Source organism: Bacillus cereus group sp. MYBK139-1 (assembly GCF_051916915.1).
In the GTDB taxonomy this organism is placed as follows: Bacteria; Bacillota; Bacilli; order Bacillales; family Bacillaceae_G; genus Bacillus_A; species Bacillus_A pacificus.
In genome coordinates this window covers 57,128-98,461 of the sequence record NZ_JBQAHO010000009.1, presented here as the reverse complement: position 1 = coordinate 98,461, position 41,334 = coordinate 57,128, and the positions used below count along the sequence as shown (strand labels likewise).

Below are 41,334 nucleotides of genomic sequence, written 5' to 3'. Positions count from 1 at the left end.
TAATGATGGCAGAGAGGTCACACCCGTTCCCATACCGAACACGGAAGTTAAGCTCTCTAGCGCCGATGGTAGTTGGGACCTTGTCCCTGTGAGAGTAGGACGTTGCCAGGCTAATATTATTCCGCAGTAGCTCAGTGGTAGAGCTATCGGCTGTTAACCGATCGGTCGTAGGTTCGAGTCCTACCTGCGGAGCCATTATGCTTCCATAGCTCAGCTGGTAGAGCACTTCCATGGTAAGGAAGAGGTCACCGGTTCAAGCCCGGTTGGAAGCTTGGGAATAGGTTTAAAACTTTTTTGGCCCGTTGGTCAAGTGGTTAAGACACCGCCCTTTCACGGCGGTAACACGGGTTCGAATCCCGTACGGGTCACCACTTTTGGAGGATTAGCTCAGCTGGGAGAGCACCTGCCTTACAAGCAGGGGGTCGGCGGTTCGATCCCGTCATCCTCCACCATATATATTTTAAATGTCGGAGGGGTAGCGAAGTGGCTAAACGCGGCGGACTGTAAATCCGCTCCTTCGGGTTCGGCAGTTCGAATCTGCCCCCCTCCACCATTTTCTTTAAAATAACCTGAGAGGGTTTATTTTTTTGAAAAGATAACCATACTAGTAAATATTAATGGGCTATAGCCAAGCGGTAAGGCAACGGACTTTGACTCCGTCATGCGCTGGTTCGAATCCAGCTAGCCCAGCCATTTACGAGCCATTAGCTCAGTTGGTAGAGCATCTGACTTTTAATCAGAGGGTCGAAGGTTCGAGTCCTTCATGGCTCACCATTTTCGCGGAAGTAGTTCAGTGGTAGAATACAACCTTGCCAAGGTTGGGGTCGCGGGTTCGAATCCCGTCTTCCGCTTAATTACTAAGGGGCCTTAGCTCAGCTGGGAGAGCGCCTGCCTTGCACGCAGGAGGTCAGCGGTTCGATCCCGCTAGGCTCCATCTAATAGAGAAAGCTTACATCATATGATGTAAGCTTTTTTTGTGTTTAAAAAGACAACTTTCATACTTGTCATTTAAAATGGAGAAAACGTGAAAATAAAGGATGGGGATAATTATGAAAGTTGTTATTGCATCTGATTCATATAAAGAAAGCTTAACAGCTATAGAAGTATGTGAAGCTATTGAAAGAGGTTTTGGAGCAATTTTTCCTAAAGCAGAGTACGTAAAAATACCGATTGGAGATGGAGGGGAAGGAACGGTCGATTCCCTTGTTGATGCTACAAGCGGGAGGATTATATCATTTCATGTGACAGGACCGCTTAGAGAGAGCGTACAAGCCTTTTACGGTATGTCTAAAGATAAAAAGACAGCGTTTATTGAAATGGCAGCAGCATCAGGCTTACAACACGTTCCGGCTAAAAAGCGAAACCCACTTATTACGACGACGAAAGGAACAGGAGAACTTATACTACATGCGCTAGACGAAGGAGCTGAGCGTATCATTTTAGGACTTGGAGGAAGTGCTACAAATGATGGAGGAGCGGGTATGTTGTCAGCTTTAGGAGTCAGGTTTATAAATGGAAAAGGAGAAGTAATAGAGCCATCTGGTGGAACGTTACATTCGATTGTCTCTATTGATTTTTCACAAATGGATTCACGCTTAAAGCATATAAAGATAGAAGCAGCATGTGATGTAGATAATCCGTTAGTTGGAATAAGGGGAGCATCTTTCGTATTTGGGCCACAAAAGGGTGCGGATGAAGAGATGATGAAAGAGCTGGATGAGAATTTAAAGCATTATGCGCATATCCTTAAACAATACCTATTTTGCGACGTATCTAAAATACCTGGTGCAGGAGCTGCAGGCGGTATGGGAGCAGCTGTTATTGCAGTGCTAAAGGGAAACTTGCGGAGAGGAATTGAAATTGTATTAGATTATACAAATTTTGATAAGCATATAGAAGGTGCAGATTTAATTATAACTGGCGAAGGGAGAATAGATGAACAAACAGCATATGGAAAGGCCCCAGTAGGTGTTGCGGAGCGTGCAAAGCGTTTTCATATTCCTGTCATTGCGATTGGGGGATCAGTATCTCCGAATTATTCGGCTGTTCATGCAAAAGGAATAGATGCAGTATTTAGTATTACAACAAGTCCGATGACATTAGAGGAGGCATATAAAGTAGCAGAAGAGAATATTGAAATGACAGCAAAAAATATTGCAGCAGTGTGGAAAATAGCATCAGAAAAACACTTCTAAATGCGGAGTGTTTTTTATTATTATCTAATAATAATGATAGTAGTTGCTTCATTAAGTTAACTTTATACAGGGAATAGTCTTAAAATTTGGATTTCGAAGCGGATATAAGTGAATACTTTGTATATCCATACAGAAAAATGTCGAGTTGAGTCAGACTATATAAAAGATTTAAAATATTTAGTGAAGGCACAAAAGGGGGATACTATCTATGAAAAAAGAAATCTCAGTTATTGGAGTTCCAATGGATTTAGGACAGATGCGTCGTGGAGTTGATATGGGACCGAGCGCAATCCGTTATGCAGGTGTAATTGAAAGAATTGAAGAAATTGGATATGACGTTAAAGATATGGGAGATATATGTATAGAGAGAGAAAAAGAAGTAGATGTAAATACAAGCTTAAGAAACCTTACACAAGTTGCAACTGTATGTAACGAATTAGCAAGTAAGGTGGATCATATTATAGAAGAAGGGCGTTTTCCACTTGTATTAGGTGGCGATCATAGTATCGCTATTGGTACATTAGCTGGTGTTGCGAAACATTATAAAAACCTAGGTGTTATTTGGTATGATGCACATGGCGATTTAAATACAGAAGAAACTTCACCATCTGGAAATATTCACGGTATGTCACTTGCAGCAAGTTTAGGGTATGGACATCCCACGCTTGTAGATTTATACGGGGCATATCCAAAGGTGAAAAAAGAGAATGTTGTAATTATCGGTGCACGTGCATTAGATGAAGGAGAAAAAGACTTTATTCGAAATGAAGGTATTAAAGTATTTTCAATGCACGAGATTGATCGTATGGGTATGACGGCTGTTATGGAAGAAACAATCGCGTATTTATCTCATACTGATGGTGTGCATTTATCATTAGATTTAGATGGTCTTGATCCTCATGATGCACCAGGAGTTGGAACACCTGTAATTGGTGGCTTATCTTATCGTGAAAGTCATTTAGCAATGGAGATGTTAGCGGAAGCTGATATTGTTACATCTGCCGAGTTTGTTGAGGTAAATACGATTTTAGATGAGCGAAATAGAACGGCAACAACAGCGGTTGCTTTAATGGGTTCTTTATTCGGTGAAAAACTAAAATAAATGTAAGAAAAGCAACTGAGAAGTTGCTTTTTTTATTTGAAAATAGGCGTATAATAATGATTTATATTATACTGTACGATAAGAATGTTTGACATCTTACCAATTTAGACTAAAGGGGGTTGTTTGTAATTGTCGTTTGTTTCATGTATGGTATAATTAACTAGTTGTTGGAAATACATACAGATAGAGCATAAAACAATATTTCAATATATGGATAGAATTGCTCGTAAGTAGGAGGAAGGGTTAGCATGCCTTTTGAAGATACGACCATTTTGAAATATCTTAGTACGGCATTAGATATTGCCGTTGTATGGTTTATTATATATAAGCTAATTCTCATAATCCGAGGGACGAAAGCTGTTCAACTTTTAAAAGGGATTACAGTTATTATTGTCGTTCGGATGATCAGTATTTTCCTTGAATTGCGAACGCTATATTGGCTAACTGAACAAGTATTAACGTGGGGATTTTTAGCCGTTATTATTATTTTCCAGCCAGAATTGCGAAGAGCGCTTGAACAGCTAGGACGCGGAAGTTTATTTTCGCGTACTGGAACTCATGAGGATGATGAGCCTGAAATGGTTGCAACAGCGATAGCGAAAGCAACGGAATATATGGGAAAACGTAGAATTGGTGCATTAATTACCTTGTCAAAAGAGACCGGTATGGGTGATTATGTAGAAACGGGTATTCCGCTAAATGCAAACGTATCATCGGAATTACTCATTAATATTTTCATTCCAAACACACCTCTTCACGATGGAGCAGTAATTATGCAAGGAAGTACCATTAAAGCAGCAGCTTGCTATCTTCCGTTATCAGAAAGTCCATTTATCTCTAAGGAGTTAGGAACTAGGCATCGCGCTGCAATGGGAGTTAGTGAAGTTACTGATAGTATTACAGTAGTTGTGTCGGAAGAAACAGGCCAAATTTCTTTAACGAAAAATGGTAAGTTGCATCGTGATTTGAAGACAGAACAACTGAAAGATATGTTGTTAGCTGAATTTAGTGCGAACGAAAAAACGACTTCTTCGTCTTTATGGAATTGGAGGAGAAAGCGTCATGGATAAGTTAATGGAGAATCATTGGTTTTTAAAGGGGATCTCATTACTATTGGCGTGTATGCTTTTTATGTCAGCGACTTTAACTGAAAAAAATACGACATCGGGGATACTACCTTTTGCAAATGATGCGAAAGAAACATTAACTAATTATGCTATTAACGTTAAGTATGATGAAGAGAAATATATTGTAAGTGGTATTCCGGCAGAGGGCGTTAAGGTGAAGTTAGAGGGTCCAAAAGCAGCAGTTGCTACGGCAAAAGCGAAAAAACAATTTGATATACCAGTTGATTTGAGAGGTAGCGAAAAAGGAACTTATGAAGTTTCTTTGAAAACGAACGGACTTCCAGATGATGTGAAAGGAACAGTTCAGCCATCAACAATTAAAATTACTCTTCATGAAAAAGCGAGAAAATATGTTCATGTAGACTTGAAATTATCAAATGAGGATCAGATGTCGGCTGGTGCTACACTCGAAAAATCAAACATTAAACCTGATACGGTTGAGGTAGTTGGGACGAAAGAAGAAATTGAAAGTATTTCATCTGCTAAGGCGTATGTTGATTTAAAAGGTGTTAATAAAACTGTTACAAAAACACCCGAAGTGACATTATATAATAAAGAAGGCAAACGTTTAAATGTAAGAACAAGTCCATCTAAAATTAGTGTAACGTTGAATGTGGCGACGCAAGCTACGGCCAATAATACTGAAAAAACTGTTCCTATAACATATGCGAAAAAGGGGAGTTTACCGGAAGGATTGGCCGTTACAAATATTAGCGTTGAGCCAAGAGAAGTAACGATAGCAGGTCCAAAAGATATATTGGATAATATACAATCGATAGAGGGGGTCGAAGTAGATCTTAGTCAATTGACAGAGTCTACAACATTCGATACCTCTGTTTTATTACCAAAGGGTGTCACAAGTGCGAAGCCAAATCAAGTGAAGGTTTCAGTAGGCGTACAAAAAACAAAACAAACGAAAACAAGAACGATTGATGGTATATCAATTCAAAAAAATGGACTTTCTAAAGACGTTACGGCCCAGTTACTTTCGCCGCAAGATGGGAAGATAAGCGTTGATATTTCAGGAGAAACAAGTATAGTAGATAAAATAACAGCTGCTCAAATAACAGCAGTGATTAATCTACAAACTGTGTCTCCTGGGACGAAGGATGTTGCTATTCAAGTGAGTGGCCCTGGTAATATTTCAATAGAGCCAAAACAAAAAAGTGCTAAAGTCACAATTGTGAAGAAAGAAAATCCAGATAAAGAAGTACAGGGTAACGGTGAACAACCAAATTCAAATAATAATAAAGATAATCAAACTGAAAAACCAAAAAATCCTGAACCTGAACCTAAGCCTGATCCAGAAAAGGAAAAGGAGAAGGAACCGGAACAAAATAAAGATAAAGAAACTAGCCAAGAGCCAACAGTAGATAATCAAAAAGAGCCAGAAAAAGGAGCGAATCATAATGGGTAAATATTTTGGTACAGATGGAGTACGCGGGGTTGCGAATCAGGAGTTAACACCTGAATTAGCGTTCAAAATTGGACGTTTTGGTGGTTATGTATTAACAAAAGATACAGACCGTCCAAAAGTAATTATCGGCCGTGATACACGTATATCAGGACATATGTTAGAAGGAGCTTTAGTAGCAGGTCTATTATCAACTGGAGCAGAAGTAATGCGTCTTGGTGTTATTTCTACACCAGGTGTTGCTTATTTAACAAAAGCGTTAGATGCACAAGCTGGTGTTATGATTTCTGCATCTCATAATCCAGTACAAGATAATGGAATTAAATTCTTCGGTTCAGACGGTTTTAAATTAACAGATGAGCAAGAAGCAGAAATCGAAGCTTTATTAGACAAAGAAGTGGATGAATTACCACGTCCAACAGGTACGAACCTTGGACAAGTGAGTGATTATTTTGAAGGTGGACAAAAGTATTTACAATACATTAAACAAACTGTAGAGGAAGATTTCTCTGGTTTACATATCGTTTTAGATTGTGCGCATGGTGCTACGTCTTCTTTAGCTCCGTACTTATTTGCTGATTTAGAAGCTGATATTTCAACAATGGGAACTTCACCAAACGGTATGAACATTAACGATGGAGTAGGTTCTACACATCCAGAAGTATTAGCTGAATTAGTAAAAGAAAAAGGTGCTGATATCGGTCTTGCTTTCGATGGTGATGGTGACCGTTTAATCGCTGTAGATGAAAAAGGAAACATCGTTGATGGCGATCAAATTATGTTTATTTGTGCAAAGTACATGAAAGAAACTGGTCAACTAAAGCACAATACAGTTGTTTCAACAGTTATGAGTAACTTAGGTTTCTACAAAGCACTTGAAGCTAACGGTATTACAAGTGATAAAACAGCAGTTGGTGACCGTTACGTAATGGAAGAGATGAAGCGCGGGGGATATAATCTGGGCGGAGAACAATCAGGTCACATTATCTTACTTGATTACATTACAACTGGTGATGGAATGTTAAGTGCACTTCAACTTGTAAACATTATGAAAATGACGAAAAAGCCATTATCTGAGCTTGCAGGAGAAATGACAAAATTCCCGCAATTACTAGTAAACGTTCGTGTAACAGATAAAAAACTAGCATTAGAAAACGAAAAAATTAAAGAAATTATTCGTGTTGTAGAGGAAGAAATGAACGGTGATGGCCGCATTCTTGTTCGTCCATCTGGAACAGAACCACTTATTCGTGTAATGGCAGAAGCACCAACACAAGAAGTTTGTGATGCATATGTACATCGCATTGTAGAAGTTGTGAAAGCGGAAGTTGGCGCTGAATAATTTAATAAATTTATTGAAAAAGGAGCACAATAAGTGCTCCTTTTTCATATGTTTTATAGATGGTGAAAAAAATTTCATTGACGGTTGATCCATGTTTGTTATAAGATGGTCTTGTTCTTTTTCTCAAAGGAAAAATTGTAAATTATAGAAGCGCCAGAACTACAAGTAGTGTAGTTGACGAGGTGGGGTTTATCGAGATTTCGGCGGATGGCTCCCGGTTGTTCATCACAACCGCAAGCTTTTACTTAAATCATTAAGGTGACTTAATGGACAAAGGTGAAAGTGTGATGAGAGAAAAGGAACGGATACAAACTAGCTGTATAAGTATATACGGACTTAAACCCAATCGAGAGGAAGGTGAAAGCCGTTACAAGCTTACAGGGCTAGCAATATGTAATCCGTTTTTTAGTATAAATAAAAATGGTATCGGACTATGTCGTTACATGTTCGCAGAGCAGTGTAAGCATTTGTAACGGCGACTAAACATGTGTGGAATCGTAGGATTTATTGGAGAGCAAGATGCAAAGGAAATTTTATTAAAAGGTTTAGAAAAGCTAGAATATCGTGGATATGATTCAGCAGGTATTGCAGTACAAGCAGAGAACGGTGTTGTTGTATACAAAGAAAAAGGCCGTATTGCAAAACTTCGCGAAATCGTAGATGAGAACGTAGCAGCAAGCGTGGGGATCGGTCACACACGCTGGGCTACACATGGTGTTCCGAGCAAAGTAAACGCGCATCCGCATCAAAGTACATCAAAGCGTTTTACACTAGTTCATAACGGTGTAATTGAAAACTATGAGTTAGTGAAGAAGGAATTTTTACAAGATGTAACGTTCGTAAGTGAAACGGATACAGAGGTTATCGTACAGCTTATGGAACAACAAGTGAGCACAGGACTAAGTGTAGAAGAAGCGTTCCGTAATACGCTATCTCTTTTACATGGCTCTTATGCAATCGGATTACTTGATGCTGAAAATCCAAACATGATTTATGTTGCTAAAAACAAAAGCCCGCTATTAGTAGGTGTTGGTGACAACTTTAATGTTGTGGCGAGCGACGCTATGGCGATGTTACAAGTTACAGATCAATTTATTGAATTAATGGATAAAGAAATTGTAATTGTAACGAAAGAAAGTATTACAATTAAAAACTTACAAGGTGAAACGATTGAACGTGCACCGTTTACAGCGGAATTAGACGCAAGTGATATTGAAAAAGGAACATACCCTCATTTCATGCTTAAAGAAATCGATGAGCAACCACTTGTTATCCGTAATATAATTCAAAAGTATCAAGATGAAAATGGCGAGATTGAATTAGATCAAGACATCCGCAATGCGATTTTAGATAGCGATCGTATTTACATCATTGCATGTGGAACAAGTTATCATGCAGGTCTTGTTGGAAAACAATTTATCGAGAAGTTTGCAAAAATGCCAGTTGAAGTGCATGTAGCAAGTGAATTCTCTTATAACATGCCATTATTAACAGAAAGACCATTCTTCATTTATATTTCACAAAGTGGTGAAACAGCTGATAGCCGTGCAGTACTTGTACAAACAAATGAAATGGGTCATAAAGCATTAACAATTACAAACGTACCTGGTTCTACACTTTCTCGTGAAGCGGATTATACACTTCCGTTATACGCGGGACCAGAAATCGCAGTTGCATCAACGAAAGCTTACACAGCACAGCTTGCAGTACTTTCAATTTTAGCTGCAGATATTGCTAAAGCAAAAGGTGAAGTTCTTGGTTTTGACTTAACACACGAACTAGGGCTTGTAGCAAATGCAATGGTACAACTTTGTGATCAAAAAGAAGAAATGGACGCATTAGCAAAACAATTTTTAGCAACAACGCGTAACTGCTTCTTCATCGGACGTAGCGTAGACTTCTACGTAGGATTAGAAGGTGCATTAAAGCTAAAAGAAATCTCTTACATCCAAGCAGAAGGATTTGCTGGAGGAGAGTTAAAACATGGTACAATCGCTTTAATTGAAAATGGTACACCAGTTATCGCACTTGCTACACAAGAGCACGTAAACCTTGGAATTCGTGGTAACGTGAAAGAAGTAGTAGCACGCGGAGCTAACCCATGTATCATCTCAATGAAAGGCTTAGAAATGGAAGGTGACAGCTTCGTATTACCAGCTGTACACGAAGCACTAGCACCGCTAGTAGCAGTTATTCCATTACAACTTATCTCATACTACGCAGCACTTCACCGCGAGTGTGATGTTGATAAGCCACGTAACTTAGCTAAGTCTGTTACGGTTGAGTAGGAGATTGGTAGGTTAATAAATATAGTTATAGCTTTAAAATAAATTTACAAATTTGTCCCCCTTTAGATATTGTATCTAAGGGGGATTTTTGTGTTAAAAAGAACATCTAAAATCGATAGGAGAAAGTCAGGATGCCCGTACGCCACTAAAGTACTACTTTCTTTTATCTGAATTTTTAGTCATAATTTTAAGTATTCGTGAACAATTTCCTTTATTATGAAAAGAAGAGGGGATAGATTACTAGGTATTACAAGGGGGCATATTGATGAAAGTGAGTGAAAAAACATATTTAAGTATAGAAGAGATTATTTCATTACCAACCTTATCAAGTACCAATATAAGCGATGATGGCAAAAATGTAGCATTTGTTAAGAGGACAGCTAACTGGAAAGACAATATATATAGAAATCATGTATGGATATATGAAAAGGATAAAGAGCAGAGTTACCCACTAACAACTGGAGGTATAGATAGTACGCATCCATTATGGTCTCCAGATTCTAAGACTATTGCATACCTTAGTCCGGGTGGTGAAGGGGCTAATACAAATCAGATCTTTGTTAAATCAATAGATGGTTGTAGTGAGGTTCAAATGACTGATGAGGAAGAAGGAATCAGTACATTCAAATGGGATCCTACTGGTAAAGGTTTTTATTATATCACACAGTCAAAAGAATGTGAGGAAATAAAGAAACGTAAGGAGCTATATGGAGATTTTCAACATGTAGGTAAGGAACATCAGAATAATTGTTTATGCTACATTGAAATAGAAAAAGTGATACAAAATGATAAAGAGGAACGAGAGAGTAACGGTGTTTATCAATTAACTGATGGTAAAGATTTTTATATCCATGACTTTGATATTTCAAATGATGGGAAAAAGGTTGTATGTATGGCTACACCAAGTATAAATGATCATATGAATGGTGATCTCTACATATTAGATGTTGAAGCTGGAGAACTACAAAAAATGAATATGAATAAGTTGTTGGGCGGGAGTGTTTGCTTTTCTCCTGAGGGCAGTAAAATGTGCTACGCAGCAAGCATAAGAGAGAAGGAGTATTATAGAAACCATATACAAGAGAGTACATTAGAGATATATGATATGAATACTGGAGAGGTAATTCAGCCCTTAACAAACTTTGATAGTACGGTTATGCCATTACAGTGGACAGCTAAAGGAATTTTAATTAGATGGCAGGATAAAACGAATTATCGTATTGGATTACTAGCTGAAGATAGCACTATGGAAGTATTAAGTGACAACGTAGATGGTTTTATAATGGATGCCTCTATAACAAAGGATGGAAATCATATAACCTATAATAAGGCTATAACAAATGAGACCTTTGAAATCTATTTGGATGATAAAAAAATAACGAATGAAAATAGCTTTTTCGACGGGAAGCTTAAAAGTAACAGGGAAATCATCTCGTGGAAAAATAGTGATGGTCTTGAAATAGAGGGTATTTTATCAATCCCAGTAGAGTTTGACGCAAATAAAAAATATCCTTTATTAGTAGTAATTCATGGAGGTCCGGCTTGGGCATCCTTCCCGATATTTTCAGACTGCTTCAATGAGAAATATCCAATTGAACAGTTTGTTGAAAAAGGCTTTATCGTTTTAGAGCCAAACTATAGAGGAAGTTCTGGTTACGGTAATGAGTTTTTAAAAGCAAACTATAGAAAACAAGGAATTGCTGATTATGATGACGTTATATCTGGAGTGGATGCACTAGTTGAAAAAGGGATTGTACATAAAGATAGAGTAGGAGCTATGGGATGGAGCAACGGAGGATATATATCAGCTTTCTGTTCGACATTTAGCAGCAGATTTAAAGCTATTTCAGTTGGAGGCGGAATTACGAACTGGAGTACCCATTATGTAAATACTGATATCCCTTACTTTATTAGCATGTATTTAGGAAATACTCCATGGAACGACCCGGAGATCTATACGAAGACATCACCAATGACGTATATTAAATCAGCTTGTACGCCTACGTTAATTCAACATGGGGAAAAGGATGTAAGAATTCCAATTACAAATGCATATGAGCTACATCAAGGATTAAAGGATATGGAAGTTGATACAGAATTAATGATATTTAAAGGAATGGCATATAGTTCTAATCAGCCAGGAATGAATGTAGCCATTATGAATCAGAACTTGATGTGGTTTTCCCACTATATTCTTGGGGAAAGTATGGAGGGATTTCGTAATATATAATGGATATTCGTACAGGGATTTTTCGTTGTGTAATCGGGTCAGATTGTTGTAAACTGTATGCAAACCATTATGATTATAAGGAAACGTAATTCGGAGGACTAATATGACAGCGAATAAAAATGAGTTATCTGTAGAACAACGTGAAGAACTATTAAAAGTATTACAAGCTCGTTTTGAGAAAAACATGAACCGCCATGAAGGTCTTGAATGGGCTAAAGTTGAAGCAAAGATAGAAGCTAATGCTGAAAAATTATGGTCACTTAATGAAATGGAAGTAACAGGCGGTGAGCCGGATGTTGTTGGTTATGATGAAGAGAAGGACGAGTATACTTTCTATGATTGTTCAAAGGAGAGTCCTAAAGGTCGTAGAAGCCTTTGTTATGATCTTGAAGCGTTAGAAGCAAGAAAAAAACATAAACCGGAAAATAACGTTATTGATGTGGCAACTGCTATGGGTATTGAACTATTAACAGAAGAACAATATCGACAGTTGCAACAACTTGGGGAGTTCGATATGAAATCATCAAGCTGGGTACAAACGCCTTCAGATATTAGAGAGCTTGGTGGAGCTCTATTTTGCGATTATCGCTTTGGACACGTTTTTGTGTACCACAATGGAGCAGATTCATACTATGCTGCTAGAGGATTTCGTGGTTCGTTAAGAGTTTAAATTTGGAGTAAGTAAGAAAAGAGCCTATACTCAGGCTCTTTTTCTTATTTATATTTTAAGAGTAAACCGTTACTACGCAGTTTTACTTAATTTATATGTTCCGTGGTTGTTTTTATGGAAAAGTTTTGGGAAAACATAGCCATCTAATCCAATGCGTCCAGCATTCTGTCCTGCAACTAAAATGAACATAGTCAAAATGAGTAGGTTTGGATTTACACTAACAGTTCCGCTTAATAAAAATGAAAGGTTCATTATGATTCCGAAAAATGCAGCTGTTTTTGTTAATCCGCCTAAAATCAAACCTAGACCTACTAAAATTTCTCCCCATTGAACTAAAAAGCTAAATAGGTCTGCGTTTGGAAGAACAAAATGTTGAAGAAAATCTGCCCACCAACTTTGTACTGCAGGGTGGTCACCTGATGCTTGAGCGATAGCACCCTTTAGAAAACCACTTGCGTCAAAAGATTGTCCAAAGACTTTGCCTATTCCAGCAGCGAGCCATGTATACCCTATGTAAAGTCGTAAAAATAATAATATGAAAGTAGCACGTTTATCAGTTCTTAAAAAATTGATAACCATTGAAATCCCTCCAATATTGTATTTACAAGTTTATTATTTATCCATTGTGAAAAAATTCACAATGGATAAAGTGTGAACAAAAGTAGTGTTTTTTATGAAAATAAAGAAGGCATATAACAATCATATGTTATATGCCTTCTCTACTTTATTTAGGTAATTCAAATTTAGCTTTTTTACCTTGTGAAATATCTTTAGCTTCTTTATTTCTCATAGGTCCTAACTCAATTTCAAAGCTTTTGTCTTTCCAAATCTTTTCATACTGCTCTTGGTCTAAAATAAATACTTGCAGTAACTCTCCAGATGTTCCCGTTTTGACTGCAGCGTTATAGTCGTAATTTAGTAGCATACCTTCATTAATCGTATATTGTGTACCATCATTCACTCTCAATGTAGAGCTTATAGGAGATAGTGAAACGTCTTGAGTATCTTTGTTATCAAGCTTGAATTTCACTGTTAATAGAACAATACCATTTTTGAAATTTGCAAAGCGTGGTGCTTCGACGGAATTTGGTGTGAATTGAGTAAATTGGTATCCGTCTAATGTAACATGAACAGCACCTAATTCTTGGCTGTTATTAATACTTGATTTCTCTTTTAACATTTTTTTATCGCCCATGTTATTAGCCGTAGCTTTATCTTGGTAGAAAGTTTTATCTGTTGCAACCTTTTCAGCACCTTGTTTGTTTAAACTCAATGAAAAGCTTCCAGGGCTTCCAATTGGAGCATCGAATTTTCCTTTATTAGCCTGTGCAGTTGGGACTGTGACTGAGACTGTTGAGAGACTTGAAATTTTTTCTAGATCATCTTTTCCGAATGGATACGCGATATAACCAGAAATAGTTTCTCCTGCTTTTACTAAGTAATCATTCGTTGGAGCAAGCTTAGTTGGTAGCTGATCTTCTTTTGGAATTAAGTCTTTATAGTTACTATATACTTTCTGCGCACCAGTAAATGACATGTCCAATGCTGGCATATAATAAATATCTTTAGCTGAACTATTTTTTACGCTATAGTTCACAAGAATAACTCCGCCCTCCGTTTGACGGTTAAATGGAATGTTAAAGTCTGTATGGAATCCATTTAATTCAACTAATGTATAACTATTCATTGATACTGAAACATCTTCAGCTTTATGGACTTGTGGTTCCTTATTTTCAAAAAGAACTTTTGTTTTACCACCTGTTTCTTTTTCCATATAGGAAATCAGCTTAGAGTAGTCGTTTGAGCCAGTAGCTGTATTTTCAGGCTTTTTATCTTCAGTTTTTTTATCTTCGGATTTTTTTTCAGCAGATTTACTTTCTTTCGTTGTATCCGTTTTGCTTTCTTTTGTTGCATTCTCTTTTTGTTCTTTATTTGTCGTATCGCTTTGACCACAGCCGGTTATTACAAAAGCTGCTACGATTATTGCAGAAAATAAAGAAAGTAATTTTTTTGACATGTTTCTTCCCCCTATTTGTTTAAAACTAAACTCTCACATTAGCCCCACGTTTTATTATAAGAAGGTTAGTAAATATTTGCCAGTGTTTTTTTCTAATTATTTCCATTATTTAAATATTATAATATAATAAATTTGATAAAAGTTTGGAATGGAGTATTAGTTTTTATTTTTTATCATTTGAAATATTACATCATATTGTTATGATAGAAATAGAGATATATGAAAAGGAGACAAGGACTCAATATGTGGATGAGCTTGTAATGATTAGAAACTAGATAGATAAATTTTTCTCTCGTAAGTGAGGGTTTATTTAGCTATCTGTAAATCATGCAAGGACTGCATATTCGGCTTGTGCATCCCCTTTGTAAGGATAGATACCTATGTGGGGAAATTCATATCTCTTATATAAAATATGCGTCCTTTAAAATTGGAGGAGTATATGATGAATCAATTAAAACATAAAGTAGCAGTCGTTACAGGTGTAAGTCGTCTAGATGGTATAGGCGCAGCAATTTGTAAAGAATTAGCTGAAGCAGGATACGATATATTTTTTACGTATTGGACAGAGTATGATAAAGAGATGCCTTGGGGCGTTGATCAAAGTGAACAAATACAATTAAAAGAAGAGTTACTAAAAAACGGTGTGAAAGTATCGAGCATGGAGTTAGATTTAACTCAGAATGATGCGCCGAAAGAGCTTATAAATAAAGTTACTGAACAACTAGGCTACCCTCATATATTAATTAATAATGCAGCGTATTCTACGAATAATGACTTCTCTAATTTGACTGCTGAAGAATTAGATAAGCACTACATGGTCAATGTTCGTGCGACTACATTGTTAAGTAGTCAATTTGCTCGAGGGTTTGATAAGAAATCTGGTGGTAGAATTGTGAATATGACTTCGGGGCAATTTCAAGGGCCTATGATTGGAGAACTGGCGTATGCAACAACGAAGGGAGCTATTGATGCTCTTACTAGTTCGTTGTCAGCCGAGGTAGCTCATTTAGGAATAACAGTGAATGCAATTAACCCAGGTCCAACCGATACAGGCTGGATGACTGAAGAGATAAAGCAAGGATTAAAGCCAATGTTTCCTTTTGGCAGAATTGGTGAACCAAAGGATGCAGCAAGACTCATTAAGTTTTTAGTAAGCGAAGAAGCAGAGTGGATGACGGGACAAGTTATTCATTCAGAAGGTGGATTTAAAAGATAAAAAGAAGGTATCTCACACTGGTGAGATACCTTCTTTTTTAATCTTTCTTCAATCTTCGTGCAACACCATTCCCTAAAGACTGTAATCCTTGTACGAGGATAATTAAAATAAAGACAGTTGCATACATTACTTCAGGTTCATAGCGTAAATGTCCGAAGCGATATGCTAAGTCCCCTAGCCCACCAGCACCTACAAGACCAGCCATTGCTGTTGCGCCGATTAAGCCAATCGTTGCAATTGTTAATCCAAGTACAAGGGAGGGACGAGCTTCTTTCACCATGACGTGCCAAATAATTTTTATAGTAGAAACGCCCATCGCTTGGTAAGCTTCAATCACACCACGATCGACTTCTAATAATGCGGTCTCCATCAATCTTGCGATATAGGGAGCAGTGAAGACGACAAGCGGTACGATAACACCTTGCACACCAATGGATGTTCCCATTAGAAATTTTGTAAAAGGTAGAATGAAGAATAATAGAATGATAAATGGAAGAGAGCGAATGATATTAATAATTGTATTAAGAATTGGATAAATGATTTTGTTTTCTCGCTGTCCACCAGGTCTCGTTAAAACAAGTGTGACACCAAGTGGTAGCGCAATAAGGATCGAGATGAGTAATGAAATAGATGTCATTTGAAAGGTTTGTATTGTCGCCTCCCATATAACTTTACCCCATTCATCCAAAAAGGACTTGTTTTCCATGGTCTGTTCTACCTCCTTCTACGATGATTCCTTGTTCTTGTAAAAATGATAAAGCACGGTTGATTTCATTTTGTTCCCCTTGCATATGAATGACAAGTTTCCCGTATGCTTCATGTTTTAATTGAGTAATATTACCAGATAAAATATTCGGATACACTTGGAAACGTTTTGTAGCGATAGCTAATGCTGGTTCTTCTGAAGAATTTCCTATAAAAGAAAGAGTTACAATTTCACCAGTAGTTTGAAGTTCTTTTTGTACGTCTTCTGGAATTTTTGCTGCAAATGCACTATTTACAAATTTCTTCGTTGTTACATGTTGTGGGTTTGTAAAAATATCTTTCACAGTCCCACTTTCGACTACTGATCCATGTTCCATAACAGCAACCCGGTCACATATACGCTGGATAACGTTCATTTCATGTGTAATTAATAAAATTGTGATCCCGATTTCTTCATTAATCTTTAATAAGAGGTCAAGAATAGAATCAGTTGTTTCTGGATCTAAAGCACTCGTTGCTTCGTCGCTTAATAACACTTCAGGTTCATGTGATAGTGCACGTGCAATGGCAACACGTTGTTTCTGGCCACCAGAAAGTTCACTTGGATAGGCATCCTTTCGAGTAAAAAGATCGACAATGCGTAAATACTTTTCTACTCTTTTTTCAATTTCTACTTTTGGAATGCCAGCAAGACGTAACGGTAATGCGATATTTTCATAAACGGTAACAGTTTTAAGTAAATTGAATCCTTGAAAAATCATCCCGATTTTTTGTCTCGCTTTTGCTAGTTCCTTTGCTGATAAAGTTGTTAAGTCTTGGCCGTTTACAATGATATTTCCTGTCGTTGGTTTTTCTAATAAATTTACACATCGAATTAACGTACTTTTGCCAGCGCCACTATATCCAATGATTCCAAATACTTCACCCTTTTTTACTTGAAGGGAAGTAGACTTAAGAGCTTCCACATTCCCCTTTTTTGTTGTAAATACTTTGGATACATTTTTTAATTCAATCATTATCGTCAGCTCCTACCAAGACGGTAAAACAGAACCATCAAATTTTTTCTCGATAAATTCTTTTACTTCTTTAGATTGATAAGCTTTCTTTAATTTATTTACAACAGCATCATCTTTATTTTCAGTACGAACAACGACCCAGTTTACATATGGTGAATCTTTTCCCTCACGGAAGATAGAATCTTTCGCAGGGCTTAATTTTGCACCTAATGCAAAGTTTGTATTAATTGCAGCTGCTTTTACTTCACTTAGTTGTGTTGGTAATTGAGATGCCTCTAATTCAACAATCTTTAAATTTTTTGGATTTTCAATTACATCTTTCGCAGTCGCTTTTTCTGTAGCTTTTGGATCCACTTTTAAAACTCCTGCTTTTTCAAATAGTTTTAAAGCTCGAAGTTCATTCGTTGGGTCATTCGGTACAGCAATCGCATCGCCCTCTTTTAAGTCTTTTACATCTTTTATGTCTTTAGAATATACGCCCATAGGGAATGTTACTGTTGAAAATACTTCAGTTAATTTCATATTACGTTCCGCTTTAAATACGTCTAAATATGATTTTGTTTGATAGCTATTTACATCAAGGCTTTTTTCATCGAGGGATACGTTCGGTGCTACATAATCATTAAATACTTTTATATTGATTTCGAGACCGTCTTTCGCTGCTACTTCTTTTACCTTTTCAAAAATTTGTTCATGCGGCCCTCCTGTTACACCGACAGTAATCTTTTTCTCATCTAACGCTTTTACTTCTTTATCTGAACTCCCGCTACATGCGCTTAATAATAATACAGCCCCACTTACAATGCTTAATAATACTTTCTTCATCTATAATTCCCCCTTAAATATACGTTCCAAAATAAAAAGCACCTCTCAAAAATAAGAGAGGTGCCGAATAGACAAAATAGATTCCTCTCTTATCTTCCAAAACGAAAACTCGTTTTGCAGGAATTAGCACCTTAGCTTATACGTTATAAGCTCGGTTGCCGGGCATCATCGGGCCAGTCCCTCCGCCACTCTTGATAAGAGTATGTGTATGTAGTTTTTTAATATGGTACTAATAGTAAATCTTACAAAAAGAATTGTCAATGTTATTTTCTGAATATATTTTATTTTAAGGTAATCGAAACGTTCCCCTTTTTATGTCCCTTTTCTACATACATATGAGCTTCAGCAATTTCTTCTAATCGGTAAGTTCTATCAATAACAGGTTTTAAATGTTCTGTTTCAGTTAGTTTTTTTAGTAGAATCATATCCTCTTTACTTACCTTTGCCATCATTCCATTAACAGATACATATTTTCCATTGGGTGTTAATGTATTTGTACAAAGGGATTTTTTATACTTCCCAACTGCATCAAATATAATATCGTAGCGCTCGCACCCCTTAGTAAAATCTTCTTTCGTATAATCAATTACTTTATCAGCTCCTAAAGATTGAACGAGTTCAAAATTTGAATTACTACAAACAGCCGTAACGGTCGTGCCGAAATATTTAGCAAGTTGTACAGCAGCTGTTCCTACCGATCCTGAAGCACCATATATGAGTACTTGTTGCCCTTTTTTTATACGGCCCTTTCTCAGGAAATGCAATGCTGAAGTTCCACCAAAAGGAATAACTGCCGCTTCTTCATATGTCATATTGGTAGGTTTTAATGCTATTAATCCACTTTCATGTACGCATGTGTACTCGGCATAACCGCCGAGGTTTAGTTCTGTTAATGCAAAAATTGGGTCGCCTTTTTTAAATTGAGTTACATCTGTTCCAATTTCCTCGATTTCTCCAGCTAATTCTACACCAAGTATAGGGTTTCTCGGTTTTCTGAAACCTAATATGATCCGCATAGGAATCCAAAATAAGAGAGGGCTATTAAAGCCACGTATTCTACAATCTCCAGTCGTTACGCTCGTTGCGTGAATCTTGACTAATACTTCGCTCTTTTTAGGTATAGGTTTCTCTATATTTTGAAGCTGAAGAACGTTAGGTGGCCCATACTTTGTGCAAATGATTGCTTTCATAATGACCTCCTGAAATGAGTTGTTGTTATTTATATCATATTTAAAGTCTTCATTAAACATGTCGCTATGTAGCGAATATAGATTGAAAATTATATAGATTTCATAGGAAAAGAGGTGATATTATTTTGGGAAAGGGGGCGACAGTGTGAAAAAAATTATTTTTATTTCAAGTTTAGTGCTTGCAATCAGTCTAGGGGTAGGGTGTAGTAATGAGAAAACAGCAAAGACGGATGAGCCGAAAAAAGAATCAGTTCAAAAAGAAAAGGAATTAAAGGCGAAGGATGTTTTCAAGAAAACGAACGAAGCTTTTAAAAATGAAGAACATGTAACGATGACATATGGTGTAGGGGTAAAAGCTGAGGGAACAGAGATGGATATATTAAAGGCTAAGATGCAATTAGAGCCAAAGACAAAGAATTCTCGTTCTGAAATGAATATTTCCGGTACAGATGTTGTAGTGTATACTGTGGATGGTAAAGTTGCTGGTGAGGTAAAAAACCCTAATACAGGAGAAGTTATAACCGTACCAGAGGAGCAATTAAACGCTGGTGGAATGAAAGCAACTCAAGATATTATAGATAAGTTAGAAGTACCGGAAGTAGTTTTAGATAAAATGAAGATGGAGAAAAGCGGAGATAAATATAAACTGAAATTTACATTAAAAGGGCAAGAAACAGAAAGTATGTTAACTAGCATGGATGAAACGCAGAAGAAAATGTTACAAGCACAAAATGCGAAGATAGAAGAAGTGGATGCAGAATATATCATTACAAAAGATTTTAAATATGAATCAGCAAAGATAGACATGATTATGAGTAGTAATGGCAAGGATAAAGCACACATTATTACGAACGCAAAATATACGTCGTATGAAAAGTTTGATCCAATACAATTGCCAGCAGCAAAGTAACAGTTTTGATGAGGAGGGACCTAAAATAAGGTCCCTCTTTTTTATATTCTTTATTCATAGGAAAATAGGTACAATATGAAGAGGAAAAGATGTAGAAGAGGAGAGTGTCATTTGAAAAAAAGAAAGATAGCGGTGGTTATGATGGCTTATACAGTGTTGCTTGTGACATCTGTAAATACATATAAGGAGCAATTAAATCATCCGATTATGAGCGATGTAGGAAAGTTACTCCCGACAAAAATAAAACGCGTTGAAAGTGGTAAGGATGAGCACTCGTTAATAAAATTAGTGCAAGATGCAAATGTTTCTGGGGAGAAAATTTCTATTGCTGGTATGCAACATAGTCAGGGCGGGCAGACATATTATCCGCATGGGACGATGCTTGATATGAAAGGGTATAATAAAATATTAGAATTTGATCCAGAGAAGAAGCGTATTACAGTTCAAAGTGGTGCCACGTGGAATGATCTTCAGAAGAAAGTAAATCCATATGGTCTTGCTGTTCAGGTGATGCAGTCGCAAAATATTTTTACAGTTGGTGGTTCATTAAGTGTAAATGTACATGGTCGTGATATTCGTCATGAAGCATTGATTGATACAGTAGAGTCGTTTAGATTGCTAATGGCGGATGGTACGGTGCGTAATGTAAGTAGAGAAGAGAATGCGGATTTATTTCCTTATGTCATTGGCGGTTACGGGTTATTTGGTGTCATTTTAGATGTGACCTTAAAGTTAACAAATGATGAATTATATGAAACGCACACGAAAATGCTAGATTATAAAGAATACACGTCTTATTTCAAAGAGAAAGTGAAAAAAGATGAAAATGTTCGTATGCACTTAGCTCGTATTTCTGTTGCTCCAAATTCATTTTTAAGAGAAATGTATGTGACAGATTATACATTGGCACAAAACCAAAATATGAGGGAGGAGTATAGTGAATTAAAAGAAGAAACTATTATAGCAGCGCCTAAATTTTTACTCGGATTATCACGCTATAGTGATTGGGGAAAAGATACGTTTTGGGATATACAAAGAAGTTATTTTGAACGTACAGATGGAAAGTATGAGACGCGAAATAATGTTATGAGGTCAGATAGTGCCTTTATGGAATATGAAAATCCGAATAGGACAGAGGTGTTGCAAGAATATTTTGTGCCTATAGATTCTTTCACGGAATACGTAGATGATTTACGTAACGTATTAAATGAGGAAGAGTTTAATTTGCTCAATATTACGATTCGTTACGTGGAAAAGAATGAAAATGCAGTTTTATCCTATGCGAAAGATGATATGTTTGCACTGGTTCTTTTAATTAATCAAGGGCGTTCTGAACATGAGATAAAGAAAACAGAAAATGTTATTCAGAAGATGATTGATGTTACGTTAAAGCATAACGGTAGTTATTATTTACCGTATTATTCTTATCCAACGAAAGAGCAGTTAAAGAGAGCATATCCTCGTATAGAAGAATTTCTTCAGAAGAAAAAAGAAGCGGATCCAAAAGAGAGATTTGTGAATTTATTTTATAGGGAGTATACGAAATGACATATAGAAGATTTGTAGCTTCACAAAGCATTATTATGATGGCTGGAAGTATGGTATTTCCTTTTTACATTCTATTGCTTCGGAATGTTGGAAATAGCTTCTCACAGTTTGGCTGGGCATATGGCTTATTTGCCTTAACTTCAGCCCTAGTATATCCGTTAGTTGGAAGAATCTCTGATAGAGTAGGTGATAGAAAGTTATTAATTATATACGCTTGGTCCATGGCAATGTTAATGCTTTGTTTTCCTATTGCAACAGAAGTATGGCATGTATACATTCTTCAAATTTTAATGGGTATTTTAGGGGCTGTGCAGCGTAATACGGAGAAGACTTCGTTAGCACGAAAAGTTGTACAAGAAAATGCTGGTTATGAGATTGGAAAATATCATGTGTGGACATCGATTGGAGGAGCAGTAGCAATTATTGCAACAGGATATTTAGTAGATTTCTTTACGATCGGCACGATTTTTTATATTGCATCTATCTTATATGTAGTGAGCGGAGTTGTATTAAGTAGTAAAAAAATATAACGATTCCCATTTTTACCTGAATAACCTTTATTTGTTATACTAAAGGGGAAGACAAAAGAAAAGGGGACATTGCCTTTGATGAAATTTTTAATTTTAGCTATTCTCACTTTGTTTTTGATTCCATGGACAAGAAGAAGCGGTAGTAAACTTCGAGCAGTGGATAAGAAAGGGGATGAGAAGGTTGTAAAGGGTAAGAAATCATCTATTTTAGTTATTCCAGTTTTATTTTGGATAGGTATTGCAATCTATGAATATTTTTGGCTAATTGATGATCGAGCAGATTCAATTCTTACTCATTATTCTGTTGCAATAGCGATTTTAATTGGGCTCGTTTTATTTTCCCAAGATCAAATAGGTAAATTAGAAGGTACGTTAAAAGGAATTCTAATGCTTGTTTTACTTGCAAGTTACGGCTACTTTGGTTATTTGCACGATATAGTAATCTCGCAAAAGAAATATGATTCTGTTGTAAAGGTAGAGAAAGATATTTCAGAGCCATTTACTGAAAATGATCAGCCATTTACAGTGCCGCCAAAGACAGCGGAGAATAAGATGAAAAAAGTATTTGGGGATATTCCGAAAGTAGCTTATTTTGAGCTAGGAGAATTAACGCCACAAATGGTAAATGGCGAGGCTTTATATGTAGCACCGATTGAAGTTTCAGGATTTTTTAAAGCACGTAAAGCTGAGACAATTCCAGGGTACGTCACGATGTCAGGTACGAATCCTGATGCAGAAGCGAAACTGCACCTTGGTTATAAAATGAAATACGTGCCAAGCATGTTTTTCGGAAATAATTTAGAGCGTGTGGTAAGGCAAGCAGAACCAAATTTAATCTTTAAAGGAAAACCTAAATTTGAAGTGGATGATAAAGGGAAACCGTATTATACAATGACGTACGGTGAATTTATTTCAGGAAGATCTGGATTTGAGGTAGAGGGCGTTGTAGTAGTAGATGCACAAACAGGCGAAGTGAAAAGATACGATAAAGGAAAGGCACCTAAATTTGTTGATGGCGTATTAAATCACGAGACTGCATCTACGTTAAATACGTACTTCGGTAAATATATTCACGGATTTTGGAATACAAAATTCTCGCAAACTGATATGAAGATCCCGACTGAGTGGGGAACGAAAGAAGGAGTTACACCGATTTTCGGTAAGGATGGAACACTATATTACTTTACTGATTTCACTTCTCCGAAAGAGGGAGTAGATTCTGCACTAGGTTATTCACTTATCGATGCGCGTACAGGTAAGTTGTATTACTATAACGGAAAAGAAGTAAAGGGAATTATGGATGGTTCGGCTGCTTCAGAAGTCGTGGATAATTCTTTTAAGAGAGAAAAGTGGCATGGAACGATGCCGGTTATTTATAACGTGTACGGTAAACCTTCTTGGATTGTACCTGTTATTGATGACGGAGGGTTAGTACGTGCCCATACTGTTATCTATGCTTCTAATGCGAAAATATTTGCAACAGGTTCGACGCAAAAAGAAGCGCTTGAGAATTATAAAAATGCGCTGAGTGGAAGCGGAGATTCATTTAGACCGACTTCAAATGGAAAAGAGGCGCAAAAAGAAGGCACTGTACAACGTGTATATAAAGAAAAATCAGGTGAAAATACAATCGTGTACGTACTGTTAGAGAATGAACAAAAAGTATTTATGATACCTGTGAAGAAATTCCCATATGCTATGTTTACAGAAGTGGGAGATCCAATTCAAATCACATATTTAGATACAGGAGAGGCGATGTCTTCCGTATCTAAATTTACAAATAGTAATTTGAACAAGTAAAGCGATAGAAATTCTATCGCTTTTTTTTACAAAATTAAACAGGAAAATGCGCTATACTTGACGTATGTTTATGTTGTAACTATAATTGTTACGATTTAGTATGTATAGGAAAGGGTGAATGAAAAAAGTGAATGAAGTTAATCAGGAAATATATAAGCCTGTAAAGATGAACAGGTTATGGATGATTCTTGTACTAGGGACACTTACGGCGATTGGGCCATTATCTATTGATATGTATTTGCCTTCGTTACCGAAGTTAACGGATGACTTGCAAACAGGTGCATCCCTAGCCCAGCTTACATTAACAGCTTGTTTGCTTGGGCTTTCAGTAGGACAATTATTTGTTGGCTCAATTAGTGATATTTACGGAAGACGCAAACCTCTTATTATTGCTCTCATTATTTATGTTGCTTCTTCTTTACTTTGTGCTGTTGCGCCATCTATTTGGACGTTAGTGTTATTACGCTTCCTACAAGGAGCTTCAGGATCAGCTGGGATTGTTATATCACGTGCAATGGTACGTGACATGTATTCAGGTTCTGAAATGACGAAGTTCTTCTCACTACTTATGTTAGTAAACGGAGCAGCGCCTATTTTGGCACCGATTATTGGGGGACAATTATTACAGTTTACAACATGGCGCGGTGTTTTCATCGTTCTTGGAGCAATAAGTGTATTCATGTTAATATCAGCTACTTTCGTATTGCGTGAAACATTACCTCCTGAAGAAAGAGAAACAGGTGGTTTGTCAGGGACGTTAGCGACGTACGGAAAACTATTAAAGGATCGTTTGTTTATGGGATATGCATTGTCACAAGGATTAGTAACAGCGGCAATGTTTGCATACATTTCGGGCTCACCATTTGTGTTGCAGAACATATACGGAGCATCACCACAGCAATTTAGTTTATTCTTTGCAATCAACGGTATTGGTATTATTATTGCTAGTCAGGTAACAGGTCGTTTAGCGGGGAAAGTGAATGAGAAGACTTTATTTGTCTCTGGTATCATTATTGCAGCTGTTGGTGGTTTATCTTTACTACTGACAATCTTACTAGGAATAGGGTTAATTGGCGTTTTATGCTCGTTATTTCTTGTCGTATCAAGTGTTGGGGTTGTCTCAACAACCGGGTTCTCGTTAGCGATGAGAAATCAGAAACAAGCTGCAGGAACAGCATCAGCTTTATTAGGCTTATTACAGTTCATTTCAGGAGCGCTTGTTGCACCGCTAGTAGGTATAGGTGGAAGTAACACGGCGTTACCAATGGGTGTTGTAATAGCTCTTTGTGAAACTGGTGCGGTACTATGCTATTTATTTATGGCCAGAAGAAGTGAAAAGCAGTTTGAACTGCAACAAAGACAAAATTTAGAGGCTTAACTTATAAAAAAGAGCTGATTCAAATACTTTTTGAATCAGCTTTTTTCATTTCTTTGAAGTAACTAAGACAGCTTTGTAAGGTGATGCAAAAGTTATTTGCATAAAGTGACGATACTGTGACAAAAATGTAGGCATGTATATTAAGGTATCGTCTTAAGTGTAAAAAGTAGGATGTTCTCGGTATAATAACAAGTGGAGATAAAAGAAACTATAATGAGTAGTAGCTGTAGATAAAAGGAGAAGAAGAGATGAAGAAGGTTTTGGGTATTGCTGTAATGGGAAGTATGATCCTTCTAGCAGGATGTAATGGAAATAAAGATACGAAAGAACCGAAAGAAAAGGTAGAACAATCTACTGAGCAAACAGAAGAGATGAAAGAATACCGTGCAGTACATGAAAAATATGATTTGAAAATGAATAAAGAGATTAATAAAGCACTACAGTTATTTGAAGTAGCAAAAGAAAAGGGCGGTAAGGAAATAACGAATGCTGCATATAAAGAAGATGTGCAAAAGGTAACGACGAGCATGTTAGAAGATATTGATCATATACGTAAAGAGATTCGTGTTCCAAAGTCGAAAGAGCAAGAACATGAAGTATATGTTGGTTTCTTGAATGAATCGGAACAAGCGATGAAAAAATTACAGAAGTTAGCTAAAGAAGAAGATTCGTCGTTGATTCGTGATATAGAAATTAACTTTGCAACAGCATCGACATACTATAAACGTTTTCAAGCAGAAACGAAAAAATAACCTTGCCTGTGCAAGGTTATTTTTTCTTCTTACCATCGCCGTCTTCATCCTCGGATACTAATACCTTCTGTTCTTCGTGAAATTCGGAAATAGTTTGCCCGGTAATATTATCAAAGGGGGTGTAAAAAGAGGTAATGCTTTTCTTTTTAATGAAAAGTTTATAAAATCCAATGATAACAAGTATAACGATTGTTAATGGTAATCCTATAGTTGCTAGAAGTAAGGGATCCATCATATAACTCCTTTCATATCTTTTTTATTATAAGCGAAATACGATATAGATAAATAAAAGTATTAAAAACTGATTTTTCTAAATATATCCAATTTGATTGACTTTTCGTTTTTTCAGAATTATAATTCGAAATATACAATTTGAACCAAATAATAATATAGCAATTTACTTATCCAGAGAGGTAGAGGGACTGGCCCTATGACACCTCAGCAGCGGGTTCTGTAATAGGAACACCGTGCTAATTCCAGCAAGCAAGTCTTGAAAGATAAGTGATGGGCCTTTGTTTATTAAGCCTTGATCTTATTTTTTAAGATCAAGGCTTTTTGTATTCTAAAAAGAGAAAAGGGAGTAATGGAAAAAGTACGTTCATAAAACTGAGTAAATATATGTGTTTAGGGGGTTATTGAAGTGTATGTAATTAAAAAATTATCAGTTATGGTGTTCACGCTATGGGTTATTACGACGGTGACATTTCTAATTATGCATATTATTCCGGGGGATCCATTTTCATCAGATGCAAAAATCTTTCCTGAAGAAGTGATCCAAAACATGAGAGCGAAGTATCACCTTGATGAACCGTTATGGAATCAATATGTTGCTTATTTAGACGGCGTAGTTCATTTTGATTTTGGTGAATCTGTTCAATCAACCGGGCAAGGTGTATCAGAAATTATAACAACTGGTTTTGGTCCATCAGCAATTATTGGTTTGCAAGCACTTATTATTTCATTGCTAGTCGGAATTGCTGCAGGTACATTTGCTGCTCTCTATCATGGGAAGGTAATTGACTACGGTGTAAGTTTACTTGCCATCCTCGGTATTTCTATTCCGAGTTTTATTTTAGCACCACTATTTATACAAGTATTCGCTATTCAATTCGAGCTCTTACCAGTAGCTTCTTGGGGTACATTTGAACATACGGTATTGCCATCCTTTGCATTAGCGTTAGGACCAATCGCAGTGATTACAAGATTTGTTCGCTCTAATATGATCGAAGTACTGCAGAGTGATTATATTAAGTTAGCGAGAGCGAAAGGTATACCGATTAAGAAGATTATTATAAGACATGCTCTTCGAAATGCGATTGTTCCAGTACTTACATTTGTTGGACCATTAATGGCGGGACTTTTAACAGGTACTTTCGTTATCGAAAAGATTTTTTCAATTCCTGGTCTCGGAAAATATTTTGTAGATAGTATTTTTAATCGAGATTATCCAGTGATCATGGGAACAACCATTTTTTATAGTGCACTTTTAATTGTATGTATTTTTATTACAGATATTATTCATCGTATTGTTGATCCACGTATTCGTTCTATTACGTAAGGAGGGAGATGTTTAAATGGGGGCTTATGAAATTAATGACCAGTTATTAACAAATGAAGAGAAAAAAGAATTAACAATAAATAAAGATCAGCAAAAGATTAGCCGAAAGAAAGAAGTGTTTCGTAAGTTTGTATCGAATCCAATCGCAGTTTTAGGATCAGTGACGTTATTACTCATTATTGTTTTCTCACTTGTTGGTGAAAGTTTAACGCCATTTACTGCGAGTGAACAAGTAAAAGAGGCAACAAACTTACCACCTAGTAGTGAGCATTGGTTTGGAACAGATGATTTGGGAAGAGATATATGGGCACGTACTTGGGCTGGCGGGAAAATTTCATTAACAGTTGGATTAGTGGCAGCTGCTCTTGATATAGGACTTGGTGTGCTAATTGGAGGATTTAGCGGATATGTGAGAGGGCGCAATCGCCTTGGGACATTAATTGATGAGTGGATTATACGAGGAATCGAAGTGTTATACGGTATCCCATATTTATTAATTGTTATTTTACTATTAATTGTTATGAAACCAGGTCTTTTTACCATTATCATCGCCCTTGCATTAACAGGATGGATTGGTATGGCACGTCTCGTTAGGGCGCAAGTTTTATCTTTAAAACAAAGAGAGTTTGTTATTGCAGCGGAGCGATTAGGTACATCACATATGAAAATTATATACGGGCATTTAATTCCGAACTTAACAGGCATTATTATCGTAAATTTATCATTTACAATTCCAGCAGCTATTTTCTCAGAATCATTTTTAAGCTTTATCGGACTAGGAGTGCAATCACCGGCAGCAAGCTGGGGGACGATGACGAATGATGCACTTGGGACATTACTAAGCGGGGAATGGTGGCAGCTATTCTTCCCAGCAATCATGATTGCGCTCATTATGTTCGCGTTTAACGCAATTGGTGATGGTTTACAAGATGCAATTGATCCAAAAATCGTAAAACGGAATCGAAAGGAGAAAAAACATGGGACAGCTCTTATCTTTAGAAAACGTAACGTTAGCCGTTGAAAAAGAGAATAGTAAACAAGCAATTGTGAAGCATGTTTCCTTTTCTATTAGCGAAGGTGAAATAGTTGCGCTTGTAGGAGAAAGTGGCTCAGGGAAAAGTGTTACAGCACAATCTATTATCGGCTTAAATCAAGAATCAATTCATATTGATGATGGAAATATATCTTTTGAATCAGAGGAATTAACGAATCTACAAGAATCAGAATGGAATCAAATTCGTGGGAAAGATATTGCTTTTATCTTTCAAGATCCACTTTCATCTTTAAATCCGACGATGAAGGTGGGAAGGCAAATTACAGAGGTGATTTTGCAACACGAAAAGAAATCGAAAAAAGAAGCAAAAGAAATTGCGATTAACTTATTAAATGATTTAGGGATACATGAAGCAGAGAAACGCTTTGAACAGTACCCACATCAATTAAGCGGAGGCATGAGGCAACGTATTTGTTTAGCAATCGCATTTGCCTGCCACCCAAAACTCGTTATTGCGGATGAACCTACGACAGCATTAGATGTAACAATTCAAAAGCAAATTATGGAGTTATTAAAGGAAAGAAAGGAAAAGCAAAATACGAGTATTTTACTAATTACGCACGATTTAGCACTTGTACGTGAAGTAGCGAATCGAGTAGTTGTGATGTATGGAGGACGTGTTGTTGAAAAAGGAACGATAGAGGAAGTGATAGGTTCCCCTAAACATCCATACACAAAAAGCTTATTACAAGCAATTCCGAATATGGATGATTCCGAAAAAGTATTACGTGCAATAGAAGGGACGACACCTTCCATTGAGACTTTAAATAGCTTTGGTTGTCCTTTTGTAAATCGTTGTCCAGTAGCGATAAAAGAATGTATTCATCGTTTCCCAGAGAGAACAACATATTCCAAGGAGCATAGTTCACATTGCTGGCAACATGTTCTGGAGCATAATAAGGCGAAATCAAAAGAGAAGGTGAATGCCTCATGACGACAGATTTAATTAGTGTAAAGCAAGTAACGAAAACGTATGGAAGTAAAAATAAAGAAATCGCAGCGTTAAAAGACATATCACTTGCGATCCCGAAAGGAACAACGCTTGGCATTATTGGAGAAAGTGGTTCAGGAAAAACAACACTTGGTAAGCTCATAGCTGGGATTGAGAGCCCAACGTCTGGTGAAATTGATTATAACGGTCAAGTCGTTCACAAGTTGAAGGCAGCTCATAAACGTGATTTCTTACAGAAAGTACAGTTTATTTTTCAAGATTCCACAGCAGCATTAAATCCGCGCTGGAAAGTACGCGATAGCGTAACGGAAGGTTATATTTCATTCGGTTTAGGTGATAAAGGATTAAAGGATAAAGTAGCAGGTGATGCGCTAGAACGTGTGGGATTAGATAGACGATATATCGATCGCTATCCGCACGAATTTAGCGGAGGACAACGTCAACGAATTGCTATTGCAAGAGCGTTATTGTGTGAGCCAGAAGTATTGATTCTTGATGAACCAATTTCGGCATTAGATGTTTCGCTTCAAATCCAAATTGTGCACTTGCTGCAAAAAATTCAAAAGGAACAAGGTTATACATATTTATTTATCGCGCACGATTTACCGATGGTTCACTATTTATGTGAAAAAGTAGCTGTCTTATACAAAGGAGAACTTGTTGAATTTGGAAATACGGACGAAGTATTCCGTAATCCACAACATTCTTATACAAAAACACTATTGGCATCAACACCAAAAATTTCAGGTTAAAGGAGAATGTAGGATGAAGAAGTTTTTACTGTTTGTCATTATGACTGTTTTAGCAATTACTTCTGTTGCTTGCGGTAAGAAAGAGACGCAAAAGGCGAGTGCTGGTAAGGGAGAAGGAGATCGATTAGTAACAAATATTGGTAGCGATCCATATACACTTGATTCCGCTATTGCGACAGATAGTACTTCAGGTTATGTAATTGGACATTTATTCTCAAGCTTATATACGCAAGATAGTGATGGGAAATATCAAAATGAATTAGCAGAGAAAGAAGAAGTAAATGCTGATGGAACTGAGTATACAATTCATTTAAAGAAAGATATTAAATGGTCAGATGGTTCTGCTATTACAGCAAATGATTTTGAATTTGCATGGAAGCGATTATTAAATCCGAAAACGGGTTCTATGAATGCAACAGAAATGTATTTTATTAAAGGGGCAGAGGCATACAATACTGGAAAAGGTGAAGAAGGACAAGTTGGCATTCAAGTCATTGATCCTCAAACATTAAAGGTAACACTTGAGCACCCAGTGTCTTCTATTAAACAAAAATTAGCAAGCTCATTATTCATTCCATTATCTAAAAAATCAATTGATGATAATAATAAATTAAAAACAGATCCAAAAGAGTTAATTACGAACGGACCATTCACATTAAAAGAATGGAAGCATAATCAGGCTATTACGGTACAAAAAAATAAAGAATACTATGATAAAAAGGTAACATTAAAAGAAATTGAGTTTCGTATTATTCCAGATTCTAAAACAGCGTACCAATTATACAAATCAAAAGAATTAGATTTACTAAGTAGTTTACCGCAAGAAATGATTGAGAAAGAAAAAGGAAATAAAGAATATAAACGTGTTGCAGGATTTTCATCTTATATTTATTCGTTTAACGTAGAAAAAGAGCCATTCACAAATGCGAAAGTACGTAAAGCATTCTCGTTAGCAGTTGATCGTAAGTTTATTGTTGAAAAACTGTATAAAAACAATGCACAAGAAGCAAATGCATTCGTTCCAGAAGGAGCAAAAACACAAAGTGGGCGTGATTTCCGTAAAGAAAAAGGTGGTTACGTTAAATTTGATCCAGCAGAAGCGAAAAAATTATTAGAAGAAGGTATGAAAGAACAAGGCTGGTCTACATTACCTGAGGTAACATTAAAATTCACTACAGATACACAACATAAAAAAGTAGCAGAAGCAATGCAAGAAATGTTTAAGAAAAATCTTGGTGTAGATATTAAATTAGAAAATAAAGAGTGGAAGAGTTACATCGATACATATAAGCAAAGTGATTTCCAATTAGCTTATATGGGATGGGGCGGTTCTCTATTAGATCCAATTACTAAATTAGATTTATATGCAGGTGATGGTCCAAATAATTATGCAAAATGGCATAATAAAGAATTTGATGCTTTAGTGAAGGAAGCAGAAGTGGAACAAAATGAAGATAAGCGTTTTGACTTATTGCATAAAGCAGAAGATATTATGTTTACAGATTCACCATTAATTCCAATTATATTCCCGTCGGATTCCTATTTACAAAAACAAACGGTATCTGGACTTCAATATTATGTTGGATCTAAACCAGATTTAAGATACGCAAAAATAAAGAAGTAGGCAACCGCCTACTTCTTTATTTTATTTCTCTTTTATATTCTTTTTTCGTTCCATCAGAGAAGACAACTTCTAAATCGAATTTTTGGTAGTCTTTATCAAGTTTGAACACGTTCACTACTTGATCGATTACTTCTTGGTCAGCAGTATCTTTATCAAATTTTAATTCTTGTAGAAGTGGGCTTAATTTTGTGATAGCCTCGTCTCCTGTTAATTTTACATCTGCTTTATGATCTTCAATTTTTGCTTCCATTTTCTTATCAGCTGCTACATTTTTATAGTCTGCTTCGTAGTCTTTCTTTGTATCTTGGTAGTCTGCCTTTAAATCGAATTCATTGAAGTTTAGTTTTAAATCTGCAGGAGCCTCGTTTTTTGCTTCTTCAGTTGTCTTTTTATTAGAAGTTGTGTCTTCTTTTGCAGGAGCTTTACATCCTGTTAATGCAGGTACTAGCATAAGAGCTAATAAAACTGATAGTAGAGTTCTCATTATAAATTCCTCCTTATGTAAATTCGTTCTATACAAGTTTTTCCCAAAATCATGTAATTATGTATGTGTTAAAAATAAATTATTATTCTGTAGTTGCAAGGGCTAATCCGCAATTTAAATCAAAAAAGATTTGTATGTATATGGTAAATTGAAGTTGTGAGGAGGTACTAAAATGCATGAAGAATATAAAGAGATAATAAAAAAATCAATTGAATATATAGAAAATCACTTGCATGAGGAGCTTACAACAGAAAGAGTAGCATCTCACAGTGCAGTATCGATGTACCATTTTCATCGTATTTTTCAAAGTTATATTGGGATGAGTGTAACGGATTATATTCGAAAGAGAAGATTAACTCATGCTGCACAGGCTTTAGTATCGACTGAAAGAGCAGTTATTGATATTGCAATGCAATATGGTTTTTCCTCACAAGAGGCATTTACGAGAGCTTTTAAAAGAATGTTTCAATGCAAAAAGAAGGAGAAGAGGATTATTGACAATTATTAGAAAAGTTATATAATCTAAATGTAAGTGATCACTTGCATGAGGAAGAGAGGATTTTATGGCGCGCTCAAAGACGGCAGAAAAAATTATTCAAGCGGCAATTGAATTAGTGAAAGAAAAAGGATATACAGCAGCGACAACGAAAGAAATTGCAATGCGTGCTGGTGTTAATGAAGTAACGATATTCCGCAATTTTAAAAGTAAGAAGGGTGTTATTGAAGCAGCGGTTGCTGAATTTTCATATGTACCGCATTTAAAAAAGTTTTTGCAAACAGAGATTGTATGGGAATTAGAAACAGATTTAAAAAACTTAGCAAGGCATTATCATAATTTTTTAGATGGGGTAAAAGATATTATTGCTATCGGTATACGTGAGGCTGGAGAATTTCCTGAATTAGATGGGGAAATTGCTAAAATACCACAAGGACTAAAAGAAGAATTAAGTATCTATTTTGCAAAAATGCAGGAAAAAGGAAACATTATTGATACGAATATTGAAGCGCAAGTAATGAACTTTATCTGGATCAATTTTGGATATTTCTTATCTAAATTACGTTTTGCCGATCGCCTGACAGAAGTTGATGATGAGAAATTTATTGAAAATAATATTGTTTTATATGCTAGGGCATTAAGACCCTAGTATTTATTTAAAATAAAATGCAAGTATGTACTTGCTTGCTAAAAGGAGAGCGGGAAGATGGATACATTAAAACAGTTTTTAAAAAGACCAGGTACGTATGTAGGAATGGTCGTAGCGCTATCATTCCAACTTATTTTCTTTTGCGTGTGGTTAACGGCATATGATGGAGTGAATGAAAGAGCAGATCAAATGCGTATCGCTATTGTGAATGAAGATGTAAATATAGGTAGTAAAATAGCAGAAGGCTTACAGAGGAATTTACCATTTCAAGTGAAAGCAGAACGGTCTGTGGAAAAAGCAAACAAAGAAATGAATGACCATGTGTACGATATGATTATTGAAATTCCTGCTTCTTTTTCAAAAGATATAAATGAAACAGGAAAATCAAATTTAAACTTCCATATTAATCAAGCGAATGCCATGATGGCAAAGCAAATGATGGAAGGAGCTGCAAAACAAATTCGAGATAATGTAAATAAAGAGGTAGCAAGTTATAAGAAACAAGCGATTGTCGGAAAGCTACAAGCTGTAGGACCTGAGAATGTAGAAGTGATAAAAGGGTTAACTGAAGATTCAATTGGTTTTACAGTTCATAAAGTAAATGATGCAAAAGGATTTTCAGTGAATATGGTACCGCTAATGGTCGTATTAGCTTCATTTGTAGGAGCAATGATAATGAGTATGGAATTATCAAAAGTTGCAAAAGAAGTAAAGGGCAGTTGGAGTAATTTCTTATCAAGACAAATTATAAACGGTACAGCATCGATTTTACTTGCATGTATTACAATTGGTTTGATGAAAGGCTTCCAAATTGAGATGCACGAAACGGTAGGGAGTATATGGGTGTTTCAAGCAATAGTCTTCTTCGCATTTCTTTCATTAACACAAATGTTTCTAACTGTGTTTGGAAACGCAGGTATGATTTTTAATATCATCTCACTATCGTTACAACTTGTAAGTTCGGGTGTAATCGTACCACATGAAATGCTTTCTAAAACATATCAAACAATCGGCGGATTATTTCCTGCAACATATGCAGCGAAAGGCTATTATACAATAATATTTGGAGGAGTTAGTTTAGAGAGAAATATTATTTCATTATTAGTTATTGTATTGGTTACACAATCAGTAGCAGTGATGACTTTAGCCATAAAAGGAATGGTAAAGGGAAGAAGCTCTGTAGTTAAAGAAGCATAAAATAAAAAGGTATCCTCAATTGGATACCTTTTTATTAGCACTTATTATTTTGCAACTTCTGTCCACTTGTAGTTAAACTCACCACCGAAGTCAGTTGTTACAAGTCCTTTAATAAATCCGCGTTGTAAGTAAGAACGACCTTGTTGGTATAAAGGAGCGACAGCACCGTCTTGTAATAGAATTTTTTCAGCTTGCTTCATTGCTTCCCAGCGAGCTTTTTCATCACCAGCTAAATCTGTTTTTACTTTATGAATGAGCTCATCGTACTCTTTGTTAGAGTATTTATCGAAGTTATACGCACTATCTGTTGTAAATAAATCTAAGAATGTAATTGGGTCAGCGAAGTCAGGGCCCCAGCCATCAATACCGATTTCATAGTCACCACTTAATAGTAGTTTTAACTGTTGTTTACGTGGTTGTGGTTTTAAATTCACTGTTAATCCATCTAAGTTCTTTTCTAGTTCACCTTTTAAATATTCACCAGTCTTTTTAGCTAAAGCGTTATCACTTGTTAAGAGTTCAATTGTTACTTTGTCAGTACCAAGTTCTTGCTTCGCTTTTTTCCAGTTTTCTTTTGCTGTTTTTACATCATCTTTCACTAGATTTCCATTTTCTTTACGGAAGTCGTTGCCTTCAGGGCTTTTTGCAAATTTCGCAGGAATCATTCCTTCAGCTGGAACAGCGCCGTTATTTAAAATTGTTTCTACGTATGCCTTTTTATTCATTGCGCCGTTAATAGCAAGGCGTGCATGTTGATTTTTTAATGTTTCATTTTTTTGATTGAGTCGTAAAAATTGAATGCCAACTTCAGCACGTTCTTTGAAGTTTGGATCGCCCTTATATTTATCAACAAACTCCGCAGTTAAAGCAACGCGATCAATTTGTCCTGAATCATATAAATTAACTTCTGTAGACTTATCTTTAACGACATTGAAGTTGATTTCTTCTAATTTCACCGTTTTAGCATCCCAATAGTTAGGATTCTTCTTCAGTTGGAAGCTTTGCTCGTGTTTCCAGTTATCTAATGTGAAGGCACCGTTGTAAATTAAATGATTTGTTTCTAAACCGTATTTATCGCCTTGAGACTTTAAGTACTCTTCATTAATTGGTAAGAATGTTGAGAATGTCGTTAAACTTAAGAAGTAGGGAACAGGACGATCTAGTTGTACTTCTAATGTTTTGTCATCAATAGCTTTGACCCCTAGTTGATCAATCGGCAATTGTTTTTGGTTTATTTGTTTCGCATTCTTTATATCGAAGAATAAGAATGCATATTCAGCTGCTGTGTCAGGGTTTACGGCACGTTGCCAAGCGAAGACGAAGTCCTTTGCTGTAACAGGAGTACCGTTTGACCATTTTGAATCACGCAGATGGAATGTATATTTTGTTTTATCGGGACTAACGTCAACCGACTCAGCGACACCAGGAATTGGTTTATTATCTTCTCCCATTGCGTATAAACCTTCAAAAACATTTCGCATTACGCTCATGGATTCCCCATCCGTTGCTTTTGCAACATCCATTGTTGGAATTTCTGAAGCGAATGATAAGTTAATTGCCTGCTTATCATTTGCTTTCGCTCCGCTTGCATGATCTTTATTTCCCCCGCAAGCAGTTAGTAATAGACTTGCCCCTAAAACAGATGCAACAACAGGTACAACTTTTTTCTTCATTGTTCGTTCCTCCCTAAATGTGTTGTTCGTAACGTCATAATGTTCATGTCTTGAAGTGTATTTATAGAAGAAGAGAAAACCTATTATAAATATGCATATGTAGGTAATCAGGTGTTCTATATGTATATACATGTTGAAATATAATGTATCGTTATATGTTTCAACATAGGAGACGTTATATTTTGATGGTGAAATATTTCGTTTCTTTGATTATTTAGAATATTAACACTGGAAAGAACTATATGTCAATAATAAAAAGTGGAGTATTAATTTTTTAAAATAATATATTAAAAAAGCGGATTTTCTCTTATTGAGAATCCGCTTTTAATACATTTTTCCAATAAAATAATTGCTGTAGATAGAAAAACTTCAATTCAGCTTGCCTATTATTTTTCAATTTGTGCCCACTTGAAGTTTAATTGACCTGCAAAGTCTACTTGCACAATTCCTTTCACATAAGAACGTTCTAAATAAGATTCGCCTTTTTGGTAAAGAGGAGCGATAACAGAGTCTTTAAATAATATTTTCTCAGATGCTAGTAATGCTTCCCAGCGAGCTTTTTCATCACCAGCTAAAGTCGTTTTCACTTTTTCAATTGTTTCATCGAACTCCTTATTAGAGTAATGATCCAAGTTGTAAGGGTTATTCGTTGTAAACAATTCAAGGAATGTAATTGGATCAGCAAAGTCAGGGCTCCAGCCGTCAATACCGATTTCATAGTCACCTTTTAATAAAAGTGAAACTTGTTGTTTACGTGGTTGTGGTTTCACATTTACTGTTAATCCATCTAAATTCTTTTCTAGTTGTCCTTTTAAGAACTCACCAGTTTTCTTATCAAGGTCAGCATCACTTGTTAATAATTCTAATGTTATCTTTTCAGAACCAAGCTCTTGTTTCGCCTTTTTCCATAACTCTTGTGCAGATTTTGTATCAACTTTGGTTAAATCCCCGTTTATAGTACGGAAGTCTTTTCCATCAGGCCCTTTTGCAAAGTTTTTTGGAACGAGACCAAAGGTTGGTGTAGAGCCATCATTTAATAACGTATTTACAAAGGATTTGCGATCAATTGTTTGATCGATTGCTTGGCGTGCAGAAACATTTTGAAGTACTTTGTTTTGTTGATTCATACGTAAAAATTGTACGCCTACGTTCGGGCGTTCTTTAAAGTTCGCATCTTTTTTATATTTATCAACGAAGTCGGATGTTAATTTTATACGGTCTAATTGTTTTGATTCGAATAGGTTTACTTCTGTTGATTTTTCTTTTACGACGTTAAAATTGATTTCCTCTAGTTTGACAGTATCTTTATCCCAATAGGTAGGGTTTTTCTTGAATTTAAAGCTTTGTTCATGCTTCCAATCGCTTAGTGTAAAAGCGCCGTTGTACAAGATTGTATTATCTTCTAAAGCGTACTTATCACCTTGTTTTTTAAAGAATTCCTCGTTAATTGGTAGAAATGTTGGGAACGCTGTTAAGCTAATAAAATATGGAACAGGGCGTTCTAATTCTACCTCAAACGTATGGTCATCAACTGCTTTTACACCAAGTTGGTCGGCTGGAAGTTCTTTGTTGTTAATTTTTGTTGCATTTTTGATATCAAAGAATAGAAATGCATATTCAGAGGCTGTTGCTGGATCGACAGCTCTTTGCCAAGCGAAGACAAAATCTTTCGCTGTAACAGGAGTGCCATTTGACCATTTTGAATCTCGCAGGTGGAATGTGTATTTCGTTTTATCGCCACTTACTTCATGAGATTTTGCAACACCAGGGACAGGTTTATTACCTTCACCAAGGTTATACAAACCTTCAAATACGTTTCTCATTACTTGACCAGAATCAGTATCTGTAGCACGAGCTGTATCCATTGTTCGTATTTCAGTAGGTGAAGATAAGTTTAAAACCTGTTTACTAGGCGCCTCGTCTTTTGCATTTGCTCCGCTTGCTTCGTTTTTATAACTACCACAACCAGTTAATAAAATACTTACTCCTACAACTGATGCAATACCGGGTACAAACTTCTTTTTCATTTGATTTTCCTCCTAAATAGTTAAGTTTGGATGATGATGAGGGAAATGAAAAATAAAAAATCCCTCTTTTCATATTGAGAAAGAGGGATTTTTACGTACAAGTTATGCACCCGTATATAAACGAAGTCCCTCATTCTATCTTTCAAGCTATAAAGCTTGCAGGAAGTGGCACAGTATTCAAAAATGAACCTGCTGCCGAGGTTTCAAAGGGCCAGTCCCTCCACCTCTCTTGATACAATGAGTAAACGAATAAACTTTATTAATTTTTGTGTTTCTTTGATAATTCAAAATCTTACACCTTGGATGATGAAGTGTCAACTGAATGGGATATAGTTTAAATTTTCAGTTTTCTTTAACGAAAAACCACTGCATATGGCAGTGGTTTTTCTACTAGAAGTTAAAGTTATCTGGATCTGGACCAACGCGACGGTCTTCATTTAAAGCTTGAATTGCTTTCATATCATCGGCACTTAATTCAAAGTCGAAGATGTTTGCATTTTCAATAATGCGATGTTCTTTAATAGATTTAGGGATTGTTACAACTTCGTTTTGTAGATCCCAGCGTAAAATAATTTGCGCAGTTGATTTATTATATTTTGTCGCAATTTCTTGTAACGCTGGATTATCTAGTAGTTGTCCTTGCATTAATGGTGACCAAGCTTCAAGCTGGATATTATGTTCTTTACAGAAAGCGTGTAACTCTTCTTGTGCTAAACGTGGGTGGTATTCCACTTGATTGACCATTGGCTTAATTTCAGCAATTTCAAATACGTCTTGTAAGTGGTGAATATGGAAATTACTCACGCCAATTGCACGAACACGGCCGTCTTTATAAAGTTTTTCTAACGCTTTCCATGATTCAGTATATTTCCCTTTTACAGGCCAATGTACTAAATATAAATCTAAATACTCTAGTCCTAATTTTTCTAATGTAGTTTCAAATGCTTGAAGTGTTGTTTCATACCCTTGATCGCTATTCCATACTTTTGATGTAATAAATAATTCTTCACGTGAAACACCTGATTCACGGATTGCTTGGCCAACGCCTTCTTCATTTTGATAAATTGCTGCAGTATCGATACTGCGGTAGCCATTTTTAATTGCTGCTTTCACAGACTCAATTACTTCTGAACCATCTTCTACTTTAAAAACACCTAAGCCGAACCAAGGCATTTTTACACCGTTATGTAATGTTGTATAGTCTTTTAAACTTGTTAAACTCATATTATTTCCCCCTAGCTTTTTTGTTTGTTGCTTCTACTGCTTTTTGAATTGCCTCTGAAAAATTATATTCATATAAAGCTTTGAGACCTTCAGCTGTGGAACCACCTGGTGTTGTTACTTGTTCGCGGAGGTTAGCTGGATCTTGCGTTTGTTCAAGCATAGAGGCAGAGCCAGAAATCATTTGAATGACAAGGTGTTTGGCAGTTGCTTCATCAACTCCATAACTTTTTGTTGCTTCAATTAAGTTTTCAGCAAAGTAATAAAGGAAGGCTGGTGCACTTCCCGTAACTGCAGTAAGCTGATGAACTTCTTCCTCAGTACAAAGTTGCGAAGTACCAATACCTCTTAAAAGCAGTTGTAAGGTTTCCTGATGCATCTCGGTTACCGATTGTCCCATTGTATATAAGGAGATAGACTTTCCGATTTCAGCAGCTGTATTTGGCATAATCCAAGCAACAGGTGTCCCCTCGGGAAGTCTTTCTTCTAAATAAGATGGGCCAATGCCAGCGGCTACCGTTACGACAAGTTGATTCGATAGTAACGGAGATAATTCCGCTAATAAACCTTCATGTGCAGAAGGCGGCATTGCTAAAACAATCGTATCAACAGATGTAACATGCTGCTTCCAATCTGTTGTAGTAGACACATTATATCGCGTTTGTAATTGTTCTAGCTTTTCTACGTTGCTTCGGTTAGAAACGATAATTTCTTCGATGTATTCTTTGCTTGTTTTCAGTAATCCGGAAAATATAGCTTCTGCCATACGACCAGCACCAATAAATAGAATTCGATGTTTAGTTAGCATATCCTCTATTCCTTTCTAGTGGAGATATGTTATAAAAAACGATACCATTTTTAAGAGAATTTTGTAAAAAGAAAAGGCTTATTGTAGATGGAATAGACAATGAAAAGTAGGAAATTAATGGTGAAAGGGAGAGTGATTCCTTATACTGGTGATAGGGAATTTATTACACATCTGGGGAGAGATGATTATGATTAGAAGTCCGCTCTTTTTACTCATTACTAGTATTATTTGCGTATTGGTTGGATTTTATATTCAATCGAGTTATATTGAAATTTTTGCATCGGTCATGGGAATTATCAATGTTTGGCTATTAGCAAGAGAAAAAGTATCCAACTTTTTATTCGGTATGATTACTGTTGCGGTATTTCTATATATTTTTATTACACAAGGTTTATATGCAATGGCAGTATTGGCAGCCTTTCAATTTATCTTTAATGTATATGGTTGGTATTATTGGATTGCACGCAGTGGTGAAGAAGAGGTAAAAGCAACAGTTCGTTTAGATTTGAAAGGTTGGATTTTCTATATAGTCTTTATTTTAGCTGCATGGATTGGTTGGGGTTATTATCAAGTTCATTATTTAG

General features: G+C 36.2%; 36 protein-coding genes, 9 tRNA genes, 1 rRNA gene, 1 pseudogene and 3 riboswitches (1 of these 50 running past the window's edge). Of the genes and pseudogenes, 35 read left to right on the top strand and 12 right to left on the bottom strand.

The genetic code is table 11. The features are described 5' to 3' along the window. The 19 genes from rrf to ACTFRS_RS26890 form a co-directional block, all read left to right on the top strand. Positions 1-111, top strand: a 5S ribosomal RNA gene (gene rrf, locus ACTFRS_RS26980); the annotation flags it as partial. Between the two features lie 9 nt (positions 112-120). Beyond that, a tRNA-Asn gene (locus tag ACTFRS_RS26975) sits at positions 121-195 on the top strand. Positions 196-199: 4 nt separating this feature from the next. Continuing rightward, positions 200-272 (top strand) — tRNA-Thr (locus tag ACTFRS_RS26970). Positions 273-296: 24 nt separating this feature from the next. Further along, positions 297-371: transfer RNA gene (locus tag ACTFRS_RS26965), tRNA-Glu, on the top strand. Between the two features lie 5 nt (positions 372-376). Then, positions 377-452: transfer RNA gene (locus ACTFRS_RS26960), tRNA-Val, on the top strand. A gap of 17 nt (positions 453-469) precedes the next feature. Beyond that, a tRNA-Tyr gene (locus ACTFRS_RS26955) sits at positions 470-553 on the top strand. A gap of 65 nt (positions 554-618) precedes the next feature. Continuing rightward, positions 619-693, top strand: a tRNA-Gln gene (locus tag ACTFRS_RS26950). A gap of 5 nt (positions 694-698) precedes the next feature. After that, positions 699-774 (top strand) — tRNA-Lys (locus ACTFRS_RS26945). A gap of 5 nt (positions 775-779) precedes the next feature. Next, positions 780-851, top strand: a tRNA-Gly gene (locus tag ACTFRS_RS26940). Positions 852-861: 10 nt separating this feature from the next. Further along, positions 862-934, top strand: a tRNA-Ala gene (locus ACTFRS_RS26935). Between the two features lie 115 nt (positions 935-1,049). After that, positions 1,050-2,195, top strand: coding sequence for a glycerate kinase (locus ACTFRS_RS26930; RefSeq protein ID WP_139869585.1), 1,146 nt, complete (start codon positions 1,050-1,052; stop codon positions 2,193-2,195). Positions 2,196-2,403: 208 nt separating this feature from the next. After that, a complete protein-coding gene (gene rocF / locus ACTFRS_RS26925; protein ID WP_000711569.1) occupies positions 2,404-3,297 on the top strand; it encodes an arginase in 894 nt (297 codons plus the stop codon). 248 nt (positions 3,298-3,545) lie between these two features. After that, positions 3,546-4,367: a diadenylate cyclase CdaA gene (cdaA, locus tag ACTFRS_RS26920; protein ID WP_001115700.1), complete on the top strand. Its 822-nt coding sequence runs from the start codon at positions 3,546-3,548 to the stop codon at positions 4,365-4,367. Beyond that, positions 4,360-5,841 (top strand): CdaR family protein, encoded by a 1,482-nt coding sequence (locus ACTFRS_RS26915; RefSeq protein ID WP_139869586.1) that lies wholly within the window; start codon positions 4,360-4,362, stop codon positions 5,839-5,841. Before cdaA ends, ACTFRS_RS26915 begins: the two co-directional genes overlap by 8 nt. Next, the gene (glmM, locus tag ACTFRS_RS26910) at positions 5,834-7,180 is read left to right on the top strand and encodes a phosphoglucosamine mutase (RefSeq protein WP_440025735.1); all 1,347 of its coding nucleotides are present in this window, start codon (positions 5,834-5,836) and stop codon (positions 7,178-7,180) included. The genes ACTFRS_RS26915 and glmM overlap by 8 nt, the downstream gene beginning before the upstream one ends. A gap of 287 nt (positions 7,181-7,467) precedes the next feature. Next, positions 7,468-7,653, top strand: a complete 186-nt coding sequence (locus ACTFRS_RS26905; RefSeq protein WP_001208183.1) for a hypothetical protein — start codon at positions 7,468-7,470, stop codon at positions 7,651-7,653. Between the two features lie 12 nt (positions 7,654-7,665). Then, positions 7,666-9,468 (top strand): glutamine--fructose-6-phosphate transaminase (isomerizing), encoded by a 1,803-nt coding sequence (gene glmS / locus ACTFRS_RS26900; protein WP_139869587.1) that lies wholly within the window; start codon positions 7,666-7,668, stop codon positions 9,466-9,468. Between the two features lie 265 nt (positions 9,469-9,733). Next, complete coding sequence (locus tag ACTFRS_RS26895) at positions 9,734-11,698, top strand: prolyl oligopeptidase family serine peptidase (protein ID WP_440025733.1); 1,965 nt, start codon at positions 9,734-9,736, stop codon at positions 11,696-11,698. 103 nt (positions 11,699-11,801) lie between these two features. Further along, positions 11,802-12,368: a DUF4256 domain-containing protein gene (locus ACTFRS_RS26890; protein ID WP_139869589.1), complete on the top strand. Its 567-nt coding sequence runs from the start codon at positions 11,802-11,804 to the stop codon at positions 12,366-12,368. A 72-nt stretch (positions 12,369-12,440) separates the two neighbouring features. Here ACTFRS_RS26890 and ACTFRS_RS26885 read toward each other — a convergent pair whose 3' ends face one another. Together ACTFRS_RS26885 and ACTFRS_RS26880 are read right to left on the bottom strand one after the other, a co-directional pair. Then, positions 12,441-12,947: a DoxX family protein gene (locus tag ACTFRS_RS26885; RefSeq protein WP_318161231.1), complete on the bottom strand. Its 507-nt coding sequence runs from the start codon at positions 12,945-12,947 to the stop codon at positions 12,441-12,443. A gap of 145 nt (positions 12,948-13,092) precedes the next feature. Then, positions 13,093-14,385, bottom strand: coding sequence for a DUF5068 domain-containing protein (locus ACTFRS_RS26880; RefSeq protein WP_139869591.1), 1,293 nt, complete (start codon positions 14,383-14,385; stop codon positions 13,093-13,095). Positions 14,386-14,824: 439 nt separating this feature from the next. Here ACTFRS_RS26880 and ACTFRS_RS26875 point away from each other — a divergent pair, with 439 nt between their 5' ends. Next, positions 14,825-15,601 carry an SDR family oxidoreductase gene (locus ACTFRS_RS26875; protein ID WP_318161232.1) on the top strand — a complete coding sequence of 259 codons (777 nt, stop codon included), beginning with the start codon at positions 14,825-14,827 and terminating at the stop codon, positions 15,599-15,601. A gap of 37 nt (positions 15,602-15,638) precedes the next feature. Here ACTFRS_RS26875 and ACTFRS_RS26870 read toward each other — a convergent pair whose 3' ends face one another. The 4 genes from ACTFRS_RS26870 to ACTFRS_RS26855 all read right to left on the bottom strand — a co-directional run bounded on the left by ACTFRS_RS26870 (position 15,639) and on the right by ACTFRS_RS26855 (position 19,337). Next, the gene (locus tag ACTFRS_RS26870) at positions 15,639-16,307 is read right to left on the bottom strand and encodes a methionine ABC transporter permease (protein WP_016716259.1); all 669 of its coding nucleotides are present in this window, start codon (positions 16,305-16,307) and stop codon (positions 15,639-15,641) included. Then, the gene (locus tag ACTFRS_RS26865; protein WP_440025730.1) at positions 16,282-17,322 is read right to left on the bottom strand and encodes a methionine ABC transporter ATP-binding protein; all 1,041 of its coding nucleotides are present in this window, start codon (positions 17,320-17,322) and stop codon (positions 16,282-16,284) included. Before ACTFRS_RS26865 ends, ACTFRS_RS26870 begins: the two co-directional genes overlap by 26 nt. A gap of 12 nt (positions 17,323-17,334) precedes the next feature. Beyond that, on the bottom strand, positions 17,335-18,147 hold the full coding sequence (locus ACTFRS_RS26860) for a MetQ/NlpA family ABC transporter substrate-binding protein (protein WP_242294854.1): 813 nt from the start codon (positions 18,145-18,147) through the stop codon (positions 17,335-17,337). Between the two features lie 86 nt (positions 18,148-18,233). Further along, positions 18,234-18,348, bottom strand: a riboswitch (SAM riboswitch). 80 nt (positions 18,349-18,428) lie between these two features. Beyond that, complete coding sequence (locus ACTFRS_RS26855; RefSeq protein WP_440025728.1) at positions 18,429-19,337, bottom strand: NAD(P)-dependent alcohol dehydrogenase; 909 nt, start codon at positions 19,335-19,337, stop codon at positions 18,429-18,431. Positions 19,338-19,482: 145 nt separating this feature from the next. On the opposite strand from ACTFRS_RS26855, the gene ACTFRS_RS26850 reads away from it, so the two are divergent. From ACTFRS_RS26850 to ACTFRS_RS26825, 6 genes are all read left to right on the top strand, one after another. Then, on the top strand, positions 19,483-20,247 hold the full coding sequence (locus tag ACTFRS_RS26850) for a DUF6612 family protein (protein ID WP_016716263.1): 765 nt from the start codon (positions 19,483-19,485) through the stop codon (positions 20,245-20,247). Between the two features lie 111 nt (positions 20,248-20,358). Continuing rightward, positions 20,359-21,795 (top strand): FAD-binding oxidoreductase, encoded by a 1,437-nt coding sequence (locus tag ACTFRS_RS26845; RefSeq protein ID WP_242294855.1) that lies wholly within the window; start codon positions 20,359-20,361, stop codon positions 21,793-21,795. Beyond that, positions 21,792-22,325, top strand: a complete 534-nt coding sequence (locus ACTFRS_RS26840; protein ID WP_139869598.1) for an MFS transporter — start codon at positions 21,792-21,794, stop codon at positions 22,323-22,325. The genes ACTFRS_RS26845 and ACTFRS_RS26840 overlap by 4 nt, the downstream gene beginning before the upstream one ends. Before the next feature lie 78 nt (positions 22,326-22,403). Then, positions 22,404-24,125: a DUF3981 domain-containing protein gene (locus tag ACTFRS_RS26835; protein WP_139869640.1), complete on the top strand. Its 1,722-nt coding sequence runs from the start codon at positions 22,404-22,406 to the stop codon at positions 24,123-24,125. A 118-nt stretch (positions 24,126-24,243) separates the two neighbouring features. After that, positions 24,244-25,503: a multidrug effflux MFS transporter gene (locus ACTFRS_RS26830; RefSeq protein ID WP_139869599.1), complete on the top strand. Its 1,260-nt coding sequence runs from the start codon at positions 24,244-24,246 to the stop codon at positions 25,501-25,503. Positions 25,504-25,751: 248 nt separating this feature from the next. Beyond that, a complete protein-coding gene (locus ACTFRS_RS26825) occupies positions 25,752-26,255 on the top strand; it encodes a hypothetical protein (RefSeq protein WP_139869600.1) in 504 nt (167 codons plus the stop codon). A gap of 16 nt (positions 26,256-26,271) precedes the next feature. Here the strand turns inward: ACTFRS_RS26825 and ACTFRS_RS26820 are convergent, their stop codons facing one another. Then, complete coding sequence (locus ACTFRS_RS26820) at positions 26,272-26,487, bottom strand: DUF3951 domain-containing protein (protein WP_000371390.1); 216 nt, start codon at positions 26,485-26,487, stop codon at positions 26,272-26,274. A gap of 166 nt (positions 26,488-26,653) precedes the next feature. Continuing rightward, positions 26,654-26,759: riboswitch (SAM riboswitch) on the top strand. 136 nt (positions 26,760-26,895) lie between these two features. Between ACTFRS_RS26820 and ACTFRS_RS26815 the strand changes: the two genes are divergently transcribed. From ACTFRS_RS26815 to ACTFRS_RS26795, 5 genes are read left to right on the top strand one after another with little or no spacing between them, the layout of a single operon-like run. Beyond that, positions 26,896-27,813, top strand: a complete 918-nt coding sequence (locus tag ACTFRS_RS26815) for an ABC transporter permease (protein WP_000289310.1) — start codon at positions 26,896-26,898, stop codon at positions 27,811-27,813. 16 nt (positions 27,814-27,829) lie between these two features. Continuing rightward, positions 27,830-28,834 (top strand): ABC transporter permease, encoded by a 1,005-nt coding sequence (locus tag ACTFRS_RS26810; protein WP_000501525.1) that lies wholly within the window; start codon positions 27,830-27,832, stop codon positions 28,832-28,834. Then, positions 28,791-29,801 (top strand): ABC transporter ATP-binding protein, encoded by a 1,011-nt coding sequence (locus tag ACTFRS_RS26805; RefSeq protein ID WP_139869603.1) that lies wholly within the window; start codon positions 28,791-28,793, stop codon positions 29,799-29,801. The genes ACTFRS_RS26810 and ACTFRS_RS26805 overlap by 44 nt, the downstream gene beginning before the upstream one ends. After that, entirely contained in the window at positions 29,798-30,571 is a 774-nt protein-coding gene (locus ACTFRS_RS26800; protein WP_242294349.1) for an ABC transporter ATP-binding protein, read from the top strand. The genes ACTFRS_RS26805 and ACTFRS_RS26800 overlap by 4 nt, the downstream gene beginning before the upstream one ends. A 13-nt stretch (positions 30,572-30,584) precedes the next feature. Next, a complete protein-coding gene (locus ACTFRS_RS26795) occupies positions 30,585-32,195 on the top strand; it encodes a peptide ABC transporter substrate-binding protein (RefSeq protein WP_001975321.1) in 1,611 nt (536 codons plus the stop codon). A 16-nt stretch (positions 32,196-32,211) separates the two neighbouring features. On the opposite strand, the gene ACTFRS_RS26790 is transcribed toward ACTFRS_RS26795, so the two are convergent. Further along, on the bottom strand, positions 32,212-32,679 hold the full coding sequence (locus tag ACTFRS_RS26790) for a YusW family protein (RefSeq protein ID WP_001259643.1): 468 nt from the start codon (positions 32,677-32,679) through the stop codon (positions 32,212-32,214). Positions 32,680-32,851: 172 nt separating this feature from the next. Here ACTFRS_RS26790 and ACTFRS_RS26785 point away from each other — a divergent pair. The 3 genes and pseudogenes from ACTFRS_RS26785 to ACTFRS_RS26775 form a co-directional block, all read left to right on the top strand. Further along, positions 32,852-33,169, top strand: a pseudogene (locus ACTFRS_RS26785) (helix-turn-helix domain-containing protein); the annotation flags it as partial. Between the two features lie 73 nt (positions 33,170-33,242). Then, positions 33,243-33,824 (top strand): TetR/AcrR family transcriptional regulator, encoded by a 582-nt coding sequence (locus tag ACTFRS_RS26780; RefSeq protein ID WP_000124364.1) that lies wholly within the window; start codon positions 33,243-33,245, stop codon positions 33,822-33,824. Between the two features lie 57 nt (positions 33,825-33,881). Then, positions 33,882-35,021: a YhgE/Pip domain-containing protein gene (locus tag ACTFRS_RS26775; protein ID WP_440025719.1), complete on the top strand. Its 1,140-nt coding sequence runs from the start codon at positions 33,882-33,884 to the stop codon at positions 35,019-35,021. A gap of 44 nt (positions 35,022-35,065) precedes the next feature. On the opposite strand, the gene ACTFRS_RS26770 is transcribed toward ACTFRS_RS26775, so the two are convergent. The 4 genes from ACTFRS_RS26770 to proC form a co-directional block, all read right to left on the bottom strand. Beyond that, positions 35,066-36,694: an ABC transporter substrate-binding protein gene (locus ACTFRS_RS26770; protein ID WP_440025717.1), complete on the bottom strand. Its 1,629-nt coding sequence runs from the start codon at positions 36,692-36,694 to the stop codon at positions 35,066-35,068. Between the two features lie 386 nt (positions 36,695-37,080). After that, positions 37,081-38,721, bottom strand: a complete 1,641-nt coding sequence (locus ACTFRS_RS26765; protein ID WP_000726476.1) for a peptide ABC transporter substrate-binding protein — start codon at positions 38,719-38,721, stop codon at positions 37,081-37,083. A 132-nt stretch (positions 38,722-38,853) separates the two neighbouring features. Then, positions 38,854-38,960: riboswitch (SAM riboswitch) on the bottom strand. A 151-nt stretch (positions 38,961-39,111) separates the two neighbouring features. Next, positions 39,112-39,945, bottom strand: coding sequence for an aldo/keto reductase (locus ACTFRS_RS26760; RefSeq protein ID WP_139869608.1), 834 nt, complete (start codon positions 39,943-39,945; stop codon positions 39,112-39,114). Position 39,946: 1 nt separating this feature from the next. Continuing rightward, positions 39,947-40,750 carry a pyrroline-5-carboxylate reductase gene (gene proC, locus ACTFRS_RS26755; protein ID WP_139869609.1) on the bottom strand — a complete coding sequence of 268 codons (804 nt, stop codon included), beginning with the start codon at positions 40,748-40,750 and terminating at the stop codon, positions 39,947-39,949. Positions 40,751-40,937: 187 nt separating this feature from the next. Between proC and pnuC the strand changes: the two genes are divergently transcribed. After that, positions 40,938-41,334, top strand: partial view of a nicotinamide riboside transporter PnuC gene (gene pnuC / locus ACTFRS_RS26750; protein ID WP_139869610.1) — the 5' portion only. The gene runs 254 nt beyond the window's last position; the window shows 397 of its 651 coding nt (coding positions 1-397); its start codon is at positions 40,938-40,940; the stop codon falls past the right edge of the window.

Excerpts from the sequence above, each read along its gene's own strand:
- ACTFRS_RS26930 (WP_139869585.1), top strand. The coding sequence starts at position 1,050 with ATGAAAGTTGTTATTGCATCTGATTCATATAAAGAAAGCTTAACAGCT.
- rocF (WP_000711569.1), top strand. The coding sequence starts at position 2,404 with ATGAAAAAAGAAATCTCAGTTATTGGAGTTCCAATGGATTTAGGACAG.
- cdaA (WP_001115700.1), top strand. The coding sequence starts at position 3,546 with ATGCCTTTTGAAGATACGACCATTTTGAAATATCTTAGTACGGCATTA.
- ACTFRS_RS26915 (WP_139869586.1), top strand. The coding sequence starts at position 4,360 with ATGGATAAGTTAATGGAGAATCATTGGTTTTTAAAGGGGATCTCATTA.
- glmM (WP_440025735.1), top strand. The coding sequence starts at position 5,834 with ATGGGTAAATATTTTGGTACAGATGGAGTACGCGGGGTTGCGAATCAG.
- ACTFRS_RS26905 (WP_001208183.1), top strand. The coding sequence starts at position 7,468 with ATGAGAGAAAAGGAACGGATACAAACTAGCTGTATAAGTATATACGGA.
- glmS (WP_139869587.1), top strand. The coding sequence starts at position 7,666 with ATGTGTGGAATCGTAGGATTTATTGGAGAGCAAGATGCAAAGGAAATT.
- ACTFRS_RS26895 (WP_440025733.1), top strand. The coding sequence starts at position 9,734 with ATGAAAGTGAGTGAAAAAACATATTTAAGTATAGAAGAGATTATTTCA.
- ACTFRS_RS26890 (WP_139869589.1), top strand. The coding sequence starts at position 11,802 with ATGACAGCGAATAAAAATGAGTTATCTGTAGAACAACGTGAAGAACTA.
- ACTFRS_RS26885 (WP_318161231.1), bottom strand. The coding sequence starts at position 12,947 with ATGGTTATCAATTTTTTAAGAACTGATAAACGTGCTACTTTCATATTA.
- ACTFRS_RS26880 (WP_139869591.1), bottom strand. The coding sequence starts at position 14,385 with ATGTCAAAAAAATTACTTTCTTTATTTTCTGCAATAATCGTAGCAGCT.
- ACTFRS_RS26875 (WP_318161232.1), top strand. The coding sequence starts at position 14,825 with ATGATGAATCAATTAAAACATAAAGTAGCAGTCGTTACAGGTGTAAGT.
- ACTFRS_RS26870 (WP_016716259.1), bottom strand. The coding sequence starts at position 16,307 with ATGGAAAACAAGTCCTTTTTGGATGAATGGGGTAAAGTTATATGGGAG.
- ACTFRS_RS26865 (WP_440025730.1), bottom strand. The coding sequence starts at position 17,322 with ATGATTGAATTAAAAAATGTATCCAAAGTATTTACAACAAAAAAGGGG.
- ACTFRS_RS26860 (WP_242294854.1), bottom strand. The coding sequence starts at position 18,147 with ATGAAGAAAGTATTATTAAGCATTGTAAGTGGGGCTGTATTATTATTA.
- ACTFRS_RS26855 (WP_440025728.1), bottom strand. The coding sequence starts at position 19,337 with ATGAAAGCAATCATTTGCACAAAGTATGGGCCACCTAACGTTCTTCAG.
- ACTFRS_RS26840 (WP_139869598.1), top strand. The coding sequence starts at position 21,792 with ATGACATATAGAAGATTTGTAGCTTCACAAAGCATTATTATGATGGCT.
- ACTFRS_RS26835 (WP_139869640.1), top strand. The coding sequence starts at position 22,404 with ATGAAATTTTTAATTTTAGCTATTCTCACTTTGTTTTTGATTCCATGG.
- ACTFRS_RS26830 (WP_139869599.1), top strand. The coding sequence starts at position 24,244 with ATGAAAAAAGTGAATGAAGTTAATCAGGAAATATATAAGCCTGTAAAG.
- ACTFRS_RS26825 (WP_139869600.1), top strand. The coding sequence starts at position 25,752 with ATGAAGAAGGTTTTGGGTATTGCTGTAATGGGAAGTATGATCCTTCTA.
- ACTFRS_RS26820 (WP_000371390.1), bottom strand. The coding sequence starts at position 26,487 with ATGGATCCCTTACTTCTAGCAACTATAGGATTACCATTAACAATCGTT.
- ACTFRS_RS26810 (WP_000501525.1), top strand. The coding sequence starts at position 27,830 with ATGGGGGCTTATGAAATTAATGACCAGTTATTAACAAATGAAGAGAAA.
- ACTFRS_RS26805 (WP_139869603.1), top strand. The coding sequence starts at position 28,791 with ATGGGACAGCTCTTATCTTTAGAAAACGTAACGTTAGCCGTTGAAAAA.
- ACTFRS_RS26800 (WP_242294349.1), top strand. The coding sequence starts at position 29,798 with ATGACGACAGATTTAATTAGTGTAAAGCAAGTAACGAAAACGTATGGA.
- ACTFRS_RS26795 (WP_001975321.1), top strand. The coding sequence starts at position 30,585 with ATGAAGAAGTTTTTACTGTTTGTCATTATGACTGTTTTAGCAATTACT.
- ACTFRS_RS26790 (WP_001259643.1), bottom strand. The coding sequence starts at position 32,679 with ATGAGAACTCTACTATCAGTTTTATTAGCTCTTATGCTAGTACCTGCA.
- ACTFRS_RS26780 (WP_000124364.1), top strand. The coding sequence starts at position 33,243 with ATGGCGCGCTCAAAGACGGCAGAAAAAATTATTCAAGCGGCAATTGAA.
- ACTFRS_RS26775 (WP_440025719.1), top strand. The coding sequence starts at position 33,882 with ATGGATACATTAAAACAGTTTTTAAAAAGACCAGGTACGTATGTAGGA.
- ACTFRS_RS26770 (WP_440025717.1), bottom strand. The coding sequence starts at position 36,694 with ATGAAGAAAAAAGTTGTACCTGTTGTTGCATCTGTTTTAGGGGCAAGT.
- ACTFRS_RS26765 (WP_000726476.1), bottom strand. The coding sequence starts at position 38,721 with ATGAAAAAGAAGTTTGTACCCGGTATTGCATCAGTTGTAGGAGTAAGT.
- ACTFRS_RS26760 (WP_139869608.1), bottom strand. The coding sequence starts at position 39,945 with ATGAGTTTAACAAGTTTAAAAGACTATACAACATTACATAACGGTGTA.
- proC (WP_139869609.1), bottom strand. The coding sequence starts at position 40,750 with ATGCTAACTAAACATCGAATTCTATTTATTGGTGCTGGTCGTATGGCA.